Origin of the sequence: Mycobacterium sp., from assembly GCF_036490025.1 — a bacterium.
Taxonomy (GTDB): domain Bacteria; phylum Actinomycetota; class Actinomycetes; order Mycobacteriales; family Mycobacteriaceae; genus Mycobacterium.
Genome location: NZ_DASXEP010000085.1, coordinates 1 through 47,688 on the forward strand (window position 1 = coordinate 1; position 47,688 = coordinate 47,688).

Consider the following 47,688-nt stretch of genomic DNA (forward strand, 5'->3'; position numbering starts at 1 on the left):
CCGGTGTCGTCTACCCGCTCGCCCCCGGCGCCACCGAGTTCTGCAGCAAGCCCGGCCCTTTGCAGTTCGACTTCCTGCTGCCCAGCGACGTCATCCCCAGCGCGGTCGACGTCACCGACGGGAGCAGCACCATTCTGTTCCGGATCATGCTTGGAACCTGAACCTTGCTCGACCAGCTGAGCCCGGGTCGCATGCAACCAGCAATAGCCGAAAGCGGTGGCGATCAACGCGATGCGCAGCGGCACCACGATCAGCTGCGAGATCAGGCCCAGCGTCGGCATGAACGAAGTCCAGAACCCCCAATCGTGCGGGCCGACAAGCCATGCCATGCCGCGAAGCAGATAGCCATTATCGTTTGACGGCCCGATGAAACTGCCAGACGTGTCCAGCCACGCCAGCGCCAGATACGCCAGCACGTAGGCAGCCAGCGCCACGGGGCCGCCGTGCAGAATCAACCGGGCCGAGTCGACGATCGGCTTGTACCGCCCAGTTTTCGAAGTCGCGTAGTCAGACACCTTGCCCCGCCACGATGAGGGCACTACCCGCCAGCCGCGCTGAAGACGGCCCGACGGCACCATCTTCTCGATGAAAGCCGCGCTGCGCTCGCCGACGGTTCGGCGTGCCGCTGCGTGCCAGTCGACCTTCGTCGACACTCCGTAGACGATGCCGATCACGGCCAGCCACATCAGTGGCACCCCCGCGCCGCCGAAGACGGTCTTCACCGCCCACGTCAGACCATGCCACCCGATCTGAAGCGGCTTGAAGTGGGCGAAAAGCTCGGCCCGAGTGCTGTTGAACCACACCACGATTCGGCGCTTGGCGACCCAGCCGGCCGGGTTGACCAGAAAGGTGAAGCCGGCCGAAAGCGAATAGCTCAGCACCAGAAAGACCCACAGCGAGTCGATGTAGATGCGCACCGCCGTGAGCCACCGCGGTAGCCGGCCGGCGAAGTAGCGCAACGGGTAGCGAATGATCAGCGCGGCGACGATGACTATCCACGTGGTTTTGGGCACCGGCAGGGCGTGGACGTCAACGCCGCTGAACGCCTCGTCCATCTGGTAGTCCAGCGCGCGCCCCAGGTAAGCCAGCCAATCTTCCTTGAACAGCTGCCACGCAAGGTAAATCGCGAAAAACGGCGCGACGACCGCGGTGAACAGGTCGGCGCCACGCAGCGAGGGTCTGGGCAGTTCTGCCAGTACCGGGACGCCGCGGCGGACCACCAGAAACATCGCCACGTACGATCCCAGCGTCGCCAGCCCGGCGAAGGGCATGATCATCGCCGCCCAGAAAGCGTTGTTGTGCCCGACGTAGGCGGCCGCCTCGACTGCGCCCCGACGGGCCAAAACCCCCACCAGATAACACGCTGCTATCTGCGGCCAATACCGCCATGCCAGGGCAAATGGCCGAAGCAGGTAGGACACCCGGTCATGTTAACGGTGTAGTGCGGCTCCGCTGAGCGCTTGGCGGAGCAGATGCATAGCCACCGTCGTCGACCGCTCGCGGATGTCGTTGCGGCCGCCGGGCAAGAGAAGCGTTCGAGTCATCGGGTCGCGGTCAGCCAGCGCCACGGTGAAACAGACCGTCCCGACCGGCTTTTCCTCGGTTCCCCCACCGGGCCCGGCGATCCCGGTGATCGCCACCGCGGTGTCTACTCCGAAGCGGCGCAGCGCACCGGCGGCCATCGCCTCGCCCACCGGTTCCGACACCGCGCCGTGCGCCTCGATCAGTGCCGGATCCACGCCGAGCAACTCGGCTTTCGCGTCGTTGGCGTAGGCCACCAACCCACCGGCGAGATAGCCCGACGAGCCGGGCCGATCGGTGAGCCGTGCCGCCAGCAGTCCACCGGTACACGACTCTGCTGTCGCGATCCGGCGCCCGGTCAGCAGCTGCGCGACCTGATCGTCCACTTGCGAACCATCCTCGGAGAAGAGGTGCTGCCGGTGCCGGTCGCGGAGTAACCCGACCAGTCGGCCGTAGCTGTCGGCGGCGTCGGGTTCATAACGGGTGACCATTTCGATCTCCCCGCGCCGCAGACACGTGGTGACTTCCAGCGCGGCGAAGTCGGGCACCTCGCGCTCCGCCTCGCGCAGAGTTTCGGCCAGGCCGGACTCCGGCAGCCCGAACATTCGGATGGTGTCCTGCCGGTAGATCGTCCGGCCGGCGATGGCTTCCTGGACCGCGGGAATCTGCACCGCGGTCTTCCACATCGGCTGCAGTTCGCGCGGCGGCCCGGGTAGCACGACGACCGTCGGCTTGCCCGCAATGACAACGCCGGGGGCGGTCCCCACCGGGTCCATCACCACGGCTCCGACCGGGACCATCGCCTGCTTGCGGTTGGCGGCGCGTACCGCGTCGAAATCACCGGCCCCGATGCGTGCCATCAGCTTTTTCAAGATCTCCGCGATCTTGTTCTCCAGTTCGACGTCCAGAACCAGTTCGCGGCCGCAGTACCGGGCGACGGTGGCAACGGTCATGTCGTCGGCGGTCGGTCCCAGCCCCCCGCTGGTGACGATCAGGTCCACGCCCTCGTCGGCCAGGAACCGGAGCTGGGCTTCGATGTCGGCCGCGCGGTCACCGCAGATGGTGATGTGGGCGAGCTCGACGCCCAGCTCGAGAAGCCGGTCGGCGAGCCATGGGCCGTTGCGGTCGCCGATCCGCCCGGTCAAAACCTCGGTTCCGGTGACGACAATGCCCGCGCGTGCGCTCACCGCTACGACAGTAGGTGACGTTCCACCGACTCGGTCTTGCCGGTCATCGCGTCGGTCACACCCGATCGCCAGTCCGCTTTGATCACCACGCTGACTCGTGACGCGCGCGCCGCCACGGCTTCGACGGCGCGCTCCACGACGGCCATCACCTCGCTCCAGCTGTTGCCTTCGAGCACGGTGAACATCGAATCGGTCTTGTTCGGCAACCCGGAATCCCGAACCACCCGCACCGCCTCCGCGACGATCTCACCCACGCCCTCGCCGACTCCGAGCGGCGTCACCGAGAACGCGACCAATACCGACACCTGGCGAGCGTACCCACGACGTCAGACCGGCGCACTCATGGCAGCATCGGGCCATGCGGGTTCTGGTGCAGCGGGTCGCCTCGGCAACCGTGTCCGTCGACGGCCAAGCCGTCGGCGCGATCCGGCCCGGCGGCCAGGGCCTGCTGGCGTTCGTCGGGGTGACGCACGGCGACGACATAAACAAAGCCCGACGACTTGCCGAAAAGCTGTGGCAGTTGCGAATTCTCGACGACGATCGGTCTGCCTCCGACATCCACGCGCCGATCATGGTGGTCAGCCAGTTCACGCTGTACGCCGACACCGCGAAGGGCCGACGACCGTCGTGGAACGCCGCCGCCCCGGGCGCAGTCGCCGAGCCGCTGGTCGGCGCGTTCGTGCAGGTGTTGCGGGACCGGGGCGCCGACGTGGCAACCGGAACCTTCGGTGCCGACATGCAGGTCGAACTGGTCAACGACGGCCCGGTGACGGTCTTGCTGGAGCTGTGATGAGGAGGCGTTTTGACTGACAAGTGGGTTCGCTCCGACGACGACGAGTGGGACATCGTCAGCAGCGTCGGCTACACCGCGCTGCTGGTCGCGGGATGGCGCGCCCTGCATGCCCTGAGTGCCCAACCGCTGGTGCGCGATGACTATGCCAGGCACTTCATCACGGCGTCGAAGGATCTGTTTTTGACCGGTGCGCTCGGGCATCCGGGTACCTCGGCGGGTGCGACGGCGTTCCCGCGGCTGTACGGGGTGCAGACCAGATTTTTCGACGAGTTCTTCTCGGCCTCCGCTGAAGGGGGAATCCGACAAGCCGTCATCGTCGCGGCCGGCTTGGACTCCCGCGCTTACCGGCTTCAGTGGCCCAGCGGCACAACGGTATTCGAGATCGATCAACCAAAGGTTCTCGAGTTCAAGGTCCGGGTGCTGGCCGAACACGCCGCCGAGCCGGCCGCGCACCGGCACGACGTCGCGGCGGACCTACGAGATGACTGTTGACGTCCTCCGTGCAAAGTGAACTGCGAGGATTCCTCGTGCCGGCCGGCTGTCTCGATAGGCGCTCATGCGGCTATCGCCGTGGGCTGGTCGGTAGTGGAGGTTCGCGCCGAGCGGCTCTGTCGCACCATCGTTTCGGCTTTACGCCGCGCTTTGATGCGCGCCACCGACCTCCGCGAGGGCGGATGTCTGCGGCCTCGCCGCTTGCGTGCTAATGCACTACGGCTGGACTTCGGCAACTCGTCGACGTCCTGACGATGCAGCCAGCCCTGGCGCGCTGACCGCAAGTCCAGCCGATCAACCCCATCGACCTGGGTTCGGACGTGTAGTCCGAGGTAAGCCGAAAACAGGTCGCGATCTTCTCGAATGCCGCACCCGCAGCGGTGGACCCGTTGGGAGAGCGGCTTTTTCTTACGATTCCCGCACAGGCAGGTTTGCGACAAGGCGGTGGTTCGTGGGTTGTATTCGTAGAGCTGCTGCCCGCCGGCGCTTTCAGCCTTGCGGCGCATCATCTCCACCAGCAACCCTGGTGCCCGGTCGCGCACAGCGCGGGAAGTTCTTCTGCCACGCGACGTACTCCAGTCGCTCACAAGCGATGTCGGCGCCATAACTCGACAAGCGGTTGCCCAGGGCCCCATGCAACGTCTTTCGGTACTCGGCCAATCGGCGATGCAATTCGGCCACCCGCTGCACGGTGTGCTGCGTGGCGTGCGAGCGTTGCCACACGCAACGGCCCGTCGTGTGGGTGCCATCGGAGCGGAAACATTCAGGTGAGCCGGCTCGGTGCTGGCGATCCAGATGCCGCTGCGTGCGACGCAACCGCATCGTGTCCAACCGGATCGCATCGGCCAGCGGCTCAACCCAGCCCGACCAGCTGCCATCGGCACGCGCCACCGCCACTGCGATCTGGCTCGGCCCCAGATCAAACGACACTTTCCCGTCGCTGACCGCGTGCCGTCGGGTCGGGCGCCCATCACACACCAGCTGCATCCGGTAGGCGTCGCGGCCGTTGATCAGCGTGCGCACAATCCGCGCCACGAGCACCTTGCCGGCCGCCGTCAGCGCCTCGATCTCGGCGAGCTCGGCCTGCTGCTCCTTACCGCGACGGCCCGACCGCGCGGGCGCGGCGATCGGCACGACGAACCCCGCCCCCCACTGCAGCCCGACCAGCCGTCCGGCCTCGTCGGTTTTCGGGCGCAGCGCACCGTTGCCGTCTTTAGCCGCCAACGAATGCAACCCGCGTTTGGTCGAGTTGAACCGCGGCTTACCTTTACGGCCCACATGCCACCCACGCACCGCATCAAACGCTCGTGCGCCCAGGTTCTGGGTCTCCTGGGCGGGCAAGTGTTCGCGTACCCACGACAGGCGTAGCGACGAGGCGAATGATTGTGCGGCGTCGGCGGTGAATCCGTGCGCGGCCTCGATCGCCCGAAACGCTGATCGCCGGACCTGACGCTCGGCTGGGCTGCGCCGCGGCAGCTCCCGCGCAGCCAGCCAGGCCGGATCCGATTTCACCGCGCGGCCACGCGCAATGAACTCGCCCAGCACCGCGTTATACACCCGCACCCCGGTGAAAAACCGTATCCGGATCTCCCGACACTGTGTTGGGCTTGGTCGCAGCGGCCAGGACCGCACATGCGTAGGCGCGCCCTTCGCGCGTTTACGCGCACGCGGTTTCCGCGCCGGCCCCGCGGCCGGTGTCGGTGCCATGCAGTAGGTCTTACCCACAGCTCAACCGTAGAGGTGACCACCGACAACCACGACCTATCGCCGCGCCCGGCACAGCGTGTCGCTGCTGCACGCACACCTCGTCTTCATAACCAAGTTCCGACGCAAACTGTCCACCGATCCGATGCTCACCTTCGCCGAAACCACCATGCCCACCGTGTGCGCCGAGTTGGATGTCGATCTGGTGGAGTTCCGCGGCGAGGCCGACCACGTGCATCTGCTCGTCGCCCATCCACCCTCGCTGGCGATTTCCGTTCTTGCCCAACGCCTCAAAGCCGTACGGCCGACGCGGTGCGCCGCGAGTTCACCGGCGTGTGTGTCCGCGCCCGCATGCGCGGACACCTCTGGTCGCCGTCCTACTTCGGCGTCTCCTGCGCAGGCGCCCCGCTGTCCATCATCAACCAATACATCGACGGACAAGCCCGACCACCGTGAACGCCGGGCTACCCCCGACAACACACCGGATGGGCAAACCCCGCCACAAATCGCGGGGCTAGCGCCCAAGATGACTGGTCAATACCATTGCGGGCCTCGGGCTTTGATGCAAGTCTGCCCAGCGCCTGGTCGGTCGAGGGAATGCTGCCCTACTTGACCGGTGACGCCCAGGACACGCTGTTCAGCCGAATCACTGAACTCTCGGCGCCGGGCAGCCGGCTCGCGATCGGCGCGTTGGGCTCGTCTCTCGACGAGGATCGGCTCGCCGCGCTGGAAGACAGCTATCCCGGCCTCAACCTGTCCGGCGACGTCAACTTCACCGCCTTGACTTATGACGACGCCGACAAAACCAAACCCGCCGACTGGCTCGCTGCCCATGGCTGGACGGTCGATCCGGTCCGGACCAACCCGCAGTTGCAGGCCGAATACGACTGCACGCCAGCAGAAGTCGACCTGCAGCTGGACCAGATCATGCAGTCGGAATACATCACGGCGTTCCGCTAATCTGTCACGACGTAACCGGTCCCCCGGTCCGCCCGTTTCCACAGCACGCCGCACCCGGCGGTCACTCCGTCGTGGACCAACTCGCGTTTGAGAATTTTGGTCGTCGCTGTCTGCGGAAGCTCCGTGTTGATCCGGACGAATCGGGGCCAGGCTTTTGGTGACAAGTCAGGCTGGGCCGCGAGGAATTTCTCGAATTCGTCCGGTGTCAGTGGCTGGCCGTCATTGAGAACGATGGCGGCCATCACCTGGTCGCCGACTTCGTCGGGGACCCCGTACACCGCGACCTGATTGATCGGGGTCAGCCGCTGCAGAATTCGCTCGATGGGTGCGGCAGCCAGGTTCTCGCCGTCGACCCGAAGCCAATCCGCCGTGCGACCGGCCAGGTAGATCCAGCCGTCGGTGTCCCGATACGCCAGATCACCCGACCAGTACATGCCCTGGCGCATCCGCTCGCTGGTGGCCGCGGGGTCGTTGTAGTAGCCGGCGAACGGGCCGGCTCCCTCGGTGTTCACCAGTTCCCCGACTGCCTCGTCGAAGTTGGCCAGCGCACCGTGCTCGTCGAAAATCGCTGGCGCGCACTCGGTCACCGATTCCGGGTGGTACACGGCGACGCCGGGATACCCCTTGCCGATAGACCCGGCGGGCGTGCCGTCTTCGCGGGTGACGATGACTGCGAACTCACTGGATCCGAAGCTGTCGACCACCCGGCAGCCGAACCGCCGGGCGAATTCGTCGATATCGCGATCGGTTGCCTCGTTGCCGAACGCGATCCGCAACGTGTTGTCGGCATCGTCAGCCCGCTCCGCGGTGGCCAGCATCAGGGCTAGCGGCTTGCCGACGTAGTTCATGTAGGTGACGTTGTAGCGGCGGATGTCATCGAGAAACCTCGATGTCGAGAACTGGGCGGGCACCATCGTGGCGCCGCTACCGATGGCCACCGCCCAGCCGGCCGCCACACCGTTGGAGTGAAACAGCGGCATCGACAGGTAGCACACGTCGTCGGCGGTGACGTCGTACTGCCCGATCAGGCTGGCGCCGCAGAGAATCGCCATCACGTGGGCGAACCGGACTGCCTTCGGATCGCCGCTGGTTCCCGACGTGAAGATCATCATCAAGGTGTCGGCTGGTTCGACCTCGCGCCGCGGCACCAGCGGCGGCGCGGCCGCGACCGCGTCAAGGTAACGACGCGACGCCACGTCGAGCACGGTGATGCCGTCAAGATCCAGGCCGTCCAGCAGTGGTAGATACTCGGAATCGGCAAGCAGCAGTTGGCAATCCGCTCGTCGGATGTCGGACAGCAGCCCGGCGCCGCGACGGGTGGTGTTGATCCCGCACAACACGTAGCCGCCCAACCCGGCCGCCGCCATCGAGCGCAGCATGGCCGGCGAGTTGCCGAGCAGCGCGCCGACGTGCAACGGACGACCGGTGTCGGCAAGACCGATCAACGCCGACGCTTCGGCCGCTGCCTCGGCAAGGTGTTCGCGCCAGGTCCAGGTCTGATCGCCGTGCGCAACCGCGAGGGTGTCGTCGCGCATCCGGGTCCGCAGCAACTGCTGCACGGTCTCAAACATCGGTTGGCTCCGGCCGATACCGCAACAACGTGATTCCGCTGTCGGGAATGTCGCAGAACACCGGGCTGACCCGCATTCCTATCCGGACACCGGCCGGATCCACGTCCACCAGCTCGGTGCTGAACCGCGGTCCGGCGTCCCACTCGACGACGGCGAGGATCTGCGGCAGCGAATCCGCCCACGGTGGGCCGGTGGGCCGGCGCGCCACCGTGAATGTGTAAACTGATCCGGTGCCGTCGATTTCGCGCCACTGCAGGTCGTCGGCCAGTGTGCCCGGCGCCAGTGTGCGGGGATAGAACACGTACCGCCTCAGTGACGGCGAATACTGCACCAGGATCCGGTGTTCGGTGAGCGCCTGCCAGAACGGCGCTGACACCGGGGTGGCCTCGGGAAGTGGTGTCGCTTCGGTCATCTCAGGCACCACCCAGTACCAGCGCGACTTGTTCACTCATGATCCCGCCGGTGCCGCTGACGAATGCGTGATTGCAGTCGGCAACCTGGGCCCGGTCTGCTCGGCCCATCACTTGGCGCGCGGCGTCGACCACGTGGTGCATGCCGCCGGCCATGCCCGCCTGCCCGAAGGAGAGTTGCCCGCCCGCGGTGTTGAGCGGAAAGTCGCCCGCGAAGGTGAGGTCGCGCTGGTTGACCCAGGCCATCCCTTCGCCTTTGCCGCAAAAGCCCGAATCTTCGAGCGTCATCAACACAGTGATGGTGTAGCAGTCGTAAAGCGATGCCATGTCGACGGCCGACGGGGTAAGACCCGCCATCGCGAAGGCGCGCTCGGCGGCGTGCGACATCGGTGTCGTCATCAAGTCCTTGGCGTATGTCGCTGTCTTGAAGGCGATGTGCTCGCCGAATCCGTTGATCCACACCGGACGGTGACGGGCGCGGCGCGCTATGTCGGCGCCGGCGACCAGAACGCCGGCGCCGCCCTGCACCCGCATCACCGTCTCCAGCATGTGGATCGGATCGGCGATCATCGGGCTGGCGAGAACGTCGTCGACGGTGATGGGCTTGCCATGAAACACCGCGCCGGGATGCGTGCACGCATTCGTACGCTGGTCGACCGCGATTTTCGCCAGAGATGTTGCGTCGTAACCGAAAAGGGCGGCGTAGCGCTGCGCGATCTGCGCGTAGGGTCCGTTCTGGCCGACGTTGCCGTATGGAATTTCGAACTCGGCCTGGGGTGAGCCGTACTTGTTGCTGGACGCGCCGTGCCACCCGGGCGGCGACGGTGGGTGGCGAGTCGACGTCGGCAGTACCGCCGAACCGGGCACGACCGCGAGCACCGCGTCGCACAGCCCGAGTTCGACGGCGACCGCTGCGCGCCACACCATTCCGGCGGATGTTGCGCCACCAAGGTCGACCCGTTCACCGAAATTCACGGGCAGGCCCAGATATTCGGAGAGGGTGGCCGGGGCGAACATGTCGGATTCCGCCAAGCCGTGGCATATCAGGCCATTGACCACCGCGCCGTCCACACCGGCATCGTCGATGACCATCTTGGCCAGCAGGGCGTACTGGTCGAGGGTGAACGACGGCGGGCGGGATTGCTTGCGCTCGGCGGGCAGTTCCGCGATCCCGATGATCGCGGCATCGCCCCGCAGGCCAGTCACGGCTGGTCTCCGCGCAGCGGTAGTGCAACCGTGGCGGTGCCCGGCATCAGCACGGTGTCGCCGCGTCGCCCGGCGATTTCCAGGTCGACCAGACCGACGTTGTCCGCCAGCCGCCTTGCGGTCACCGATCCGCCGAAGTTCAGCTCCTCGCCGGCTATCGCGACGGCCCGGTTCTGCACCGAGTACTCAACCAATCGGCCACGCCCGCCGATCCAGTCGGTGATGGCGCGGGCCAGCAGTGCGGACTGCAGCGGACCCTGCACGATGACATCGTCGTAACCCTCGACCGTTCGCGCCCAGTCTTTGTCGTAGTGGATCCGGTGGCCGTTGTACGTCGCGGCGCTGAAGAAGAACAACTGTCTTTCGTCGGCCGTCACCGTCAGCGTCGGCAAAGTGTCGCCCGGGTGGACGTCCTCGTAGAAGATCTGCTCGCGGTCCACAGCTCTCCCTAGGGTCGGGCGATCATCGATGTTGTTGCCTCAGCGACCAATTCGCCTCGCTGGTTGCGGTATACGGTTCGCCAGGTGACCAGAACGAACCTGCCGGAGCGGCCTTGCTTCTCCACGATCGACTCGATCGTCCGCATCATCTCGATCTCGTCGCGATGGTAGGCCGGCCCGTGAAACGTGGTGCTCTCCCCGCCGGCCATGCGCTTGGGAGCACGGGGAAAAGCAAGGCTGCCCGACACGGCTCCGGACGAGCCATCCGGCCGCAGCCCGTCCAACGGCGTGACCCCCAGAATGGCGTACTGCAGGTGGAGCGGTGGGCAGATGATGTCGCGATAGCCCTGGGCGCGAGCGTATTCGGGGTCGAACCACAGTGGATTGTGATCACCGACCGCCGCGGCCCACCGTTGCCAGTCGCGCCGGTTGACTTCACCGGTTGCCGCGGCCGCTACCGTTCCCACTCGTGACGCCGATTCGGCGTCGATCAGACTCTGTTCGTCTGCGCCGCTCCTCCTCATCGCTTCGCTCTGCATCGTCGTCGTCGCGGTTCGTGTGCGCCGCTCCTCCTCATCGCTTCGCTCTGCATCGTCGTCGTCGCGGTTCGTTCACGCCTCGTCCTCCAGCCACGTCGCCGCGACATCCGCCCCGCCGCCCAGCGTCGACAGCACCCGGGCCCGCTCGGAGAACAAATGCAGATCGGTCTCGACCACATAGCCCATGCCGCCATGCAACTGGTGCGCGTCGAGCGTGATCAGTTTCGCCGCGGTCGCCGCGTGCATGCGGGCGATCGCGGTCTGACGGGTGGCGGTGTGGCCCTTCCCGATCCAGAAGACCGCCGAATGAGCGGCCAGCCGCGCCGCGGCCATCGCGATATGCATATTCGCCACCAGATGCTGTGCGGCCTGAAAGGACGCGATCGGGCGGCCGAACTGCTTGCGCGCCATCGTGTAATCGACCGTGCGCTGCAGCACAGCCTCGCCGACACCGACCAGGTCCAGTGACAGCAACGCCACTGCGGCGTTGGCCAACCGGCGCAGGTCTTGTTCGGCTAGGCCCGCACCATCGGCCCCGTCGAGCACCGCCGCCGGATCGATCACCTCGACATCGTCGAATCCGATCCGGAATGTGCGGTGCCCGCCCATCAACCGCAGCGGATCGATCCACAGGCCCGCTGCGGTCAACGGCACGACGAACGCCATAACCCGCTGCCCCGCCGCGGCTGCCGACACGACGAGGTGATCGGCCAGGTCGGCGTCCGCGACGAAATCGACCGCGCCACTGAGTCGCCAGCCGCCCCAAGCCTCCGCACGCACACGCAGCGTCGGCGTGGTCACCGCGGCATCACGTGGACCCCACAAACATGTTGTGGCACTGATCTTTCCGTCAGCCAGCGAGGGCAGCCACGCCGCATGCTGATCGGGTCCGCCGAGCAGCTGGATGGCGAGAGCAGCCTGCAACGTGCCGTGCACGATCGTCGGGCACAAACCGCGGCCGGCTTCGACGCAGAAGATGCCGAGGTCGGACAGCGTGCCGCCGGCGCCGCCGTATTCCTGCGGAAGCAACAGACCGAATACGCCCGCGTCTGCCAACGACTTCCACAGCCGGTCGGGAATCGAGCGTGGGTCGGCGTCGCGGAGTTCGCGGACCAGGCTGGCGGGGCACTCGGCGGCGAACAGCGCCGAGAGCATTGACGCCAGGTCTCGCTCGTCCTGATCGGGTAGCAGTTTCACGATGTCGTCACCATCAGCGTCCGTAGGACGGCATGCCGTGGCCACGCTGCGCGATCACGTCGCGAAGTACCTCGTTGGTGCCGCCGCCGAAGCGCATCAGCGGCGACACCCGGTAGAGCCGTTCGAATTTCCCGTCCTCGGGCGCCCCCGGGCTGAGGTAGGCCAGCAGGCCGTCGGGGCCGAGCACGTCGATGGCCAAATCGGCGATCCGCTGACGTAATTCGCTGCTGAACACTTTCTCGATGCTGACCTCCACGGTGGGAATCAGGCCGCTGTCCAGCAACGAGGCCGCCTGATATCCCATCAACGTGGCGGCTTCGACATCCGCTTCCGCTTGGGCCAGACGTCGGCGGAAGCCGGCGATCTGCACGGGCACCGAACCGTCGCGTCGCGGCCGGCGCCCGAGCTCAGTCAGTTCGTCGAGTGCGCGCCGCAGATCTCCCGCGTTGGTCAGCGCGCCTCGCTCGAGGTCCAGCGCGCCGGTGATGTAGGTCCAGCCCCGATTGAGTTCCCCGATCAGGTTGCCGACCGGCACCCGGACCTCATCGAAGAACACTTCGTTGGTGCGATAGCCCGACCATGCGTAGAGCGGCCGGATTTCTATGCCGGGCAGATTCATCGGAACCATGACCACCGAAATGCCGCGGTGTCGGGCCGCACTGGGATCGGTTCGCACGCATAGCCATTCATGCGTGGCACGGTTTGCGACGCTGTTCCAGATCTTGGAGCCGGTGATGACCCATTCGTCGCCGTCTCGCACCGCGCGGGTGCGCAGACTGGCCAGATCGGTACCCGCTTCGGGTTCGGAATAGCCGACCGCACAGATCAGCTCGCCGCGAGCGATCGGCGGAAGGAACTCGAGCTTGTTCTGTTCGGTGCCGTGCCGCATGATCATCGGCGCGACCGAAGTCACGGTGAGATCCGGACCCGGAACACCCCAGTACTCGAACTCGCGCATCAGCAGGTGCTGATAGACCGCGCCGAGTCCCAGACCGCCGTATTCCGACGGCCAATTCAGCCCGAACCAGCCCCGCTCGCCGATCTTGCGACGAAATGACACGACCTCGCCGCCCGGCAGTTCCTGCCCGTGTTCCGCCAGTTCGGAGCGCAGCGCCGGCGTGACGTTCTCGGTGAGAAATGCACGCACCTCGGCCAGCCAGGCGTCCTGCGCGGCGTCGAGTTCGAAATCCACCATCCATTTCCTAGCGCGTTCTTCGTGCTTGCGCCCGGGATTGCGAAAAGGACCTTAAAGTCTTAGGACGTGCCCAGGTTGCCCCGTGAACCGACGAAAGTGCAACTACCGACGGTTCTACTTGGGAAATATGTCGGCAGTTGCACTTTCGCGGATGTCGTTGACCGGAAGGGTGCGTGATGCAGTTCTGGTCCGGCACACCGTTTATGGACACCAATGACGCGCTCGCCATTGCCCGCATGCTCGACGAATGCGGATACGACGGCGTCATCTGCGCCGATCACCTGATCTATCCACGCAACCTGACCTCGCCCTATCCGTCGCCGGCCGGGGTGCCGCCTTGGGAGCCCGAGACGGCCTGGCCGGATTCGTGGATCATGATCGGTGCGATGTCGTCGATCACGCAGCGGTTGCGGTTCTCCAACGCCATCTACGTCGCCCCGTCGCGGCCGGTCGTCGAAGTGGCGAAACAGGTGGCAACCGCGGCGGTGATTTCCGGCGGCCGGGTGTCAGTCGGGGTCGGCGCCGGCTGGATGCGCGAGGAATTCGACTTGCTGGGACAGGATTTCAGCACCCGCGGCAAGCGGCTGGACGAGATGATCCCCGCGTTGCGTGCACTGTGGCAGGGCGGCTGGGTGTCGTGGAGTGGTCGCTTCTACCAGGTGCCGGAGTTGATGCTCGAGCCCCATCCGCCGTCGCCGGTGCCGATCTTCTCCGGCGGCGAATCGGAGGTGGCGCTGCGCCGGGCGGCGCGGCTGTGCGATGGCTGGGTCGGCACGACTTATGTCTGGGACGACGCGGTCCGATACGCGCAGAAGCTTAGGGAGCTACGGCGCGAATACGGCCGTGACGGTGAGCCTTTCGAGATCATGTTGGCGCTGCTGGAGATGCCGTCTGTCGATCTTTTCCGCCGTGCAGAGGATATCGGCATCACCGCGGTGATGTGCGCGCCCTGGATGGGCGAGGGTGTCGAGGCGAGCAACCGAGAGGGCTGTCGCGCGGCCATCGAGCGGTTCGCTGAAACCGTTGTTGCGCGGTGTCGATAGCGGCCAGCGGCTAGAACTTGTGCGGGACGTCGTTGACCAGTCCGCCGTCCATCACGAACTCGGCACCGGTGGCATAGGACGATTCATCGCTGGCCAGGAACACCACGAAGGAGGCGACCTCGTCGGAGACACCGGGGCGGCCGAGCGGGACGGTGACCATATCGTCCGGGAAGTGCTTGGTCATCGGCGTCCGGATGAAGCCGGGATGGATGGAGTTGACCCGGATGTTCTGCGAGGCCAACTCGAGGGCGGCCGATTTGGTCAACCCGCGCACCGCCCACTTGGAGGCGACGTAGGGGTGCACCATGACCGCGCCGCGCAGGCCCTCGATCGACGAGACGTTGATGATCGAACCGCCGCCCGCGGCCTTCATCGGCTCGACCGAGGCCTGGATGCCGTGGAAGGTGCCGTTCAGGTTGACGTCGATGACCTTGTTCCACTTGTCCACATTGAACTGTCCGAGCTGACCGAGCGCGACGATGCCGGCGTTGTTCACCAGCACGTTGAGCTTCCCGAAGTCGTTGACCGCGGTGGACACCGCGGCTTCCCACTCGTCGGGCTGGGTGACGTCGAGGTGGACGTAGCGTGCGGCTTCGCCGATTTCGTCGGCGAGTTTTTTGCCGTCATCGTCGAGAATGTCGCCGACGACGACCTTGGCACCCTCGGCGACCAGCGCCCGGGCATGGGCAGCTCCCATCCCCCGAGCGCCACCGCTGATCAGTGCAACTTTTCCGTCCACGCGTCCCATGACGCGTCAGGCTACCGCAGCCGGACGTCGAATTAGAACTTGTTCCACCGCGGGACTCGGGGGCCCTCGCGGTAAACAATCAGACGATGAGCGTTGCGACCTCGCTACTCACCGCATGCAGCGGGTTTCTGTTCGCGGTGTTGTGGATGGACCTCATGTTCGACGCGCAGGTCCTCCGGCACCGCCGTGCCGCCGGCGACCTGCCCGAATCCGTGCTGGCTTCCATCGCGGACTACTACCGGCGCGCGGTCACCGGTTCTCGACCGATGAGCCGGTTGATCGCTGTCGTCATGGCGGTGTTACTGGCAGCGTTGGGTTTTAGACTGATCAGAGGTCACGACCCCGGCGGGCTGGCCGTGGCGTCGACGCTGCTCGCGGCAACGCCGGTGCTGCTGGCACTGACGCGCACCGTCCCCAACGCGGCTCGACTCGGTAACCGCTGGGGCACTTCGACCGATCAAACCGCACTGGCCCGGTCCATCTGGCGCGACCATGTGGTGTGTGCAGGCTGCATGCTGGCCTTTTTGGTGCTGTGGGTGGCCCGCCCTGGGTGGGTTTAAGTGGTCCGGGGTCACAACACAAGAATTCCGTACTAAACTAGAACACGTTCCAATTATGTCGCCCGTAAGCAGACCAGTAAGGAATCCGGCATGCACACTCCCATCTGCGACGAGCTCGGCATCGAGTTCCCGATTTTCGCGTTCACGCACTGCCGCGATGTCGTCGTCGCGGTGAGCAAGGCCGGCGGTTTCGGCGTGCTGGGGGCTGTCGGCTTCACACCCGAGCAGCTCGAGATCGAACTCAAGTGGATAGACGAGAACATCGGCGAGCACCCGTACGGGGTCGACATCGTGATCCCCAACAAGTACGAGGGTATGGATTCGCACTTGTCGGCCGAGGATCTTGCCGAGACGCTGCGCAAGATGGTGCCCCAAGAGCACCTGGATTTCGGAAAGAAGATCCTCGCTGACCACGGCGTGCCGATCGAGGACAGCGACGGCGACAGCCTGCAATTGCTCGGATGGACGGAGGCGACAGCTACGCCTCAGGTCGAGGTGGCGCTCCAGCACCCGAAGGTGAAGATGATCGCGAATGCGCTCGGCACCCCTCCGCCGGAGATGATCAAGCACATCCACGACGCCGGACTCAAGGTGGCCGCGTTGTGTGGCTCTCCTTCCCAGGCACGCAAGCACGCCGACGCGGGCGTCGACATCATCATTGCCCAGGGCGGCGAGGCCGGTGGCCACTGTGGCGAGGTGGGCTCAATTGTGTTGTGGCCGCAAGTCGTCAAGGAGGTCGCCCCGGTGCCGGTGCTGGCCGCCGGTGGCATCGGAAGTGGCGAGCAGATCGCCGCGGCGTTGGCGCTGGGCGCGCAAGGCGCGTGGACCGGCTCGCAATGGTTGATGGTCGAGGAATCCTCGAACACCCCGGTTCAGCAGGCCGCGTACGTCAAGGCCGGCAGCCGCGACACCGTGCGTAGCCGCTCGTTCACCGGCAAGCCGGCCCGGATGCTGCGCAACGACTGGACCGAGGCGTGGGAGGCGCCGGACAACCCGAAGCCGCTGGGCATGCCGTTGCAGTACATGGTTTCCGGCATGGCGGTGCGCGCGACGAACAGATTCCCCAACGAATCTGTCGACGTGGCGTTCAACCCGGTCGGTCAGGTCGTCGGGCAGTTCTCCAAGGTGGAGAAGACGTCGACCGTCATCGAACGCTGGGTGCAGGAGTACCTGGAAGCGACGAACCGTCTCGACGAGCTGAACGCCGCGGCCGCCGTCTGATCACTCGTCGTCGGTGGGCTCGCCGGTGAAGACTTCCTTGGCTCGCTCGACGGCATAGGTGGCGATGTCCAGTGAATTGTGGACGATGTCACCGGCGCCACCGGCGATATCCCCTTTGATGATGTGGCCGGCGTCTTCGACGATGTCCGACGATCGTTCGACGGCGTTGTTCACGATGTCCCTGGCGGCGTCGATCGCGTCTTTCGGCTTGAAGGCCATCGAAATATCCCCTCTGTGTCGGCGTGCGGTTAGCCGGTGATACCGGTGTCCGTCGGGAATCCCCCGCCGGGCCTCGGGTACCCACCACCGGTCAGCTGCCCAACCTGCCAACCATGTTCGGTGCAGAGCATCGGAAGCCCGTCGGGACTCTGGGCCGACGAACCACGCGGGTTGTCGCACTTGGCGCCGACCTGCTGAACTCCGTTGAGCGGGTAGGTGATTACCCAAAACCCCGACTGCGCGGCCGGGAATTGGTTGACGATGAAGTGGCACGCTTCCGCCTGACCGCCCGGGCCACGTCCGAAGATGAACCGCTCGTAGTTGTCGCACGGCGCACCCAGCGACGCGTCGTAGTTCATCCCCGGCACGTCTCCGTCGTAATGCCCCGGGTCGGCGAGCGCGACCGGAGCCATTCCGACACCGGCACCGGCAATCGCAGCGGCGACGAGCAGTGTGCGAATCATGACCCACCTTCGGTGTATGCGTGACCAGGGCCATCCCGCGAGCCCGGTGATCTGGAGAAAAGCATAGTCAGTGCTTCCGGCGCCACAAGGTCGTTTCGCGCGACCGCATGCAGAGCTTCGTCAACGGTCGGTAGGCCGGTAAGTGCAGATCAGAACACCGGTAGCGGTCGTCGTCGCCGAAACGAGCTCGAGTGCGCGGGCTGAGCTGTCGTTGGGAAACAGTCGCTTGCCCCCACCCAGCAGGATCGGCTCGATCATCAGTCGGTATTCGTCAACCAATCCGTGCGCGATCAACTGGGCAGCCAACGACGCGCTGCCCATCACTTGCAGTGCCGCGCCGTCGCGCGCACGCAGCTCGCGCACGGCCCTGATGGCGTCCTCGGCCGGCAGCAGTGTCGAGCCGGACCAGGTGAGGTCCTGTTGGCTCAGCGTCCGCGACGCCACGTACTTTCCGATCTCATTCATCCGGTCGGCGAACGGATCACCCGCCCGGCCGGGCCAGGCGGGCGCCATCGCCTGCCAGGTACGCCGGCCGAACAGCAGTGCCTCGGTTGCGGCCATGATTTCGCCGATTGCGGGGCCCATGGTGCCCGGGTCGAAGTACGGCATCGACCATCCACCGTGGCGGAAACCGCCGTCGGTGTCCTCCCCCGGAGCTCCGGGCGCCTGCACAACTCCGTCGAGGCTGATGAAGTCGCTGACAAGGATGCGGATGAACGATCCCTTCCCTGGTTGCTCTGCCTGCATTCAATCCAGACCATCGGCGGAGCCAAAACTCACCGCAGTCGACAACGAGAACACGTTCCAATCCTCGTCCGACAATCCGTCCAGAAGCCGTTCCATCTCTGCTGTCGCGATGCTTTACTGGGCCAGAACGCGTCATAATCCAGCCGTTTCATGAGGAGTGCCCACTGATGCCGACTCCAAATATCCCCGCCGGATTCGATTTCACCGATCCCGACATTCACGCCGAGCGGCTGCCGGTAGAAGAACTGGCCGAGCTGCGGCGGACGGCGCCGATCTGGTGGAACGAACAACCGCTGGGGGTGGGCGGGTTCGACGACGGCGGATTCTGGGTGGTGTCCAAGCACAAGGACGTCAAGGAGATCTCGCTGCGCAGCGACGTGTTCTCCAGCCTGGAGAAGACCGCGCTGCCGCGTTACAAAGACGGCACCGTCGGCGAGCAGATCGAGCGGGGCAAGTTCGTCCTGCTCAACCAGGACGCCCCGCACCACACCCGGTTGCGCAAGATCATCTCGCGCGGATTCACTCCCCGAGCCGTTGAGCGACTGCGCGACGACCTCGAGGCGCGCGCCCGGCAGATCGTTGAAACCGCCGCCGCACATGGTTCCGGCGACTTTGTCGAACAGGTGTCCTGCGAGCTTCCGCTCCAGGCCATCGCCGGGTTGCTGGGCGTACCCCAGGAAGACCGGATGAAGTTGTTCCATTGGTCCAACCAGATGGTCGGCGACCAGGACCCGGAGTTCGCTACCAATGACGCCATCGCCGCCTCCGTCGAGCTGATCATGTACGCCATGCAAATGGCCGCCGACCGGGCCCAGAACCCTGGCGAGGACATCGTCACCACGCTGATCGAGGCCGACGTCGACGGTCACAAACTCTCCGACGACGAGTTCGGCTTCTTCGTCATCCTGCTTGCGGTCGCCGGCAATGAGACAACTCGCAACTCGATCACCCAGGGCATGATGGCGTTCACGGACTTCCCCGATCAATGGGAGCTCTACAAGAAAGAGCGTCCCGCCACCGCCGCTGACGAGATCGTTCGATGGGCCACCCCGGTCACGTCGTTCCAGCGGACCGCGCTGGAGGATTATGAGCTGTCCGGCGTGCAGATCAAGAAGGGTCAGCGTGTCGTAATGGTTTACCGCTCAGCCAATTTCGACGAGGAAGTGTTCGACGACCCGTTCAGCTTCAACATTCTGCGCGACCCGAACCCGCACGTCGGCTTCGGCGGTACGGGCGCGCACTATTGCATCGGGGCCAACCTGGCGCGGATGACGATCGACCTGATGTTCAACGCGATCGCCGACGCCATGCCCGATCTGGAATCGGTCGGCAAACCCGAGCGTCTGCGTTCGGGCTGGCTCAACGGCATCAAACACTGGCAGGTCGACTACCACGGTGATGCCCAGGCGAAATGCCCTGTCGCGCATTAGGCTACGGCTATGCCGTCACATAAAGCAGTTCAGGTAAAGGCCGCGGGCGCACCGCTGGAGCTGGCCGATGTCGAGACAACGCCGCCGGCACGCGGCGAAGTGCGCATCAGTGTGGGCGCATGCGGGATATGTGGCACCGACGCCCACTTTGTGGCCGGGAACTTCCCCGGCCTGTCGTGGCCGTTGACGCTGGGACATGAAATCGCCGGGAAGATCGCCGACGTCGGCGCCGGCGTCGAGGACTTCGCAGTCGGCGACCGAGTCGCGGTCGGCTGGTTCGGCGGCAATTGCAACCGCTGCGAACAGTGCCGCAAGGGCCTGTTCATCCACTGCGAAAACGGGCAGGTGCCGAGTTGGCATTATCCCGGCGGCTATGCCGAATCGGTGACGGTTCCGGCCACCGCGCTGGCCCGCGTCCCCTCGGAGTTGTCTGATGCCGAAGCCGCCCCGATGGGCTGTGCGGGCGTCACGACCTACAACGCACTGCGTCACACCAAGGCATTGCCCGGCGACCGGGTGGCAATTCTCGGCGTCGGCGGACTCGGTCATCTGGGGCTGCAGTTCTCCCGCGCAATGGGTTTCGAGACCATCGCGATCAATCGCGGCACCGCCAAGAAAGAAGATGCGCTCAAGCTGGGCGCGCACCACTACATCGACGCGACCGACGGCGACGTCTCCGAAGCGTTGAAAGGCCTCGGCGGAGTCGCCGTGGTGTTGGGTACCGCGGGGGCTTCGAAGGCGATGGCCGCGACCGTCGGTGGCTTGCAACCCCAGGGTGAACTCGTCACCATCGGGGTCACACCCGAGCCGTTGCCGATCAGCCCACTGCAACTGATCACCCCGGGACTCAGCGTCATCGGCCACCCGTCCGGGACCGCCAAAGAGATCGAAGACACGATGCAATTCGCCGTCTTGTCGGGCGTTCGGGCGTGGATCGAAGAGCTGCCGTTGGCCCAAGCCGCGGAAGGTTATGCGGCGCTGGAGCAGGGCCGGGCGCACTACCGCACCGTGTTGACGGTTTGACGCGCGACAGCGGGCTGTGGAGCCTCGACGGCGGCGACGGTGAGCTGCTGGTCCGCACCGGCGTCGCCGGTCGCGCCGCGCAGATGGGGCACCGGCTGACGATCGCGATGCGGCGCTGGCAGGCGACGACGCAATGGGACGCGGACGAGCCGGTGAGGGCGGAATTGACCGTCGAGGTCGGTTCGCTCGAGGTGGTGCGCGGCGAGGGCGGCCTGATCCCGTTGTCCGGCCCGGAGAAGGCCTTGGTGCGCAACAACGCCTTACGTTCGCTGAACGCCCGGCGATTTCCGCGAATCACTTTTGCTGCCAACACTATTGACAAGACCGGCCAGGGCTACCGGTTGGCCGGGACGTTGACGATCCACGGCAAGGCGCGAAGGCAGATCGTGAACGTGCGCACCGACGAGGCGGATGACGGCTGGTCGCTGTCCAGCGAGACCACGGTCCGGCAATCCGAGTTCGGCATCAAGCCGTACTCGCAGCTGCTGGGCTCGATGAAAGTCGCCGACGACGTCACGGTGTCCTTCTCCGCGCGGCGCGCCCACGAAAGCTGATGAAAGGAGTCGCGATGCGGATCGGAGTGGTGTTCCCGCAGACCGAGATTGGCGCTGACGTGGGTGCCGTTCGGGCCTACGCCGAACATGTCGAGGGGCTGGGATTCACGCATCTGCTGGCCTACGACCACGTCGTGGGCGCCGACCCGGATGTTCACCCCGGCTGGAACGGTCCGTACGACCTACACAACACGTTCCACGAGCCGTTGGTGACATTCGGTTACCTTGCCGCGGTCACCACGTCCCTGGAGTTGGTCACCGGCATCGTGATCCTGCCGCAGCGACAGGCTGTGCTGGTCGCCAAACAGGCCGCCGAGGTGGATCTACTCAGCGGCGGCCGGCTACGCCTGGGAGTCGGACTCGGCTGGAACACCGTCGAGTACGAGGCTCTGGGAGAAGACTTTTCGACTCGGGGAAAGCGCTGCGACGAGCAGGTGGAGCTGATGCGCAAGCTGTGGACCGAGCCGAGCGTCAGCTACCGCGGCGACTACCACCGGGTGACCGGAGCCGGGCTGGCGCCGCTGCCGGTACAGCAGCCGATTCCGGTCTGGTTCGGGGCCTCCTCGCCGCGCGCGTACCGACGCGCCGGTCGGCTTGGCGACGGCTGGTTCCCGATGGTGGGCCCCGGACCCAAACTCGAACTGGCGCGTCAGGAGGTGGCGCGAGCCGCGACAGAGGCGGGCCGAGACCCCGCCCGGCTCGGCATGCAGGGGCAGGTTTCCTGGAACGGCAGCGCCGAGGACCTGGCCGCCGGTTTCCGGAGCTGGGCGGACTCAGGTGCCTCACACATGTCGATCAACACCATGGGCGCCGGGCTGGTCTCCGTCGACCAGCACCTGGATGCTTTGACTGCCGCAGCCGAAATCGCCAGGGAATTCACGGGTTAACGTCGCGCACATTCCCGCAGTGCTACGGCGACGGCGCTCCGGGCGGCGGAGGTTGCGGCGGCGGCTGTTGGTCGGGCGCCTGCCCGTGCAGACGTTCGAGCAACTTCGTCAGCAGTGGGTGCGGGTTGGGCTCCGGTGGCGGCGGAGGCACCACCGGCGGCGGAACCGGTGCCGCGGCGGGTATGTCGGCCGGGGCCTGAGCGAGGACGAGCTGCGGTTCAACGACCGGCTCTGGTGCCGGCGCAGGCTTCGGGGCCGGACGCGCTGCCGGCCTTTCGACCGCGGCCGGCCGCGGAGCCGGGGCCTGCACGATAGGTGCAGGTGCCGCCCAGTGAGCCACCGGCTTGACCGGATCGGGTGCATGGCGGGGCACCAGGTGCGGACCAAGCGCGAGCGACAGCGACGCCACGAATGTGGCTGCTCCGGCACCCAGCATCGTCACCGCGGCGGCATATGAGCGCTGCCGGGAGATTTCGTGATCCGGCCGCCCGCTGTTGACTGCCCGAACCATCTCGACATCGGTGAATTCGGTGCTCTGAGCCGAGGCGAGCGCAGCTCCGCGAGCCAAAGCCAACTCCGCGCCTAGCTGAGTGATGACCGGGACCGGCACAGCCTCCTCCAGCCGCGGCGACAACGCGTCGAGGTCGTGTTCGGCACCCACGATCACGACGCCGGCCGGCTGCCAGGAACTGCGGTCGAAGAGCGCGGTCAACCACCGGACCAGATGATCCGGCCCGCCCGACAACTGCTTGATGGCAGTTTGGGGCTCGTCGTCGCCGGCATCGACCATCACGACGACCGTCGAGTCACCGTCCAGCACGCACACAGCGGCCGTGTCATACCCGACGACCGGGGCGATCGCCCGGGCCAACATCTCGCACGCGTCGCACAACCGAACCGGGACAATGTTGTCGAACCCCGCGTCGGTCAGTGACTCCAGAAGCAACGCCGACTCCGCCGCCGCCTCATCACTCCAGGTGACGCCGACAACGTGAAGCCGCTGGTCATAACTCGCAGCTGCGGCGTGCGCGTCCAACACCGCCGCGCTCGCCTGTTCCGAGGTATAAACCGCCTGCACTCCGGCGGTGGGGCGGACGTCGAAATCGTCGTGATCGAGGATGGTGCCGGCGGCGTCACGGCCTGCCACCAAGACCCAGCCGACTGACGTCGACGTCAGCGACAGCCCAAGTACCGTATCCAAATCTGCACCTCAATCGCGGCCCAGCGCCCGAGCGCCGCAAAACGGCGACCAGGGAAGTCGATGCGCTGGTTCGCGAGCGGCGGAAGGACCGGGACGGCGTGGTCTCGTCGGTCTACCCCGGGCGAGCCTACGCGGTCGCGGCGACGGAAGGTGACCGGGGATCACCGCCTCTGCCGACCCGCGAGGCCGCAAAATGTTGCCACGACTTGCCGTTTCGCCCGCCTGACGAGGGGTACCCGCAGGTGGTGGCGGTCGAGGCCGACCGGACACACGTTTGCGTCTTGATCGACATATGGACGACCGCACGGTAAGTTTTGCGATATTCGCGTGACGCCGTCGACAAGGGACGTGTTATGGCATACGGAAGCGACAAGATGCGTGGTTGGGTGCGGCGACTGACGGTCGCCGCTTTTGCGGCCGCCGTGCTGCCTGGCCTGGTCGGCCTTCTCGGTGGAGCGGCGACGGCGGGGGCGTTCTCCCGGCCCGGACTTCCGGTCGAGTACCTGCAGGTGCCGTCGGGGGCGATGGGCCGCAGCATCAAGGTCCAGTTCCAGAGCGGCGGCAACGGCTCCCCGGCGGTGTACCTGCTGGATGGTTTGCGGGCGCAGGACGACTACAACGGCTGGGATATCAACACCCCCGCGTTCGAGTGGTACTCGAACTCCGGGCTGTCGATCATCATGCCGGTCGGCGGCCAGTCCAGCTTCTACGCCGACTGGTACGGCCCAGCCTGCGGTAAGGCGGGCTGCTCCACGTACAAGTGGGAGACCTTCCTGACCAACGAGTTGCCCGGGTACTTGTCTTCGCAGAAGAGCGTCAAGCCGAACGGCAGCGCCGCGGTGGGCATCTCGATGTCGGGCTCGTCGTCCCTGATCTTGGCGGCCTATCATCCCGGGCAGTTCATCTACGCCGGCTCGCTGTCGGCCCTGATGGATCCCTCACAGGGCATGGGGCCGTCGCTGATCGGCCTGGCGATGGGTGATGCCGGTGGCTACAAGCCCGACGCCATGTGGGGTCCGTCGAGCGACCCGGCGTGGGCACGCAACGACCCGAGTCTGCAGATCCCCGCGCTGGTCGGCAACAACACCCGGCTGTGGGTCTACTGCGGTAACGGCACCCCGTCGGAGTTGGGTGGGGCCAACATGCCGGCCGAGTTCCTGGAGAACTTCGTGCGAAGCAGCAACCTGAAGTTCCGCGACGCTTACAACGGGGCCGGTGGTCACAACGCCGTGTTCAACTTCGACGCCAACGGAACGCACAGCTGGGAGTATTGGGGCGCGCAGTTGAACGCCATGAAGGGTGATTTGCAGGGTGCCCTCGGCGCCCACGCGGGCTAACCGCGAGGCGGCGTCAGCCCCCTAGAGCCGCGAGCAGTTCTTTGATCCGGGCCGCCTCTTCGTCGGTCGGGGTCTCCTCGGCCTCGATGGCGTCCAGCAGTTCGGGGGTGAGTTCCGCGCCGTTCGCGGTTTCTTGCGCCGAAAGCTTCGAGCGCCGCCGAACGACATACAGCTGTTGGCCCAATGTTGCGCCGGGCGCCTCGGACGCCATCGCCATCAGGTCGTCATAGCGGGTCCGAACTCCGCTGAGGGACACGATGACTGACGGTGTCGCGCGACCGCGGGACGCTGCTTTTGTGAGAGCGGTCTGCAGCTTCCGCAGGCCGGACAGGATCACATTCGCGCGTGCGGAGAACTCTGCATCGCTGGTGTCGGGCAAGGCGTCGATCGCTGCGGAGAACATCTGCATCGCCGCCTCGACCAAGCTGACAATGACAGGCGCCTCGCCGTCATCGGGTCCCCCGTCGTTCTTGGACCGCTTTGTGCTGGGGAAGGAATCGTCGATGATGTCACTCCGTCCGAATCGTGATTGCAGCCGTCGAAACGCTAGCGCGGATCCATCGTCTGTACAAGGTTGGCCGCGACGGCACGATGAACATCCGCATTTCCGCTCACCGGCCGCCCGCGAGCATGCTTGGATCGGCCCATGAAGGGCTCTGCGACAGTTCATATGGCAGCACCGCCGGACAAGATCTGGAACCTGATCGCCGACGTCCGGAACATCGGCCGCTACTCCCCCGAAACGTTCGAGGCCGAATGGCTGGACGGGGCAACCGGGCCCGCGCTCGGCGCGCGGTTCCGCGGCCACGTCAAGCGAAACGAGATCGGCCCGGTGTACTGGACAACATGTCGGGTCACGGCATGCGAAGCGGGCAGGGAATTCGGCTTCGACGTGCTTATGGGCGACCGAGCGGTGAACAGCTGGCACTACCAGCTGGCCCCGTCCGGTGGCGGCGACGGAACCGATGTCACCGAATCATTCCGGATGACCTCCTCGCCGCTGGTCGGCGTGTACTACTGGCTGTTCGGTGGATTCCTGCGGCAGCGGCGCAACATTCGTGACATGACGAAGACGCTGCATCGCATCAAGGATGTGGCTGAGGCGTGAGTGAGGTTGGCATGGGACGTTGGTCGCGCGACGAGATCGAATCGGCCTTCGGGCACCATACGCAAGTGGTCGTGGAGATCGGCTCCAGTTGGGATTGGTCACGGTTCGCCGACCAATTCACCGAGGACGCAACCTATGTCGAGCACACCTATGGAACGCTGCACGGCCGCGAGCAGATCCGTGACTGGATTGTCTCGACGATGAATGTCTTCCCCGGCAGCGAGATGCCCTTCTATCCGACGTCCTGGCACTCCATCGACGTCGACCGCGGCTGGGTGTTCTGCGAGTTCCAGAATCGGATGCGCGATCCCGGCGACGGGAGCATTCACCAGGCGGCCAATCTTTCGGTCATGAAGTACGCCGGCGATGGCTTGTGGAGTTATGAGGAAGACGCCTACAACCCGATGAACTTCCTGCCGATGGTGCGCGAGTACGTCGAGCGAAGTCACGCGCTGGGCACCGTCAGCGACGACGCGATCACCTTCGCGAAAAACATGAACTGGGAGTTGGGCTGACAGCCGACCTCCGCTCGAAGTCGTAGGCTTTGCGATAGCACTGCGCGACGATGTGGAGGCTCGATCCGTGGCTATCGCACTGAAGCAGAGGTTGCACTGGCTGGCGCTGCACGGTTTCGTGCGTGGCGGCGCCTCCATCGGGGCGCGGCGCGGTGACCTGCAAGCCCGGTTGATCGCCGACCCGAGGGTCAAGGCGAACCCGGTGCCCTTCTACGAGGAGGTCCGGGCCCGCGGTCCGCTGGTGCGATCGCGCATCGGCTACATCACGGCCGACCACGCGATCGGACACGAATTGCTGCGATCCGATGACTTCCGGGTGCTTTCGATCGGATCGAATCTGCCCGCACCGTTGCGGTGGCTCGAGCGTCATGCTCGCGACGACCTGCTCCACCCGTTGCGCCCGCCGTCACTGCTGGCCGTGGAGCCGCCGGACCATACCCGCTACCGCAAGACGGTGTCATCGGTGTTCACCCAACGCGCGGTTTCCGCGCTGCGCGACGGCGTCGAGCGCACCGCGGAGTCGTTGCTGGAAGACCTCTCTCGCGATCCGGGCGTCGTCGACGTCGTCGACCGCTACTGCGCCCAGCTGCCGGTGGCGATCATCAGCGACATCCTCGGAGTGCCGGAGAGCGATCGACAGCGCATTCTCGAGTTCGGTGAGCTCGCCGCGCCCAGTTTGGATTTCGGGCTGCCCTGGCAGCAATACCGGCGGGTGCAACGCGGGATCGCCGGATTCAGCCGCTGGCTGGATGCCCATCTGCAGCAGTTGCGCCGCGCTCCTGGCGACGACCTGATGAGCCAGTTGATCCGTAAAGCCGAAAGCGGTTCGCCGGAAACGTATCTCGATCAAGACGAGCTTCGAGCGGTCGCCGGCCTGGTGCTGGCGGCCGGGTTCGAGACCACGGTGAACCTGCTGGGCAACGGGATTCGCATGCTGCTGGACAACCCCGAGCATTTACACACGCTCAGTCAGCGCCCCGAGTTGTGGGCAGGTGCCGTCGAAGAGATTCTGCGGCTGGAATCGCCCGTCCAACTCACCGCGCGGCTGGCGCTGAACGACACGGAGGTCGCGGGCCGCCCGGTCAGCCAAGGCGAACTGGTCGTGGTGTACCTCGCCGCTGCCAACCGCGATCCGGCGGTTTTCGCGGACCCGAACACATTCGACATCGAACGGGAAAACGCCGGAAGGCATCTCGCGTTCTCTGGTGGTCGACACTTCTGCCTGGGAGCGGCTTTGGCGCGCGCCGAAGGCGAAGTGGGATTGCGATCGTTTTTCGACCGCTTTCCCGACGTTCGCTCAGCCGGCGCGGGCAGCCGCCGTGACACCCGGGTGCTGCATGGCTGGTCCACATTGCCCGTCGCGCTGGGCCCGGCCAGATCGATGGCGGCCCGTTAACCGCCCGATTTGCCGCTGAAGTAGCACTCCATGGCCATGGTGCAGACCAATTGACCCGTGCGGTTGAACATGCTGCCCTGCGCCAGCCCCCGGCCGCCGACGCCGCTGGGTGAATGCTGTTCGTAGAGAAGCCAATCCGAAAGGTCGGGCGGGTGGTGAAACCACACCGCATGATCCATCAACGCCGAGCGGCCAGGTCCCAGCGGAGTCGTGCGGCACGCGATCATCGCCGACTCAAGTAGTGTGCGGCCGGAGACATAGACCGCCAGGCAGTCGGCAATGATCGGGTCATTCTGTGCAACGCCGTTGGGGCGCCACCACATTCGAATGCCCGCCGGCGGTGGTCCGGCCAGATCGAGCGCGAGCCTGGCAGGCGGGTCCCACTGGCTGCCATCAGAGCTTGTGCTGCGATGTGGCCGCCGACGATGTGATGGTCGATTTCATCGATTTGAGTTCCGACGAAAAATTCCGCATTGACCTGTTCGAGGTTCAACGTGTCTAGTACCTGGCTCAGCGTGAGAACCGGCGGGGTGGTCACGCACGCATCATGCCGCTAAGCCAGGTAGCGGCCAAACCACTCGAGCACCCGCCGCCAGGCGTCTTCGGTGGCGGCAGCGTCGTAGCGCGGTCCGGAGTCGTTGAAAAAGGCATGATCGGCGTCGGGTTCGACGACGATGTCATGGACCAGGCCGGCCCGCTCGAGGGCGGCTTTGGCCGCCGCCTGCGAAGATGTGACGCGCTTGTCCAAGGCCGCATAGATCGCCAACACCGCGGTGCGCTTGGACTCCGCGAAGTCGGGATTGTCCGGCAGCGGCCCGTAGAACGGGACCGCGGCCGACAGCTGTGGCACCCCGGAGGCCAGCAGCTGCCACACCAGTCCGCCGCCGAAGCAGAACCCGACGACGGCGATCTTGCCGCCCGGAACCCGGGTCTGCAGCTCCTCGATGCCGGAATTCAGGTCGGCGACGAACCGGTCGCTCGAAACGGCGGCCAGTGCGGCGGTGGCCTGCGCCGGGTCGGAGAAATGCCCGGTGCCGCCTTCCTCGGACAACAGGTCGATGGCCAGCGCCGAGTAACCGGCCCCGGCGAAACGCTCGGCCACCGACCGGACCCAGTCGTTGAGACCTTTGTTCTCGTGGATGACCAGCACGCCGCGACGCGCGTTGTGAGCCTGTGCCCAAGCGCCGTGGAGTTCGCCACGCGGGCCGGGCCAGGTGATCGGCTCGGTGGGCAGCGCCCGGTTCGCGCCCGGCGCCTCCACCCCCTCGGCCGAACTCGAATGCAGCGGTCGGGTCTGGTGGTCGGCGCAGGCCGCGATCAACGTGGCCGCGGCACCGCCGCCCAGGCCGAGCAGCGCCAGCCGACGGATGGCTTCACGTCTGGTCAGCAATCCGTCGACGTGGTCGGTGGCGATTTCCTCGGCGATGTATTGCTGTAGTGACGTCATTGAGGCGAGTATGCGCCATAACCTGCCCTCATGCGTGGAAGACGCTGCCGCACTGGGTCAGTCGAAGCTGTTCGGGTCGGCCACCGGGATCAGTAGATGCGACGGGGTCGGCCCACCGTGGTGGAGCTGATAGCTGCCGCCGACCAGCGCGCGGCGCGCGGGCACGGTTGGGACCAGGTGCGGGAAGTCGAACGTGGTCACGGTCAGACGCAGCCGATGACCCGGCTCGAGCATGGCGGCGGTCGGAAAGACCTCGATGTCGTAGCGGGTCAATTCGCCGGGCACCACCGGCTTGACCGCTGACCGGGTGCTGAAGTGGTGCGGTCGCAGGACCGTTCCGTCCGGCAGGTACCAGGTGCGGTCGGGGTCCAGCTCGCGGTGCGAACCCAAGAGTGCCCCCTGGGTCAACGGACGACTGGCGCCGTCAGGTGCGACATCGTCTAGATGGGCGACCCACAGCGTCTCGGCGGTGCTGGCCGTGGCGTGCACGGTGAGTGCGATCGGCCCGGCGATCAGCGTTTCAGCGGCGAACGGCTCGGTGGTGTAGGTGAGCGCGCCCTTCTGCACCCGCCGGTTGTCCTGGTCGTAGCGGGTGTGCCCGCCGCGCTGGGAGCGGATGAAGCTGGCCATCCCCAGGGTCCACTGCTCGACGCTGCGGCCCGACAGGGGTCCGCGGCCCACGTACGTGATGGTCGCCGTGGAGGTGTCCGGCGCGGGATCGGCGGTCAACCGGCCGCCGTCGGACAAGTAGAACCGAGTCGGTGTCGCCTGCTCGAGGGGATATTCCCGGGCATGGAACCACCGCGGGCTGCCGATTGCCTGAAAGGTGAACGGTGATCCGGACATCGCCGCTGCCGCGTCGTCGTTCAGCCAGTAGTCGAACCAGCGCAACTGCAGCGCGTTGAGGTGCAGCCCGCCGTAGTCCGAGACGTGATACCAGGGACCCATCAGCAGCCGCAGCTGCTCGGACACCGGCTGGCCGGGCGCCATCGGCTGCTCGCCGGGCCGTCCGGCGAACGCGTTCTGCAGCGCGGCATAGTTCAGCGGAGCGCCGCGCTGGAAGGCGTCATGCCACCCCCCGACCAGGAAGACCGCCACATTGTTGGCGACCACGCTCGACAGCACCATGCCCGGCCGCATGGCGTCCCAGAACGGGCCGTCAAACGCCGTCTCGCCGCCGGCGACGGCGTCGGCGATCAACGGCCGGAAGTAGCCGCGCTGATCACGCCCGCGCTTGCGCACACCGGCAAACCCGCCGGCCCGAGGCCGCGGATGCTTGCCGCGATTGACCACCTCCAGCGCCGGGTTGACGACGTTGAGCAGCCGGTAGACCCCGCCGTAGGCCCGAACCGTGCGCAGGTGTGGCGCCCCGCCCATCGCGGCCGCGTCGCGGTAGAAGTCCCGCGCCGACATGACCGGAAAGATCGCCTTGAGCGGCGAATTCGGCCCGACGGCGGCGGCGGTAAACAGCTGATTGATCGCCAGGTAGGACACCCCGAACATGCCGACCCGCCCGTTGGCATCGGGCAGCTGGGACGCCCACGCGACGAGCTCAACGCCGTCCTGGGCTTGCCGGTCGCCGAACATTTCGAACGAGCCGCCGGAGACGCCGCACCCCCGGACGTCCACCATCACCTCGATGTAACCGCGCCTGATCAGGTACGGGGTTGCGCCACCGCCGATCTGGGCGGCCGGCGGGGGTGCCTTCTTGCCGTACGGCGTCATCGACAACAGCACCGGGAACGGGCCGGTCGCAGGCCGGTCGGTGCCCGGCACGGTGGGGTAATGGATGTCGGCGCGCAACTCCACCCCGTCGCTCATCGGGATACCGATGTTGTGTTTGATACCCGCGCCGAACTGCGCCGCCCTGGGTGTCCAGGACGGTGAATACGGCGACGGACTGGTTGCCCGGATACGTCTGGTCCCGGCTTTGCGTCGTGATCGCAGCGTCGGCATCCCCACCTCCTGCGCGCCTTGTTGACAACGTGTTCAGCAGCCCGGTTCGATGACATCCATGCCGGTTGACGACACCGTACTCGGGCTCTGGCGGGCCTTATCGCGACGGGACTGGGACAGTGTCAAGACGTTCCTGACCGCGGACTGCATCTACGTGGACATGCCGGTCGGACCGACCTTGGCGGCGCGTGGTCCCAACGACATCGTGAAGCGACTCAAGGTCGGGCTCGAGCCGCTCGCGGGCTATGAGAACCACAGCGGGGTGCTGGTGACGACGGGCACCGATGCCATGTACGAGCACTCCGAGACCTGGCGGTGGCTGAGCGGCGAGACGGCTCTGCTGCGATTCGTGTCGGTGCACCGTGTCGAAGACGGCAAAGTGACGCTGTGGAAAGACTATTGGGACATGGGCAGCTTGACTGCTCAGGCGCCGTCGACCTGGCTAGAGGATCTTGCGACGGCCGATACGTCGTGGATATTTGATGCGACGAGCTTGATTTAGAGCGCCTAACGTCGTCGCAGCAGCATCACGTTGTCAATGAGCGCCGCTTGCTGTCCCTCCGGTCCGAGCGCGTCGCGCTCGACCGTGTCGACTTGAACCCGGTCCCACCGGGACTCGTCGAGATTCAACGATGACACCACTTCGACAGCGCTCGGGAACTCGTGGCGATGCTGGTGTGATGTCCACGGTGGTGGCGCGCCATGGTCTACCACGACCAGGTTGCCGCCCCCGGCGACGGCGTCGGCCGCGCGTCGCAGCAGTTGCGCGCGATCCATTTGGACCGTTGAATGCAGAAACTGGGCCGACACCAGGTCGAATTCGCCAGACGGAAAACTTTGTGTCAGGTCGTGGCGCTGAAAGTCGATGCGGGTCGTGAGATCGCGGTTGGCGGCCTCTACAGCTGCCCGGTCCAGTGCGGTTTGTGAGATGTCCACTGCCGTCACATGCCAGCCGTGCTCGGCGAGCCAGATCGCGTCGGCGCCCTCGCCGCAACCGAGGTCGAGCGCGCGGCCCGGCGACATTGGCTCGGCCAACTCGGCCAGCCGGACGTTCACCCGCCCACTCCACACCCGCTCACGCGCGCCGTAGTGCTTTTCCCAGGCCTGTTGTGCCTCAGACATTGGCATGTCGTCACCTTGCCCGCGGCGACGGCGTAATGGCAAGCTTTCTTGCCATGGAGGCAAAAGACAGTGTCGAGATGCTGGTGCGACGCCGACTTCGGGAGGTTCGCACCCAGCGCGGCCTGACGCTCGAGGATGTCGCGCATAAAGCCCAGATGGACGTCTCCACGCTGAGCCGTTTGGAATCGGGTAAACGCCGGCTTGCGCTGGATCATCTGCCGCGACTGGCGGCGGCGCTCTCGGTCAGTACCGACGAGCTGGTGCGCGAACCGACAGCGGAAGACCCGCGCGTGCGCGGCAGCTCGCACACCCGCCACGGCGTAACTTACTGGCCGCTTACCCGCCAGGGACCCGCCGGCGGGCTGCATACGTTCAAAATCCGGGTCAGCGCCCGTCGTCGCAGGCCGCCCGCCGAGCTACCCGTGCATCTGGGCCAGGAGTGGATCTACGTGCTGTCCGGCCGGTTGCGCCTCGTTCTTGGCGAGCGCGATTTCACCATCAATCCGGGTGAAGCCGTGGAGTTCTCGACATGGACGCCGCATTGGTTCGGCGTGGTCGACGCTCCGGTGGAGGCGATCATGATGTTTGGGCCGCAAGGTGAACGGCTGCACCTGCACAGCTGATTTCAGCCGCCGGACTCGGCAATTTCCTTGAGGCGCTTGAGGGTATCGGCCGTGTTGCGACCCACCTGACGCACCGCGACCCGGTCGGCGATATAGCCCAAGATCCCACCAGGGGCCTGATACGACATCCGGAACGTCACCTTGGTCTGGCCATCCCGCGCCTCGCGCAACCGGATCCGGCCGCGCAGATTCACCCCGGTGATACCGACCCAGGCCAAATCGCGCCGGTCGTCGAACTCGACCACTTCGATCAGGCCACCCACCGGCACCGACCCGATCTTCCAGTGCACCTGGTAACGGGCACCGACCCCGGCGGGCTGGTCGTTGGCGCTTTCCCAGCGCTCCAGGCGGGTCATGAAGGACGGGTAGCAGTCCGGATCGCCGACGATCTTCCACACCGCGTCGCAGTCGGCGTCGATGACGCAGCGGCGTTCGACGCGCATCAGCCGATCACCGGAAATCGGCGTCGGGCGGCGAGGCGGTCGACACCGTCTTGCAGGCTGGCCATTACCTTGTCGTGCACCGCCCGGTCGTCGCCATCGACGTCGATGGGGTGTTGAACCTCGATCGCGATCTTGGTCGGTAGCGGTATGTGGCCGGCCAAGTCGCCGATGTTCAAGCCCCACGGCAGTGCGAGTGAGATCGGAATACTCTTGAGCCGCAACAGTTTGTCCGCCATCAGCAACTTTGCCAGCCACTGCCCGCGGGACAGGAACAACGCGGCTTCTTGGCCGCCCACACTGGCCACCGGCACGATCGGGACGCCAGCGTCGCGCGCCAGCCCGACATATCCCATGCGGCCGTCGAAGTCGACCTTGTGGCGCTCCCACGAGGGCCGGAACACCTCGTAATCTCCGCCGGGGTAGACCAGCAGCGCCGCGCCGGATTTCAGCGCCAGTTGCGCGTTCTCGTGGTTGGCGGCCACGGTGCCGAATTTGCGCAGCCAGCCCAGTGGTGGCGCTGAGACGACGAGGTTGTGGGCCAGTTGATAGAAAGGACGCTCGACGCCGAAGTAGGAGCAGAACGCGAGCGAGAAAACGAAGGTGTCCGGCGGCACGTTGCCGCCACTGTGGTTGCCGACGAGCAGGACCGGCCCCTCGGCCGGAATACGGTCCAGATGCTGCACGTCGGCCCGGAAATACAACGATGCCAGCAACCACGTTCCGGGTAGCTGATCGCGGATGTAATCGGGGTCCCGCTGGTCCAAGTCGGCCTTGGGAACGCGCGACGCGACCTGCTCCCGCACCCAATCCTTGACGTTGCCCAGGGCCGACATAGCCCGAAGTTATACCCGTCTTTAGCGGCGTTTATACCTATTCACCCTCGGCCGAGCCGGTAGATGCGGGCCGAGTTGCCGTGGGCGATCAGGTCGACGACCCGCATGGCGTCGGTCGAACTCCAGTCGCCGTCGTCGACGAAACCGCTGAGCACACGATGAATGCCGTTGCGCCACAACGTCGCACCAAGGTAGTGCAACTCCGCCGGGCCGAACCCATCCGAGGAGTAGACGATCTTTCGGAACGGTGCCAGCTCCAGCAACCCGGCGATGAAGGCCGGCGCTCGCGCGCCCAAGTGGTTGATGCTCAGCCCGCCGTCCAGATAGACGTTGTTGAACGCCTGGGCCAAATAGCCGGCCTCCCGCTGGTAGGGATAGCAGTGCAGCAACACGATCGGTGTGTCGCCGGACTGACGCAGGAAGTCCGAGAGACACAGCGGATTAGCGGCGCGGAGGTCGCAATCCCGGTCGCCGAAACCGACATGAAATTGCAACGGCTTCCCGACCCGCAGTGCCTGATGTATCCCGAAGCGCAGCAAGACCCGATCGGTGAGCCGGACGCCACCGTCGTCACGCCACCGCGCGGCCGCTGTGGCGACCTCGGCCGCCGAGGGTTCGGTCAGATCTCCGTCGAACCCGCCGCGATAGGCCAGGATCGACTTTGTGCCGACCGCGGTGGCCGCGCGCCGGCCCAGGATTTCTTCGAATGCCGACGCATAGTCACCCTGGGCGAGCGCGGCCTGCTCGGCTACCTGTTCGAGACGAACGACTTCATGGGCGCGGCTCGCGGACAACTCGGCGACCTGCGCCACGCCGGCGACACCCTCGGCGTAGCCGGTGTCGACCAACCAGTCGCTGACACCGGCGGCGCGCAAGAATATTCGCGCAAGTCCGCTTTCGGTGTGCTGGCTGCGACGCTCCCAATAGTCGTGTGGCTCAGCGTGTTCAGAAAGTCCGAGCAGTGCTGCGCAGCGCGCCCGCACGGCGAAGCCGAGTTGGGTGTCGAAACCGGAGTCGAAGTCCGCGAGCGGCTCGGTGTCGGCTTCGTTGAGGGCGTTCTCAAACCGCACACGGTCGCCCTCGGCCAACCAACAGCCGTGCGCGTGCTGGTCGATCAGCGGCACGCCGGCGATGTGCTCGGCCAGAGCCGTCACCGTCACACGCTCCAGGCCATCCGGAACTTGTCGGCCAATTGTTCCCGGTTGAGGTGGGCGTAGTGCTCCTGCTCGAAACGCCGGACCGCGACCACCACATCGACCGGCGGATCGCCGAGAATACCGCGCACCAACTCTGAATTATCCAGTGCGGCAATGGTGTGCGCCTGTGCGGTGGACATTCGCGTAATGCCCGCGCGAGCGCGTTCCGCGTCGCTCAGTGCTGCCGGATCAACCTTCGTCTCGGCCGGCAATACCGCCTTCTGCTTGATCCCGTCGAGCGCCAGGCCCAGGATCGTGGCCGTCGCGAAATACGGGTTGGCTGATGGGTCGATGCCCTTGACCTCGACATTGCCGCCGTACGGGTTGCCGGGGCCGGCGACGACGAAGCGCAAAGCGGCTTCGCGATTCTCGGTGCCCCAGCAGATGTAAGCTCCGGCCCAATTGCCGGGTTGCAGTCGTAACCCGGACACGATCGAACCGCACAGCATCCCCTGGGCCTCCGGCAGGCCGCGCAGCAGTCCCGCGATCGCACTTTCACCCTTGCTCGTCATGCCGTGGGTGCCCGACCCGTCGGAGAACAGCGGTCCGGCTGAATTGGTCAACGAGAAGTGCTGGTGGGCACCGCATCCCACACTGCCAACGAACGGCGCCGGTGACAGGCTGATGCGCATCCCGTAGCGGCGCGCGATGCGGCCGACGATGATCCGTGTCAGCACCAGCTGGTCGGCCGCGGCGACCGGTGACTGTGGTGTCAGCGAGATCTCGAACTGATTGGCGCCGTACTCGGGGTGGACTTGTTCGATCCCGATGCCGGACACCGACGTCGCCGCGATTACATCGCGAACGAAAGCCTCGTGTTCGAGTACACCGGCCAGCCCGTACTGCGCCCACACGGTCGACGGCAGTCGGTGACCGTCGGGCTGGACCAACAGGAACTCGATCTCGTGGCCGACCAAAGCCTGGATCCCCGCCCCGGCGAGGGCGGCCTCCACGCGCCCCAACGTTCCGCGGCTGCAGGCCGGAACCGGCGTGCCGTCCTGCTCGAAGAATGATCCAGGCGCCCACGCCAATCCGTCACCGAGAATCCGCAACGCGGACAGGTCAATTCGGACGCGCTCATCACCGACGACCCCGATGTGATCGGTGAACGCGATGCCCGTCTGGTCGATGGCGAAGCCGTGCCACACCCGACTGGCGCCGAGGCCCGGGTCGGCAAAGGCGTTGGTTCGGCGTATCGGGACGGTCTTGGCCTGGGTGAGCCCGGCCGGATTGACCACCGTCCCGATGATCGCGTCCACCCCTTCGGGCTCGAGTTGGGCGATGGCCGCGGCGGCCAGCGGCGTGGTCGTCATCTGCCGGGCCGGACCAGCAGGTTAGACCCGGCTCGGCAGCGTCAACTTGCAGGACTGGCCGATGTCGAGGGTGCGCAGCATACGTCCCATGCCGACCCACAGAGCGCAGGACATCGCAAGGTCGGCGAGCAGTTCTTCGGAGAAGTGCTCGTTGGCGCGGCTCCAGAAGTCTTCATCGTCGCGCAGCTTGGTGTGCTCGGTGCCGAATCGGTGGGCGAACTCGGCGGCCAGCCGCTCTTGTTCGCTATAGCCGGGCCAGGTGCGCCAATCCAGTGCGTGCTCATAGAGCTCTTCGTCCACGCCGGCGGCAGGTCCGTCGGCGTCCCGGGTATTCAGGCACACGGTGCATTCGTTGTCGTGGGCGATTACGGTGCGGGCAAGCTCACGGGTACGCATCGGAAGCCGGTTCTTGGTGTAGACGGCCTGACTGAAATTGGCGATCGCGCCGCCGAGGTCCGGGGATTTGGTGGCCCAGCTGTAGACGTCGTCGTCAGCGAATGTTCCGATTCGGCTCATGGCGCGATGTTACGCCCGACTGTTCTCGGGGAAACCCGAGAGGAAGTTTCTGGGTGGCAAGCTCGGATAGCTTGGGCTGATCGTCGCCCCAACCCGGCTGGGCGACGAGCCGGTGAGTGATCCGGTTGAGCGCCGCCTCGACCTGAGCCCGATCCGGTCGGCCCTGAAAATTGGGCGACCGGGCGAGCTTGTCGATGATCCACCCCTGGAGCAGCGAGGAGACGAAGTCGACTTCACGTGCGCCGGACGGGGTGAGCCATAGCCGGTCGACGTCGCGTTGCGCGTAACCGCCGCGGACCAGCCAATCGAAGGTGGGTTCGAGGACTTCGTACGGAATCCCCAACTGCTCACCGATCTCGGTGGCCCGGGCGATGCCCAATGCCCGCTGATAGCGGTTGATGCGCAACAACGCCCATAGCTGGGCGACGTCGAGTCGGCAGTCGGGCCGCATGGCGATGCTGCGCAACCGCATACCCGGTTCGCCACGCGCCAGGCGTCCGATCGCGGTTTCCAGCATGTCCTCCGGCGTCTGGGTGGTCGGCATCGCGAACCCGTCGCCGAGGTCCGCGGCGTTGTTGCCGATGTCGCGCAGCGGAACTTCGCGAAGAAACAGCGCCAGAGTGAACCCGACGAGCGCGACCGGGACCGCCCACAGAAACACCTCGGTGAGCGACGCGGCGTAGGCGTCGACGATCGGCGCCGCCTGCGGGCGCGGAAGCCGGTGCAACGCCTCCGGCGAATTCGCCGCAGCCGGGGATGCGCCGCTCGCCGCCAACGCCGGACCGATGCGGCCGTGCAGGAAGTTGGTGAACAGCGAACCGAAGATGGCCGCGCCGAACGAACTGCCGATGGTGCGGAAAAAGGTCACCCCCGACGTGGCCACACCGAGGTCTTCGAAGCTCGACGTGTTCTGCACGATCAGGACCAGCACCTGCATGCACGACCCGATACCGGCGCCGAGGATGAACAGGTAAACCGATTGCAGCAGTGCCGAAGTGGACGAATCCATCCGCGACATCAGCAGAAAAGCAAGCGCCATCACCGCGGTTCCGGCGATGGGGAAAATCTTGTATCGGCCGGTCCGGCCGACCAGGATACCGCTGCCCATCGACGTCGACAGCATCCCCGCGACCATCGGCAGGGTGCGCAGACCCGATGTCGTCGCCGAGACCCCGTTGACGAACTGCATGTAGGTCGGAAGAAAGGTCAACGCACCCAGCATTGCGAACCCGACCACGAACGACAGCACGCAGCACACCGTGAAGACCGGATTGGCGAACAGCCGCATCGGCAGGATCGGCACGGATTCCGGTCCAGACGACCGGCTTTCGACCCAGACGAAGATGCCCAGTGCCGCGACCGAGGCGGCGAACAGCCCGATGATCGTGGGCGAGGTCCACGGATAGGTGGTGCCACCCCAGCTGGTGGCCAGGGTCAGACCGGTGGCTCCCAGACCGACGAACAGGATCCCGGCGTAGTCGATGACCGGCTTCGCGCGTGCCCGCAGCGACGGGATCGCCGCGGCCGCAACGAAAAAGACGACGATCGAGACCGGCACGTTGATCCAGAACGCCCACCGCCACGTCAAGTGGTCGGTGAAATAGCCGCCTAGCAGCGGCCCGATCACCGTGGTCACGCCGAACACGGCGCCCAATGCGCCCTGATAGCGGCCGCGATCGCGCAACGGGATGACTTCACCGATCAGCGCGGTCGCCGTCACGGTGGTGGCGCCGCCGCCGATGCCCTGCAACGCGCGGGCCGCCACCAGCATGACCATCGACTGCGACAGCCCACACAGCACCGACCCGATCACGAAGAAGGTCACCGCGGCCTGGAAAACCACCTTGCGGCCGAACAGATCGCCGAGCCTGCCGACCAGCGCAGTGGTGATCGTCGAGGCCAGCAGATAGCTGGTGACGACCCACGACTGGTGGCCCGCACCGCCCAGATCGGCGACGATCGTGGGCAGCGCGGTGGCGACGATGGTCTGGTCGAGCGCTGCCATCAGCATTCCCAGCACGATCGCCAGGAAGACGAAATTCCGGCGCTGCGGGCTGACAGGTGCGCTGCCGCTGTCGAGGTCTGCTGTGCTTGCCGTCTGTGCTCGCGTCATACGCAGCAGCTATACCCGTTCAGTGGCCGGTCTGACCCGTCGTCGGCGGTCGCGAGACACACTGAGCCGAGTAGAGTTCTTCGCCGAGCTTGTCCATCAGCTCCAGCTGCGTCTGCAAGTAGTCGACGTGGTTTTCCTCGTCGGCCACAATGCCTTCGAGCAGGGTGGCGCTGGTCGAGTCCTGCTTCTCACGGCACATGATGATGCCGGGCTTGAGCCGGTTCAGCACGTCGTATTCGATCGCCAGGTCGGCTTCGAACTGCTCGCGCAGCGTCTGCCCGATCCGCAACGAGAAAAGGCGTTGGTAGTTCGGTAGCCCGTCCAGCAGCAGGATGCGGTCGGTGATCGCCTCGGCATGCCGCATCTCGTCGAACGATTCGGCGCGGGTGTGGCCGGCCAACTCGGTGAAACCCCAGTCCTCCTGCATCTTGGAATGCAGAAAATACTGATTGATCGCGGTGAGCTCGCTGGTCAGTTGTTCGTTCAGAAGGCGCAAAACATCAGGATCACCTTGCATGATCGCTCCTCAATTCTCCGCTGGCACGGTTTCGACTCGCGGCGATTGACGGTGAGGTTGGGCTGGAACGCCACCGCCCGCCGAGGACAAATCTAGTCCAGCGCTCGACGCTCGGCGTGCTGATTTGAGCGGTGTGGGGGCGCCAATTTCCCTAAAACTGCTGGTCAGAGGCTACCCTTAGTAAGGGTAGCCTCCACAAACCAGGTTAGGTTAGACTTGCCTACATGCGGGCAATTCGGCGGTCGGTGAGCCAGAATTCTGGGGTTCGCTGATGTACGTCTGCCTCTGTGAGGGCGTCACCAGTCAGACGGTGTCCGATGCTGTCGCCGGTGGTGCCTCGACGTCGAAAGAGGTCGCCGCCGCCTGCGGAGCCGGGCTTGACTGCGGACGTTGCCGGTGCACACTGCGAGCGATCATCGAGGCGGCCGCGCAGTTGCAGACCACCGGTTCATAGCAATCAGCTGTCCCGCTTGGCGGTGAAATCCGCCAGCGCCGCCGCATTGGCCTGACCACCCAAAAGCTCTGCGAAATGGGCGTTTTCCCGCTCGGTCGCCGCCGCAATGTCGGGACGAGTGGGTTCGACGATGGATTGTTTGACCGCGATCAGGCTCGGAATCGACCGGGCAGCCAGGATTTCGGCGTGCCGGCGGGCCTCGGTGAGCAGCTCGTCGGGTTCGCACACCTTCCAGACCATGCCCATCGCCAGCGCCTGGTGTGCGCTCACCCATGCCGAGGACATCAGCAGCCAGGCCGCGTTCTGCCGGCCGATCAGCTGGGGCAGCAGATAGGACGACGCCGCCTCCGGCGCAACGCCCAGGCTGGTGAAGGGGCACTTCAGTCGAGCCGTTGACGACATGAACGCCAGGTCGGCATAGCCCAGGATGGTGGTGCCGATTCCGACGCCGACGCCGTTCACAGCGCAGATCAACGGCTTGGGAAACCGCGTCAGCGCATCGATCATCGCGGTGAAATGCGAGCCCTGGTTGGCTATTTCGGGGTCGGTGATGCGCGCCTGCATCTCCTTGAGGTCGTTGCCCGCGCTGAAGGCGCGCCCGGCCCCGGTCAGCAGCACAACGGCGACCTCGGGGTCTTCGGCGGCCAGCCGCAGTGCCTCGGCGGTGGCTGCATAGAGCGCCTCGTTGAACGCGTTGAGCACGTCCGGCCGGTTCAGGGTGAGCGTGCGGACCCGGTTCTGATCGTCGATCTGGAGTATCACGGGCGGCTCCTCAGCTGTGGAAGGGTGTTTTCAGCACGTAACGACTGGTCGGCACGGTGTCGATGTTCTCGCTGGCACCGAAAGCCGATGTGCTGGCGACCATTCGGGCCAGGCGCTGTTGCAGGTCTGCGTCGTCGGCCGCGCCGAAGAAAGCCCTCAGATCGGTGATCGCCTCGGCCGGGAACAGCTCTTCGACGATGCCCGCCAACTGCGGAGCGTCGGGCGTCAACGCGCGAACCACGGCGTTCTGGGTGTATCCGAAGGTGGACTGGGTCTCGATTGCCACCGGCGTGTGGTCATGCTGCCAGCGCCGCAGCCAGGTCGCCTGGTCCAGCTCCGCAGGCCGCCGTAGTAGCGCGATGTTGGACAAACCCGTTGTGCGGCTTCCGAGTTCGAGTGGTGCTGGTAATGGCATCGACTCGGTGACCAGATACGCTGCGAGCTGGTCGCACTCACCCTCCAGCAGGCGCAGGGCCTCGGTCATCTGGTCTCCGTAGCACTGTTGAGTCCACATGTTCACTACGGCGGCTGCGGGCGGGTCCAGCGTCGTCAGCGTCATCATCGAATGACTCACCGCCGCATCGCGAACATTGACCGTCAGACCGGAAACGTCGAGCGCAAGGATCTCCTCGGCGACGGCTCCCCGCTGCCGTTGGCACCAGTCCTCGTCACGATCGGCGGCCCTGAGTACCGCAACTATCTTTTCCATGATCGAAATCTATTCGGAGGGCTCCCGCGCCCAGCGCGGTTGGATGAATACGCCTTCGGCCGCCACGGTGATTCCCTCGTCGTCGGCGAGGTGGCCGATGGCATAGGTCTTGAACCCCTCCGTGCGGGTGACCGCGGCCTCGGCGTGCAGTTGGCCCAGTCGGGTGGCGCGCACATAGCGGAAACTGATCGTCCCGGTCAGACGTGGATTGATGCCGTCGCTGGCGGCCTCTCCCAGCAGGTGATCGAGTACGAGTGCGGCGACTCCGCCATGGACGTGGCCGGGCGGTCCCTCGTATGCGGCGCCCAGATGGAAATCACACACGGATTTGCCGGTGGCGTCGCGATGGATGTGCACCGGCGGCGCGATCGGATTGCGCAGCCCGACGACGGCGTTGCCCCAAGCCATCCGCTCGCCGCTGGCGAGATAGCGCACGCCGAAGCTTCCCTCGACCTGCGTGTGCCGCAAACGCGCAGTGGCCGAGTCGATCTCGGCCTTGGCGGCGGTGACGGCAGCTTCGTTCACTTCGGTCCTGACCGTCGCGTCGATCAACTCCCGGACGGACTCAGTCAACGGTCCATACATCGCCCGCAGCCGATCGACGTCCTCGGCGCTGATGTTTTCCAGCGTGAAGTCCAGCATGAGGCGAAACTAGAACACGTTCACTTTGGCTGGCGTGGTGGGGTGGCCTTCGCCGTCCCGCCGCCACCGCACCGGGCGTACCTGCTGGTCGTCGGCGAGCAGTGCGCCGATCAGCCCGGCAAGGTGGCGGTACGGACCTTCACGCCCGCTGGATGACCGAAACACCAGCCCGATTCGTCGGCCGGGTCGGGGCGCGGCGAAGTAGGCCAGTTCCAGTCGGCTGCGCGCCGTCTCGACGGGCACTGCGCTCTGCGGGATCAGCGTCACGCCCAGCCCGCCGCTCACGCATTGCACCGCCGTGGCCAGTGAAGCCGCCCGGGTGTTGGCAAGCTCGGCGCGCACGCCGGCCTTGCGGCAGACGTCGAGAGCCTGGTCGCGCAGACAATGCCCCTCGTCCAGGAGCAGCAGTGGCAGCTCGGACAGTGCGGTCGGCGGGACCCGTCGTTTTCCGGCCAGCGGATGCCCGGGCGGCAGAGCGAGCACGAAATCTTCGTCGTAGATCGGGATTTCGGTGATGCCGCCGGCTTCGGCCGGCAACGCGATCAGCGCCGCGTCCACCGAACCTTCGCGCAGCCCGGTCAGCAGCCGTTCGGTCTGGTCCTCGATGACCCGCAAGGCGAGCCCGGGCAGCCGATCGGCCAGCCCGGCAAGCAGCGTGGGTAGTACGTAGGGCGCCACCGTCGGAATCAGGCCCAGCCGGATGCTGCCCTGCAGCGGGTCCGAGGCACCCGCGGCCGCGGCAGTGAACGCCGTCGCCGCCTCGATCACCGCTTGGGCTTGCGGCAGCAGAGCGCTGCCCTCCGTCGTCAGGAAAACGCGGCGGGTAGAGCGCTCTACCAGCTGAACTCCCAGGCCGGTCTCCAGCGCCGACAGCGCCTGCGACAGCGTCGATTGGCTGACGCCGAGAGTTGTTGCGGCACTGCCGAAGTGCTGCTTCTCCGCGACGGCAACGAAGGCCCGGAGGCCAGCGATGGTCGGCTGATAACTCTTATCGGTCATGCTTATCAGTATAGTGGGAAAAATCACCTTTCATTCAAAGTTTGGTTCCGGCAGGATGGTTGTAGCGGAATTCTTGACTAGATCCAATTTTGATGAGAGGGAGCGACATGACACTTCTGACTATCGGCGACCAGTTCCCGGCCTACCGGCTGACGGCGTTGATCGGCGGCGACCTCTCCAAGGTCGACGCGCAACAGCCCGAGGACTACTTCACGACGATCTCCAGCGGCGACTTCGAAGGCAAGTGGCGGGTGGTGTTCTTCTGGCCGAAGGACTTCACTTTCGTATGCCCGACCGAGATCGCCGCTTTCGGCAAGCTGAATGACGAGTTCATCGATCGCGACACGCAGGTGCTCGGCGTCTCGGTGGACAGCGAGTTCGTGCACTTTCAGTGGCGTGCCCAGCACGAGGAGCTGAAAAAGCTGCCGTTCCCGATGCTTTCGGACCTCAAGCGGGAACTGGCGCAAGCCACCGGCGCGCTCAATGCTGAGGGTGTGGCCGACCGCGTCACGTTCATCGTCGACCCCAACAATGAAATCCAATTCGTCTCGGTGACCGCCGGGTCGGTGGGTCGCAACGTCGACGAGGTGCTGCGCGTGCTGGACGCCCTGCAATCCGACGAGCTGTGCGCGTGCAACTGGCGCAAGGGCGATCCCACGATCGACGCCGGCGAAGAGTTGAGGAAGTCGGCCTGATGAGTCTCGAGAATCTGAAGGACGCGCTACCCGACTACGCCAAGGACCTCAAGCTCAACCTCGGTACGATCAGCCGCAGTACGGTGCTGAACGCAGAACAGCTGTGGGGCACGTTGCTGGCCAGCGCCGCGGCCACGCGAAATTCCCGGGTGCTGGCCGAGATTGGCGCCGAAGCGGCCGATGAGCTATCCGCCGAGGCTTACCAAGCCGCGCTCGGCGCCGCGTCGATCATGGGCATGAACAACGTGTTCTATCGCGGCCGCGGCTTCCTCGACGGCAAGTACGACGACCTTCGTCCCGGTCTGCGGATGAACATCATCGGCAACCCCGGCGTGGACAAGGCGAATTTCGAACTGTGGTCGTTCGCCGTGTCGTCGATCAACGGCTGTTCGCACTGTGTGACCGCTCACGAGCACACCCTGCGCGAGGCAGGCGTCGAACGCGAAGCGATTCTGGAGGCGCTGAAGGTCGCGGCCATCGTCGCCGGTGTCGCCCAGGCGATCACCACCGCCGAAACATTGACGGCCACGGGTTAGCCTCTCGGCCGTAGACTTCGCGTCTGTGGTCGCTCCCGCGCCGAACACCGCCCCGGGCTGGGTTGAGCATGTGATCTGGTGGCAGGTGTACCCGCTCGGCTTTGTGGGTGCGTTTCCGGCGGCCGATCCCCCGCATCCAGCTGAGCACCGGCTGCGGGGGATCGCCGAGTGGTTCGATCATGCGATCGCGCTCGGTGCGTCGGGGATCGCGCTGGGCCCGATCTTCGCTTCGCGCACCCACGGGTACGACACCAGCGACCACTACCGCATAGATCCGCGGCTCGGCGACGATGACGATTTCGACTATCTGATCGCCGAGGCCAAGCGGCGCGGTTTGCGGGTGCTACTCGACGGGGTGTTCAACCACGTCGGTGTCGACTTTCCGCACCATCGTCAAGCCGAGCACGACGATGCGGCCGCCCGCTGGTTTCGCGGACGCCCGGGCGGATTCCACACCTTCGAAGGCCATGACGGCCTGCTGACGTTGAACCACGACAACCCCGAGGTTGTCGACTACACCGCTGAGGTGATGGCGCACTGGCTTCGGCGCGGGGCGGACGGCTGGCGGCTGGATGCTGCCTACGCTGTGCCGCAACAGTTCTGGACGATGGTTTTGCCGAAGGTTCGTCAGCAGCATCCGGACGCGTGGTTTGTCGGAGAGCTTATCCACGGCGACTACGCCGCGGTGGTTCGCGAAAGCGGATTCGACTCGGCCACCCAGTACGAGTTGTGGAAGGCGATCTGGAGCGGTCTGAACGACGGCAACTTCTTCGAGCTGGACTGGGCGCTGCAGCGACACGGCGAGTTCGTGGAAAGCTTTGCGCCGCTGACCTTCATCGGCAACCACGATGTCACCCGCATCGCCAGCCAGCTTCAGCGCCCCGAACACCTCGCCCACGCGCTGGTCATTCTGATGACCGTGGGCGGCGTTCCCAGCATCTACGCCGGCGACGAATTCGGCTACCAGGGAATCAAGGAGGAGCGGTTCGGCGGCGACGACGCGGTGCGGCCCGAATTCAGCTCTCCCCCAGCACAATTGGATCCTCGTGGGGTAGAAGTGTGGGCGCTGCACCAGTATCTGGTCGGTCTGCGCCGACGGCACCCGTGGCTACACGCCGCGTCCACATCGGCACTGCGGCTGGAGAACCGGCAGTACGTGTACCAGACCCGTCACGGCGATCAGGCGTTGATCGTCGCGCTCAACATCGACGACACCGCGATGCGAGTGGGACTGGATTCCGGATCGGCGGAAGTCATCGCCGGCAGCGGGGCACCCCCGCAAGAGGTCGTCGACGCGGTGGCCGTCGAGCCGCATGGCTGGCGGATTCTGCGGCCGGCTTAGGTCAGTCTCTCCAGCGTCAGCGGGTCTACCTCGCCCTCGTAGTAGTGCTCGAGCAGCTGCACGAAGTCTCCGTTGTCATCGGTTGCGCGGGCGAACAACGTCATCGACGAGCGCACCTTCATGTCGTCGGGTGATCCGAAGATCTCGCCGATCGAGCGGTCGCGTACCGCGTTGACCAGCCGCGTGCATTCATGCAGCCGCGGCCCGAGCACGTCGTGGCGGAGATAGGCGCGGGCTTCCTCCAGCGAGGAGATCGCGTACCTGGCCGCGGTGGCGCTGCTGCCCAGGCCGGCGATTTGCGGGAAGATGAACCAGATCCAGTGGCTGCGCTTACGGCCGCCGCGCAGCTCGTCGAGCACCTCCGGGTAAACCCGGTCCTGCGCATCAACGAAGCGCTGCAGATCAAAGGGGTCGCTTGCCGATTCCATAACACCTACCGTGACACAGTGGTCAAACGACGGATACCGAAGGCACGTGACCTCGCGCCGCTGATCAAATTCCGCAAGCCCCGGCTCGACCACGTCCAGCGCCGACTCGATGGCGCGCAGACCATCGGCGATCTGCGCCGCCTTGCCAAGCGGCGGACACCGAGGGCGGCTTTCGATTACACCGATGGCGCTGCCGAGGAAGAGGTCTCGCTGGCACGTGCGCGACAAGCCTTTCGCGACATCGAGTTTCATCCCACCATCCTGCGTGACGTCAGCAATGTGCAGACCGGCTGGCAGGTTCTCGGCGGCGAGGTAGCGCTGCCGTTCGCGATTGCGCCGACCGGTTTCACCCGGCTGATGCACACCGAGGGTGAGCTCGCCGGTGCTCGGGTGGCCGTGGCGGCGGGTATCCCGTTTTCGCTGTCGACGCTGGGGACCGCGTCGATCGAGGACGTAGCAGCGGCTGCTCCGCAGGGCCGCAGGTGGTTTCAGCTGTATATGTGGCGTGACCGGGAGCGGTCGATGGCGCTGGTACAGCGCGCCGCCGAGGCGGGTTTCGATACGCTGCTGGCCACCGTCGACGTCCCGGTCGCGGGTGCGCGACTGCGCGATGTCCGCAATGGGATGTCGATTCCGCCATCGTTGACGTTGCGGACCGCGTTCGACGCTGCGCTGCGGCCGCGTTGGTGGTTCGACCTGTTGACCACCGAGCCGCTGTCGTTCGCGTCGCTGGATCGCTGGTCGGGCACCGTGGGTCAGTATCTGGACACCATGTTCGACCCCAGCCTGACCTTCGACGACCTGGCGTGGATCAAATCGCAATGGCCGGGCAAGCTCGTCGTCAAGGGTATTCAGACCCTCCACGATGCGCGCGCCGTGGTTGAACTCGGTGTCGACGGCATCGTGTTGTCCAATCACGGTGGCCGCCAACTAGATCGGGCACCGGTCCCGTTTCACCTGCTACCGACGGTGGCGGGTGAACTCGGCGCCGATACCGAAATCCTGGTCGACACCGGCATTATGTCCGGCGCCGACGTCGTCGCCGCAATCGCGCTGGGTGCGCGCACCACCCTGATCGGCCGCGCCTACCTGTATGGGCTGATGGCCGGCGGCCAAGCCGGTGTACGCCGCGCCGTCGACATCCTGTCCGCGCAGTTGGTCCGCACGATGAAGCTTCTGGGCGTCACCTGCCTCGAGGAGCTGTCCCCTGCCCATGTGACACAGTTGCGGCGCCTGGTCCCGGTGGTCGGGCTGTAACCAGGCTCAGCTCTTCCAGGTGACCTTGTCCGTGCCGCCGGCATCCCGGTACACCACGCTGTCAGGCGCTGTGCCCCCTTTGACGTCGAAGTAGAGCCGCCCAGTTGTTTGGGTATT

General features: G+C 65.8%; 54 protein-coding genes and 3 pseudogenes. 22 read left to right on the forward strand and 35 right to left on the reverse strand.

Annotation, left to right across the window (positions count from 1 at the left end):
• The 3 genes from VGG53_RS09870 to VGG53_RS09880 all read right to left on the reverse strand — a co-directional run.
• Positions 1-1,421, reverse strand: a 1,421-nt coding sequence (locus VGG53_RS09870; protein WP_331517872.1) for a hypothetical protein, incomplete at its 3' end; no start/stop codon positions are given.
• A 9-nt stretch (positions 1,422-1,430) separates the two neighbouring features.
• Positions 1,431-2,708: a competence/damage-inducible protein A gene (locus tag VGG53_RS09875; RefSeq protein WP_331517873.1), complete on the reverse strand. Its 1,278-nt coding sequence runs from the start codon at positions 2,706-2,708 to the stop codon at positions 1,431-1,433.
• A 2-nt stretch (positions 2,709-2,710) separates the two neighbouring features.
• Positions 2,711-3,013, reverse strand: coding sequence for a thiamine-binding protein (locus VGG53_RS09880; RefSeq protein ID WP_331517874.1), 303 nt, complete (start codon positions 3,011-3,013; stop codon positions 2,711-2,713).
• A gap of 53 nt (positions 3,014-3,066) precedes the next feature.
• Here VGG53_RS09880 and dtd point away from each other — a divergent pair, with 53 nt between their 5' ends.
• Positions 3,067-3,498, forward strand: a complete 432-nt coding sequence (gene dtd / locus VGG53_RS09885) for a D-aminoacyl-tRNA deacylase (RefSeq protein WP_331517875.1) — start codon at positions 3,067-3,069, stop codon at positions 3,496-3,498.
• A 12-nt stretch (positions 3,499-3,510) separates the two neighbouring features.
• A pseudogene (locus tag VGG53_RS09890) lies at positions 3,511-3,987 on the forward strand (SAM-dependent methyltransferase); the annotation flags it as partial.
• Between the two features lie 68 nt (positions 3,988-4,055).
• Here the strand turns inward: VGG53_RS09890 and VGG53_RS09895 are convergent.
• Together VGG53_RS09895 and VGG53_RS09900 are read right to left on the reverse strand one after the other, a co-directional pair.
• Complete coding sequence (locus VGG53_RS09895) at positions 4,056-4,598, reverse strand: zinc ribbon domain-containing protein (RefSeq protein ID WP_331517876.1); 543 nt, start codon at positions 4,596-4,598, stop codon at positions 4,056-4,058.
• A complete protein-coding gene (locus VGG53_RS09900) occupies positions 4,483-5,718 on the reverse strand; it encodes a transposase (protein ID WP_331517877.1) in 1,236 nt (411 codons plus the stop codon). The genes VGG53_RS09895 and VGG53_RS09900 overlap by 116 nt, the downstream gene beginning before the upstream one ends.
• 58 nt (positions 5,719-5,776) lie before the next feature.
• Here VGG53_RS09900 and tnpA point away from each other — a divergent pair.
• Both tnpA and VGG53_RS09910 read left to right on the forward strand, forming a co-directional pair.
• Positions 5,777-6,153: pseudogene (gene tnpA, locus VGG53_RS09905) on the forward strand (IS200/IS605 family transposase).
• A 57-nt stretch (positions 6,154-6,210) separates the two neighbouring features.
• A pseudogene (locus VGG53_RS09910) lies at positions 6,211-6,657 on the forward strand (class I SAM-dependent methyltransferase); the annotation flags it as partial.
• On the opposite strand, the gene fadD1 reads toward VGG53_RS09910, so the two are convergent.
• The 7 genes from fadD1 to VGG53_RS09945 all read right to left on the reverse strand — a co-directional run bounded on the left by fadD1 (position 6,654) and on the right by VGG53_RS09945 (position 13,212).
• Positions 6,654-8,228 carry a fatty-acid--CoA ligase FadD1 gene (gene fadD1 / locus VGG53_RS09915; RefSeq protein ID WP_331517878.1) on the reverse strand — a complete coding sequence of 525 codons (1,575 nt, stop codon included), beginning with the start codon at positions 8,226-8,228 and terminating at the stop codon, positions 6,654-6,656. The pseudogene VGG53_RS09910 and the gene fadD1 sit on opposite strands and share 4 nt — an antisense overlap.
• Positions 8,221-8,640, reverse strand: coding sequence for a Zn-ribbon domain-containing OB-fold protein (locus tag VGG53_RS09920; protein ID WP_331517879.1), 420 nt, complete (start codon positions 8,638-8,640; stop codon positions 8,221-8,223). The genes fadD1 and VGG53_RS09920 overlap by 8 nt, the downstream gene beginning before the upstream one ends.
• 1 nt (position 8,641) lies before the next feature.
• The gene (locus tag VGG53_RS09925) at positions 8,642-9,844 is read right to left on the reverse strand and encodes a thiolase family protein (RefSeq protein WP_331517880.1); all 1,203 of its coding nucleotides are present in this window, start codon (positions 9,842-9,844) and stop codon (positions 8,642-8,644) included.
• Positions 9,841-10,284, reverse strand: coding sequence for an acyl dehydratase (locus VGG53_RS09930; RefSeq protein ID WP_331517881.1), 444 nt, complete (start codon positions 10,282-10,284; stop codon positions 9,841-9,843). The genes VGG53_RS09925 and VGG53_RS09930 overlap by 4 nt, the downstream gene beginning before the upstream one ends.
• An 8-nt stretch (positions 10,285-10,292) precedes the next feature.
• Positions 10,293-10,808, reverse strand: coding sequence for a MaoC family dehydratase (locus VGG53_RS09935; protein WP_331517882.1), 516 nt, complete (start codon positions 10,806-10,808; stop codon positions 10,293-10,295).
• Positions 10,809-10,895: 87 nt separating this feature from the next.
• Positions 10,896-12,020, reverse strand: coding sequence for an acyl-CoA dehydrogenase family protein (locus tag VGG53_RS09940; protein ID WP_331517884.1), 1,125 nt, complete (start codon positions 12,018-12,020; stop codon positions 10,896-10,898).
• A gap of 13 nt (positions 12,021-12,033) precedes the next feature.
• Positions 12,034-13,212: an acyl-CoA dehydrogenase family protein gene (locus VGG53_RS09945; protein ID WP_331517920.1), complete on the reverse strand. Its 1,179-nt coding sequence runs from the start codon at positions 13,210-13,212 to the stop codon at positions 12,034-12,036.
• Positions 13,213-13,391: 179 nt separating this feature from the next.
• On the opposite strand from VGG53_RS09945, the gene VGG53_RS09950 reads away from it, so the two are divergent.
• Positions 13,392-14,258, forward strand: a complete 867-nt coding sequence (locus tag VGG53_RS09950; protein ID WP_331517886.1) for a TIGR03619 family F420-dependent LLM class oxidoreductase — start codon at positions 13,392-13,394, stop codon at positions 14,256-14,258.
• A 10-nt stretch (positions 14,259-14,268) separates the two neighbouring features.
• Here VGG53_RS09950 and VGG53_RS09955 read toward each other — a convergent pair whose 3' ends face one another.
• Positions 14,269-15,006 carry a glucose 1-dehydrogenase gene (locus VGG53_RS09955; RefSeq protein WP_331517887.1) on the reverse strand — a complete coding sequence of 246 codons (738 nt, stop codon included), beginning with the start codon at positions 15,004-15,006 and terminating at the stop codon, positions 14,269-14,271.
• An 86-nt stretch (positions 15,007-15,092) separates the two neighbouring features.
• On the opposite strand from VGG53_RS09955, the gene VGG53_RS09960 reads away from it, so the two are divergent.
• Together VGG53_RS09960 and VGG53_RS09965 are read left to right on the forward strand one after the other, a co-directional pair.
• Positions 15,093-15,566 (forward strand): hypothetical protein, encoded by a 474-nt coding sequence (locus tag VGG53_RS09960; RefSeq protein ID WP_331517888.1) that lies wholly within the window; start codon positions 15,093-15,095, stop codon positions 15,564-15,566.
• 90 nt (positions 15,567-15,656) lie between these two features.
• A complete protein-coding gene (locus VGG53_RS09965) occupies positions 15,657-16,787 on the forward strand; it encodes a nitronate monooxygenase family protein (RefSeq protein ID WP_331517889.1) in 1,131 nt (376 codons plus the stop codon).
• On the opposite strand, the gene VGG53_RS09970 is transcribed toward VGG53_RS09965, so the two are convergent.
• From VGG53_RS09970 to VGG53_RS09980, 3 genes are all read right to left on the reverse strand, one after another.
• Positions 16,788-17,006, reverse strand: coding sequence for a hypothetical protein (locus tag VGG53_RS09970; protein ID WP_331517890.1), 219 nt, complete (start codon positions 17,004-17,006; stop codon positions 16,788-16,790).
• Between the two features lie 29 nt (positions 17,007-17,035).
• Positions 17,036-17,470 carry a hypothetical protein gene (locus tag VGG53_RS09975; protein WP_331517891.1) on the reverse strand — a complete coding sequence of 145 codons (435 nt, stop codon included), beginning with the start codon at positions 17,468-17,470 and terminating at the stop codon, positions 17,036-17,038.
• Positions 17,471-17,590: 120 nt separating this feature from the next.
• Positions 17,591-18,217, reverse strand: a complete 627-nt coding sequence (locus tag VGG53_RS09980; protein WP_331517892.1) for a dihydrofolate reductase family protein — start codon at positions 18,215-18,217, stop codon at positions 17,591-17,593.
• Positions 18,218-18,384: 167 nt separating this feature from the next.
• Between VGG53_RS09980 and VGG53_RS09985 the strand changes: the two genes are divergently transcribed.
• Genes VGG53_RS09985 through VGG53_RS10000 form a run of 4 tightly spaced genes read left to right on the forward strand, consistent with a single transcriptional unit; the run spans position 18,385 to position 22,111 of the window.
• Positions 18,385-19,647 (forward strand): cytochrome P450, encoded by a 1,263-nt coding sequence (locus VGG53_RS09985; RefSeq protein ID WP_331517893.1) that lies wholly within the window; start codon positions 18,385-18,387, stop codon positions 19,645-19,647.
• A 9-nt stretch (positions 19,648-19,656) separates the two neighbouring features.
• Positions 19,657-20,670 carry an alcohol dehydrogenase catalytic domain-containing protein gene (locus tag VGG53_RS09990; RefSeq protein ID WP_331517894.1) on the forward strand — a complete coding sequence of 338 codons (1,014 nt, stop codon included), beginning with the start codon at positions 19,657-19,659 and terminating at the stop codon, positions 20,668-20,670.
• Positions 20,667-21,224, forward strand: a complete 558-nt coding sequence (locus VGG53_RS09995) for a YceI family protein (protein WP_331517895.1) — start codon at positions 20,667-20,669, stop codon at positions 21,222-21,224. The genes VGG53_RS09990 and VGG53_RS09995 overlap by 4 nt, the downstream gene beginning before the upstream one ends.
• Before the next feature lie 14 nt (positions 21,225-21,238).
• Positions 21,239-22,111, forward strand: coding sequence for an LLM class F420-dependent oxidoreductase (locus VGG53_RS10000; protein WP_331517896.1), 873 nt, complete (start codon positions 21,239-21,241; stop codon positions 22,109-22,111).
• 22 nt (positions 22,112-22,133) lie between these two features.
• Here the strand turns inward: VGG53_RS10000 and VGG53_RS10005 are convergent, their stop codons facing one another.
• Positions 22,134-23,312: a DUF7159 family protein gene (locus VGG53_RS10005; RefSeq protein ID WP_331517897.1), complete on the reverse strand. Its 1,179-nt coding sequence runs from the start codon at positions 23,310-23,312 to the stop codon at positions 22,134-22,136.
• Between the two features lie 353 nt (positions 23,313-23,665).
• Between VGG53_RS10005 and ag85B the strand changes: the two genes are divergently transcribed.
• Positions 23,666-24,649 (forward strand): diacylglycerol acyltransferase/mycolyltransferase Ag85B, encoded by a 984-nt coding sequence (gene ag85B / locus VGG53_RS10010; protein WP_331517898.1) that lies wholly within the window; start codon positions 23,666-23,668, stop codon positions 24,647-24,649.
• A 13-nt stretch (positions 24,650-24,662) separates the two neighbouring features.
• On the opposite strand, the gene VGG53_RS10015 is transcribed toward ag85B, so the two are convergent.
• The gene (locus tag VGG53_RS10015) at positions 24,663-25,052 is read right to left on the reverse strand and encodes a hypothetical protein (RefSeq protein ID WP_331517921.1); all 390 of its coding nucleotides are present in this window, start codon (positions 25,050-25,052) and stop codon (positions 24,663-24,665) included.
• Between the two features lie 243 nt (positions 25,053-25,295).
• On the opposite strand from VGG53_RS10015, the gene VGG53_RS10020 reads away from it, so the two are divergent.
• From VGG53_RS10020 to VGG53_RS10030, 3 genes are all read left to right on the forward strand, one after another.
• Complete coding sequence (locus VGG53_RS10020; protein ID WP_331517899.1) at positions 25,296-25,757, forward strand: SRPBCC family protein; 462 nt, start codon at positions 25,296-25,298, stop codon at positions 25,755-25,757.
• Between the two features lie 11 nt (positions 25,758-25,768).
• Entirely contained in the window at positions 25,769-26,272 is a 504-nt protein-coding gene (locus VGG53_RS10025) for a nuclear transport factor 2 family protein (RefSeq protein WP_331517922.1), read from the forward strand.
• Between the two features lie 79 nt (positions 26,273-26,351).
• Positions 26,352-27,668 carry a cytochrome P450 gene (locus VGG53_RS10030; RefSeq protein WP_331517923.1) on the forward strand — a complete coding sequence of 439 codons (1,317 nt, stop codon included), beginning with the start codon at positions 26,352-26,354 and terminating at the stop codon, positions 27,666-27,668.
• Here VGG53_RS10030 and VGG53_RS10035 read toward each other — a convergent pair.
• The 3 genes from VGG53_RS10035 to VGG53_RS10045 form a co-directional block, all read right to left on the reverse strand.
• Positions 27,665-28,021, reverse strand: a complete 357-nt coding sequence (locus tag VGG53_RS10035; protein ID WP_414688935.1) for a hypothetical protein — start codon at positions 28,019-28,021, stop codon at positions 27,665-27,667. The two genes, VGG53_RS10030 and VGG53_RS10035, sit on opposite strands and share 4 nt — an antisense overlap.
• Before the next feature lie 200 nt (positions 28,022-28,221).
• Positions 28,222-29,115 carry a dienelactone hydrolase family protein gene (locus tag VGG53_RS10040; protein ID WP_331517901.1) on the reverse strand — a complete coding sequence of 298 codons (894 nt, stop codon included), beginning with the start codon at positions 29,113-29,115 and terminating at the stop codon, positions 28,222-28,224.
• Positions 29,116-29,172: 57 nt separating this feature from the next.
• The gene (locus VGG53_RS10045) at positions 29,173-30,936 is read right to left on the reverse strand and encodes a CocE/NonD family hydrolase (protein WP_331517924.1); all 1,764 of its coding nucleotides are present in this window, start codon (positions 30,934-30,936) and stop codon (positions 29,173-29,175) included.
• Between the two features lie 193 nt (positions 30,937-31,129).
• Here VGG53_RS10045 and VGG53_RS10050 point away from each other — a divergent pair, with 193 nt between their 5' ends.
• Complete coding sequence (locus VGG53_RS10050) at positions 31,130-31,573, forward strand: nuclear transport factor 2 family protein (RefSeq protein ID WP_331517925.1); 444 nt, start codon at positions 31,130-31,132, stop codon at positions 31,571-31,573.
• Between the two features lie 5 nt (positions 31,574-31,578).
• On the opposite strand, the gene VGG53_RS10055 is transcribed toward VGG53_RS10050, so the two are convergent.
• Positions 31,579-32,193, reverse strand: a complete 615-nt coding sequence (locus VGG53_RS10055) for a class I SAM-dependent methyltransferase (protein WP_331517902.1) — start codon at positions 32,191-32,193, stop codon at positions 31,579-31,581.
• A 53-nt stretch (positions 32,194-32,246) separates the two neighbouring features.
• On the opposite strand from VGG53_RS10055, the gene VGG53_RS10060 reads away from it, so the two are divergent.
• Positions 32,247-32,816, forward strand: coding sequence for an XRE family transcriptional regulator (locus VGG53_RS10060; protein WP_331517903.1), 570 nt, complete (start codon positions 32,247-32,249; stop codon positions 32,814-32,816).
• Between the two features lie 2 nt (positions 32,817-32,818).
• Here the strand turns inward: VGG53_RS10060 and VGG53_RS10065 are convergent, their stop codons facing one another.
• The 7 genes from VGG53_RS10065 to bfr are packed head-to-tail and all read right to left on the reverse strand — an operon-like array spanning position 32,819 to position 39,747.
• Positions 32,819-33,259 carry an SRPBCC family protein gene (locus VGG53_RS10065; RefSeq protein ID WP_331517904.1) on the reverse strand — a complete coding sequence of 147 codons (441 nt, stop codon included), beginning with the start codon at positions 33,257-33,259 and terminating at the stop codon, positions 32,819-32,821.
• Positions 33,259-34,092 carry a 1-acyl-sn-glycerol-3-phosphate acyltransferase gene (locus VGG53_RS10070; RefSeq protein ID WP_331517905.1) on the reverse strand — a complete coding sequence of 278 codons (834 nt, stop codon included), beginning with the start codon at positions 34,090-34,092 and terminating at the stop codon, positions 33,259-33,261. Before VGG53_RS10070 ends, VGG53_RS10065 begins: the two co-directional genes overlap by 1 nt.
• Before the next feature lie 41 nt (positions 34,093-34,133).
• Entirely contained in the window at positions 34,134-35,252 is a 1,119-nt protein-coding gene (locus VGG53_RS10075) for an amidohydrolase family protein (protein WP_414688934.1), read from the reverse strand.
• A complete protein-coding gene (locus tag VGG53_RS10080) occupies positions 35,249-36,601 on the reverse strand; it encodes a glutamine synthetase family protein (protein WP_331517906.1) in 1,353 nt (450 codons plus the stop codon). Before VGG53_RS10080 ends, VGG53_RS10075 begins: the two co-directional genes overlap by 4 nt.
• A 21-nt stretch (positions 36,602-36,622) precedes the next feature.
• On the reverse strand, positions 36,623-37,117 hold the full coding sequence (locus VGG53_RS10085) for a carboxymuconolactone decarboxylase family protein (protein ID WP_331517907.1): 495 nt from the start codon (positions 37,115-37,117) through the stop codon (positions 36,623-36,625).
• Positions 37,092-39,230 carry an MDR family MFS transporter gene (locus VGG53_RS10090; RefSeq protein WP_331517908.1) on the reverse strand — a complete coding sequence of 713 codons (2,139 nt, stop codon included), beginning with the start codon at positions 39,228-39,230 and terminating at the stop codon, positions 37,092-37,094. Before VGG53_RS10090 ends, VGG53_RS10085 begins: the two co-directional genes overlap by 26 nt.
• 19 nt (positions 39,231-39,249) lie before the next feature.
• Entirely contained in the window at positions 39,250-39,747 is a 498-nt protein-coding gene (bfr, locus tag VGG53_RS10095; RefSeq protein WP_331517909.1) for a bacterioferritin, read from the reverse strand.
• Between the two features lie 271 nt (positions 39,748-40,018).
• Here bfr and VGG53_RS10100 point away from each other — a divergent pair, with 271 nt between their 5' ends.
• Positions 40,019-40,201: a (2Fe-2S)-binding protein gene (locus VGG53_RS10100; RefSeq protein WP_331517910.1), complete on the forward strand. Its 183-nt coding sequence runs from the start codon at positions 40,019-40,021 to the stop codon at positions 40,199-40,201.
• A gap of 3 nt (positions 40,202-40,204) precedes the next feature.
• Here VGG53_RS10100 and VGG53_RS10105 read toward each other — a convergent pair whose 3' ends face one another.
• From VGG53_RS10105 to VGG53_RS10120, 4 genes are read right to left on the reverse strand one after another with little or no spacing between them, the layout of a single operon-like run.
• Entirely contained in the window at positions 40,205-40,963 is a 759-nt protein-coding gene (locus VGG53_RS10105) for an enoyl-CoA hydratase/isomerase family protein (RefSeq protein WP_331517911.1), read from the reverse strand.
• Positions 40,964-40,973: 10 nt separating this feature from the next.
• Positions 40,974-41,672 (reverse strand): hypothetical protein, encoded by a 699-nt coding sequence (locus tag VGG53_RS10110; protein WP_331517912.1) that lies wholly within the window; start codon positions 41,670-41,672, stop codon positions 40,974-40,976.
• 9 nt (positions 41,673-41,681) lie between these two features.
• The gene (locus VGG53_RS10115; protein WP_331517913.1) at positions 41,682-42,314 is read right to left on the reverse strand and encodes a hotdog domain-containing protein; all 633 of its coding nucleotides are present in this window, start codon (positions 42,312-42,314) and stop codon (positions 41,682-41,684) included.
• Positions 42,315-42,323: 9 nt separating this feature from the next.
• Entirely contained in the window at positions 42,324-43,313 is a 990-nt protein-coding gene (locus tag VGG53_RS10120) for a hydrogen peroxide-inducible genes activator (RefSeq protein WP_331517914.1), read from the reverse strand.
• Positions 43,314-43,420: 107 nt separating this feature from the next.
• Between VGG53_RS10120 and VGG53_RS10125 the strand changes: the two genes are divergently transcribed.
• Genes VGG53_RS10125 through VGG53_RS10135 form a run of 3 tightly spaced genes read left to right on the forward strand, consistent with a single transcriptional unit; the run spans position 43,421 to position 45,886 of the window.
• Entirely contained in the window at positions 43,421-44,008 is a 588-nt protein-coding gene (locus VGG53_RS10125) for a peroxiredoxin (RefSeq protein WP_331517915.1), read from the forward strand.
• The gene (locus tag VGG53_RS10130; protein ID WP_331517916.1) at positions 44,008-44,544 is read left to right on the forward strand and encodes an alkyl hydroperoxide reductase; all 537 of its coding nucleotides are present in this window, start codon (positions 44,008-44,010) and stop codon (positions 44,542-44,544) included. Before VGG53_RS10125 ends, VGG53_RS10130 begins: the two co-directional genes overlap by 1 nt.
• Before the next feature lie 25 nt (positions 44,545-44,569).
• Positions 44,570-45,886, forward strand: coding sequence for an alpha-amylase family protein (locus VGG53_RS10135; protein ID WP_331517917.1), 1,317 nt, complete (start codon positions 44,570-44,572; stop codon positions 45,884-45,886).
• Here VGG53_RS10135 and VGG53_RS10140 read toward each other — a convergent pair.
• Complete coding sequence (locus VGG53_RS10140) at positions 45,883-46,314, reverse strand: DUF1810 domain-containing protein (protein WP_331517918.1); 432 nt, start codon at positions 46,312-46,314, stop codon at positions 45,883-45,885. The two genes, VGG53_RS10135 and VGG53_RS10140, sit on opposite strands and share 4 nt — an antisense overlap.
• A gap of 18 nt (positions 46,315-46,332) precedes the next feature.
• Here VGG53_RS10140 and VGG53_RS10145 point away from each other — a divergent pair, with 18 nt between their 5' ends.
• Complete coding sequence (locus VGG53_RS10145; protein WP_331517919.1) at positions 46,333-47,571, forward strand: alpha-hydroxy acid oxidase; 1,239 nt, start codon at positions 46,333-46,335, stop codon at positions 47,569-47,571.
• Positions 47,572-47,577: 6 nt separating this feature from the next.
• Here the strand turns inward: VGG53_RS10145 and VGG53_RS10150 are convergent.
• The coding region (locus tag VGG53_RS10150) for a DUF1942 domain-containing protein (RefSeq protein WP_331517927.1) at positions 47,578-47,688 on the reverse strand (111 nt) is incomplete at its 5' end.

Bases quoted from the DNA above. Each gene is read 5' to 3' on its own strand.
- dtd (WP_331517875.1), top strand. From the start codon at position 3,067: ATGCGGGTTCTGGTGCAGCGGGTCGCCTCGGCAACCGTGTCCGTCGAC.
- VGG53_RS09895 (WP_331517876.1), bottom strand. From the start codon at position 4,598: ATGGCGCCGACATCGCTTGTGAGCGACTGGAGTACGTCGCGTGGCAGA.
- fadD1 (WP_331517878.1), bottom strand. From the start codon at position 8,228: ATGTTTGAGACCGTGCAGCAGTTGCTGCGGACCCGGATGCGCGACGAC.
- VGG53_RS09920 (WP_331517879.1), bottom strand. From the start codon at position 8,640: ATGACCGAAGCGACACCACTTCCCGAGGCCACCCCGGTGTCAGCGCCG.
- VGG53_RS09935 (WP_331517882.1), bottom strand. From the start codon at position 10,808: ATGAGGAGGAGCGGCGCAGACGAACAGAGTCTGATCGACGCCGAATCG.
- VGG53_RS09950 (WP_331517886.1), top strand. From the start codon at position 13,392: ATGCAGTTCTGGTCCGGCACACCGTTTATGGACACCAATGACGCGCTC.
- VGG53_RS09955 (WP_331517887.1), bottom strand. From the start codon at position 15,006: ATGGGACGCGTGGACGGAAAAGTTGCACTGATCAGCGGTGGCGCTCGG.
- VGG53_RS09960 (WP_331517888.1), top strand. From the start codon at position 15,093: ATGAGCGTTGCGACCTCGCTACTCACCGCATGCAGCGGGTTTCTGTTC.
- VGG53_RS09965 (WP_331517889.1), top strand. From the start codon at position 15,657: ATGCACACTCCCATCTGCGACGAGCTCGGCATCGAGTTCCCGATTTTC.
- VGG53_RS09970 (WP_331517890.1), bottom strand. From the start codon at position 17,006: ATGGCCTTCAAGCCGAAAGACGCGATCGACGCCGCCAGGGACATCGTG.
- VGG53_RS09975 (WP_331517891.1), bottom strand. From the start codon at position 17,470: ATGATTCGCACACTGCTCGTCGCCGCTGCGATTGCCGGTGCCGGTGTC.
- VGG53_RS09980 (WP_331517892.1), bottom strand. From the start codon at position 18,217: ATGCAGGCAGAGCAACCAGGGAAGGGATCGTTCATCCGCATCCTTGTC.
- VGG53_RS09985 (WP_331517893.1), top strand. From the start codon at position 18,385: ATGCCGACTCCAAATATCCCCGCCGGATTCGATTTCACCGATCCCGAC.
- VGG53_RS09990 (WP_331517894.1), top strand. From the start codon at position 19,657: ATGCCGTCACATAAAGCAGTTCAGGTAAAGGCCGCGGGCGCACCGCTG.
- VGG53_RS10000 (WP_331517896.1), top strand. From the start codon at position 21,239: ATGCGGATCGGAGTGGTGTTCCCGCAGACCGAGATTGGCGCTGACGTG.
- ag85B (WP_331517898.1), top strand. From the start codon at position 23,666: ATGGCATACGGAAGCGACAAGATGCGTGGTTGGGTGCGGCGACTGACG.
- VGG53_RS10015 (WP_331517921.1), bottom strand. From the start codon at position 25,052: ATGTTCTCCGCAGCGATCGACGCCTTGCCCGACACCAGCGATGCAGAG.
- VGG53_RS10020 (WP_331517899.1), top strand. From the start codon at position 25,296: ATGAAGGGCTCTGCGACAGTTCATATGGCAGCACCGCCGGACAAGATC.
- VGG53_RS10025 (WP_331517922.1), top strand. From the start codon at position 25,769: ATGGGACGTTGGTCGCGCGACGAGATCGAATCGGCCTTCGGGCACCAT.
- VGG53_RS10040 (WP_331517901.1), bottom strand. From the start codon at position 29,115: ATGACGTCACTACAGCAATACATCGCCGAGGAAATCGCCACCGACCAC.
- VGG53_RS10045 (WP_331517924.1), bottom strand. From the start codon at position 30,936: ATGAGCGACGGGGTGGAGTTGCGCGCCGACATCCATTACCCCACCGTG.
- VGG53_RS10050 (WP_331517925.1), top strand. From the start codon at position 31,130: ATGCCGGTTGACGACACCGTACTCGGGCTCTGGCGGGCCTTATCGCGA.
- VGG53_RS10055 (WP_331517902.1), bottom strand. From the start codon at position 32,193: ATGTCTGAGGCACAACAGGCCTGGGAAAAGCACTACGGCGCGCGTGAG.
- VGG53_RS10060 (WP_331517903.1), top strand. From the start codon at position 32,247: ATGGAGGCAAAAGACAGTGTCGAGATGCTGGTGCGACGCCGACTTCGG.
- VGG53_RS10065 (WP_331517904.1), bottom strand. From the start codon at position 33,259: ATGCGCGTCGAACGCCGCTGCGTCATCGACGCCGACTGCGACGCGGTG.
- VGG53_RS10070 (WP_331517905.1), bottom strand. From the start codon at position 34,092: ATGTCGGCCCTGGGCAACGTCAAGGATTGGGTGCGGGAGCAGGTCGCG.
- VGG53_RS10080 (WP_331517906.1), bottom strand. From the start codon at position 36,601: ATGACGACCACGCCGCTGGCCGCCGCGGCCATCGCCCAACTCGAGCCC.
- VGG53_RS10085 (WP_331517907.1), bottom strand. From the start codon at position 37,117: ATGAGCCGAATCGGAACATTCGCTGACGACGACGTCTACAGCTGGGCC.
- VGG53_RS10090 (WP_331517908.1), bottom strand. From the start codon at position 39,230: ATGACGCGAGCACAGACGGCAAGCACAGCAGACCTCGACAGCGGCAGC.
- bfr (WP_331517909.1), bottom strand. From the start codon at position 39,747: ATGCAAGGTGATCCTGATGTTTTGCGCCTTCTGAACGAACAACTGACC.
- VGG53_RS10100 (WP_331517910.1), top strand. From the start codon at position 40,019: ATGTACGTCTGCCTCTGTGAGGGCGTCACCAGTCAGACGGTGTCCGAT.
- VGG53_RS10110 (WP_331517912.1), bottom strand. From the start codon at position 41,672: ATGGAAAAGATAGTTGCGGTACTCAGGGCCGCCGATCGTGACGAGGAC.
- VGG53_RS10115 (WP_331517913.1), bottom strand. From the start codon at position 42,314: ATGCTGGACTTCACGCTGGAAAACATCAGCGCCGAGGACGTCGATCGG.
- VGG53_RS10120 (WP_331517914.1), bottom strand. From the start codon at position 43,313: ATGACCGATAAGAGTTATCAGCCGACCATCGCTGGCCTCCGGGCCTTC.
- VGG53_RS10125 (WP_331517915.1), top strand. From the start codon at position 43,421: ATGACACTTCTGACTATCGGCGACCAGTTCCCGGCCTACCGGCTGACG.
- VGG53_RS10130 (WP_331517916.1), top strand. From the start codon at position 44,008: ATGAGTCTCGAGAATCTGAAGGACGCGCTACCCGACTACGCCAAGGAC.
- VGG53_RS10140 (WP_331517918.1), bottom strand. From the start codon at position 46,314: ATGGAATCGGCAAGCGACCCCTTTGATCTGCAGCGCTTCGTTGATGCG.